This is a genomic window from Pandoraea capi (genome assembly GCF_902459735.1).
Classification (GTDB): domain Bacteria; phylum Pseudomonadota; class Gammaproteobacteria; order Burkholderiales; family Burkholderiaceae; genus Pandoraea; species Pandoraea capi.
This window is the reverse complement of record NZ_CABPRV010000011.1, coordinates 172,724-230,129: the sequence shown is the minus strand read 5'-3', so window position 1 is coordinate 230,129 and position 57,406 is coordinate 172,724. Positions and strand designations below refer to the sequence as shown.

Genomic DNA, 57,406 nt, shown 5'->3' with positions numbered 1-57,406 from the left:
TGGAACGCTTCGTTGCAAATGACCTCGATCCGCGACCCGCGACAGATGGTCATCAAGCATCTTCTCGATTCGCTGTCGATTTTGCCGCGTCTGGATCGTGAGCCGATTTCGCATGTGCTCGATGTGGGCTCCGGAGGTGGACTGCCCGGTGTCGTGCTCGCGATCGTGCGTCCCGACTGGCAGGTGACGGTGAACGACATCGTCCATAAAAAGACCGCCTTCCTCACGCAAGCTCGCGCAACGTTCAAGCTGACCAATCTGACGGTCGTGACCGGCCGCGTCGAATCGCTCGTCGTGGGCAAGGAAGTGCCTGCGCCGTTCGACGCCATCGTGTCGCGCGCCTTCGCCGAGTTGTCCGACTTCGTCACCCTCGCTCGTAATTTGCTCGCCCCTGCGGGCAGCTTTTGGGCGATGAAGGGTGTCGCCGCCGAGAGCGAGTTAGCATTGCCCGAAGGCTGTGAGCTCGTCGAACGCCTGGCGTTGCATGTGCCATTTCTCGACGCCGAGCGTCATTTGCTCCGCGTAAAGGTAACGGGATGACCCGAATGACTCGTTGGGCCGGCGCGGTGATGGTCGGATTGTCGGTGGTTGCAGCGGTGGCGTGGGCGCAATCCGGTCAGGAATCGTTGACCACACGCGTGCGTCCCGTACAGAAGATCGATAAAGCGCGCTATGTCGGCACATGGTACGAAATAGCACGCTACCCGAATTTCTTCGAGCGAAAATGTGTGTCGGACGTGACGGCAGAGTACGCCGCGCGACCGGACGGCAGGATCGATGTCACGAACAAATGTCGCAAGGAGGACGGTTCGTGGGCGAGCGATTCCGGTGTTGCGCGCACCGACGGGCAGGGTACCGGCACGGCACGCTTCAAGGTCACGTTCGCGCCGGACTGGCTGCGCTGGATTCCCTGGCTTTGGGCGAACTACTGGGTTATCGTGCTCGACGGTGACTATCAGTATGCCGCTGTCGGAGAGCCGAGCCGCGAGTATCTCTGGATTCTTTCGCGCACGCCGAAGATCGACGACGACACACTGAATCAAATGCGTGCCCAGTTGCGCAAGCAAGGCTACGACACCGACAAACTGGTGTTGACGCCGCAGAAGGCCGCGCCCTGAGCACTTCCGCCGGCGCATCGCACACCGGCCGACACGCAGCATCAGGCAATAACTGAGCTTTGCTCAGATAATCGAATTAGCGGGATGCATCCGCAGCGCACATCAGGACAGGTTCGCTTTCGCCGGCAGCATCCCGGCATCATCTGCATCAATCGCATCAACACGGCAGCAATCGGAGGACTACATCGGCATGGCGAAAATTTTCTGCGTGGCCAATCAGAAGGGCGGCGTCGGCAAGACGACCACCACGGTGAACCTCGCTGCCGGACTGGCGTCGCACGGGCAGCGTGTCTTGTTGGTCGACCTCGATCCGCAGGGCAACGCGACGATGGGCAGCGGTATCGACAAGGCCGCGCTCGAGACGAGCGTGTACGAAGTGCTTGTCGATGGTATCGATGTGGCCACCAGCGCACAGCGCTCCGAGTCGGGCAATTACGACGTTGTGCCGGCGAACCGCGAACTGGCCGGTGCCGACGTGGAACTCGTCTCGCTGGAGAATCGCGATACGCGCCTGAAGCAGGCACTGGAGAAGGTCGACGGCGACTACGACTTCGTGCTTATCGACTGCCCGCCGACGCTCTCGCTGCTCACCCTGAACGGCCTGTGCGCCGCGCACGGCGTAATCATTCCGATGCAGTGCGAATATTTCGCGCTCGAAGGGCTGTCCGACCTCGTCAACACGATCAAGCAGGTGCACGCGAATCTGAATCGCGACCTTAAGGTGATCGGTCTGTTGCGCGTGATGTTCGATCCGCGCATCACGTTGCAGCAACAAGTGTCGGAGCAACTCAAGTCGCACTTTGGCGACAAGGTTTTCAACGCGATCATTCCACGCAATGTGCGACTCGCCGAAGCGCCGAGTTACGGCATGCCGGGCGTCGTCTTCGATCCCGCCTCGCGCGGCGCGAAGGCGTATCTGGACTTCGGCGCGGAAATGATCGCGCGCATTCAAACTATGTAAGGCGCATTCGCGCAGGAACGCATTGTCATGGCGACCAAGACCAACGCACTGAAAAAAAAGGGCCTGGGCCGCGGCCTCGAAGCGCTGCTGGGCGCACACGCCGATAACCACAACGGTGCAGCAGAGGCGAGTGCCGAAGGCGCACCTTCGGTGATGCCGCTCGAACGCCTTCAGGCAGGCAAGTATCAACCGCGTACTCGTATGGACGAAGGGGCGTTGCAGGAGCTCGCCGCGAGTATTCGCGTGCAGGGGCTGATGCAGCCGATCCTCGTGCGTCGTGTCGAGGGTGAGAAGTACGAAATTATTGCGGGCGAACGGCGTTTTCGCGCCGCCCGTATCGCAGGGCTGACCGAAGTTCCGGTCCTCGTGCGCGACGTACCCGATGAAGCCGCCGCCGCAATGGCGCTCATCGAAAACATTCAGCGCGAAGACCTGAATCCGCTCGAAGAGGCGCAGGGCATTCAGCGTCTGCTCGGTGAATTCAACTACACGCACGAGCAGGCCGCAGAATCGCTCGGACGCTCGCGCAGCGCAGTGTCGAACCTGCTGCGTCTGCTCAATCTCGCTCATCCCGTGCAGACGATGCTGCTCGCCGGCGATCTCGATATGGGGCACGCACGCGCGCTGCTCTCCGTCGACGCGGCCACGCAGATCACGCTGGCGAATCAGGTCGTGAACAAGCGCTTGTCGGTGCGTGACACCGAGCGCATCGTGAACGCATCGCTCAAGCCGCAAGGCGATGGCATTCGTCGTCGTTCGGCGGAAGAGGGCGGGCGTGACGTGACGCGACTCGAAGAAGAACTGTCGGACCTGCTCGCGTCCAACGTCAAGATCAAGGTCGGCCGCAAAGGCGCCGGGCAACTGACGATCGATTTCGGCAGCCTCGACGCGCTCGACGGCATTCTCGCGCGCATTCGCGCCGAGTCAATCTAATAATTTCGGTATCCTGATCATTTTGCCGTGAGCGATCCGAGCGATTCTGCACAGACCGCAAGCGCGACTGGCACCGCGTCGCGCATCATGCGTGCATTGCACGCAACCTATGAGCGTGTGCGTGACGACAAGGTGCTGCTCATTCTGCTCGCGGCATTCGTCGCGCTTCAGATCGCGAAACCGGCGAGCGTCGGCGAACTGTTCGGGCGCATCGATCGGCACACGATCCTGACGCTGGCCGGATTGCTGATGCTCACGCGTGCGATCGATCAGAGCGGCTTTCTCGACTGGCTCGCACAACGGTTGCTGCGCGCGTTTCGCACGGAGCGTCGCCTGGCATTGTTGATGGTGACGTTCGCTGCGGCGTTATCGACGCTGCTCACCAACGATGTCGCGCTGTTTGCCGTCGTGCCGCTCGCGCAGTCGCTCGCGCGGATCGCACCGGTACGCATCGAGCGACTGATCATCTTCCTCGCGCTGGCGGTCAACGCCGGCTCCAGTCTTACGCCGCTCGGCAACCCGCAGAACCTCTTCCTCTGGCAAAGCAGCGGCATGGGATTCGGCGCGTACGTCGTGATGATGACGCCGATCACCCTCGCGCTCATGGCCTTGCTGCTCGCGGTGTGCGCGTTTGCGTTCGATTCGCGTGCGTTGCATTTCCAGCGGCAGGGCCCCCGGCACGATGTGCGCTGGCCGTTGCTGTGGACGGCGCTGGCGCTGTTCGTCGCTTTCGTCACGCTCGCCGATCACGGCTTCGCCGCGTGGGCGTGTGCAGGGGTGGCCGTGGTGCTGCTGATCGCGCGTCGCAACGCGGTGCTCGGCATCGACTGGTTGCTGCTCGCGATCTTCGTGCTGATGTTCGTGGTGCTGCGGGGGGCTGCGGCGTTGCCGTTCGTGCGCACCGCACTGGGACATCTGGATTTCACCAGCGGGGCGATGGCTTATGGCGTGGCGGCGGTGTTGTCACAATTCATCAGTAACGTTCCCGCAGCGATCCTGCTCGCGGAGTACACGCGGAACTGGCCGGCGCTGGCTCACGGTGTGGCGGTGGGCGGCTTCGGACTCGCCGTGGGATCGCTGGCGAACCTGATTGCATTGCGCATGGCGAAATCGAGAAAAATCTGGTGGCACTTTCACTACCTTTCGATCCCGTTTTATCTGCTGGCACTGCTCATTGGGTTCGTTGCACTGAAATGGGTCTGATCGCGCGCGGAACGCAGGTCAGTTGCGGGGATTGTGCGGCGTTTGCGCGTAATGCCGCGCTGCACCATGAGGAAAATTGCGCTCCGTGAGAGTTGGCGCCAAATCGAAGCATGCACTGTGCAGTTTCGGCGAATTTGTTGCGCGTTTAGATTGACTGAGCTTCGTAATTTCCCGTAAAATCTCGCGGGTTTAACTGCTTGAAGAGCCCATTCGTTTGCACGAGTCGGGCGGGGAGGCAACGAGATGACCGATAAAACACGGTCGAACTTGGAACCGAAACCGCAAGCGCCGGCACATGCAACATCAGAGGCTTGGGACGACGAGCAGCAGCCAGAAGTCATCGTTCCGCTCACGCGTGCGCAGGCCGAGCGCCTGTTCGGTCCCGATGTGGGGCGCGCATCCCGTGTGACTCCATTCAGGGTGGTGGGAGCCCAGGTGCTGTTGTCGCTGATTGCGGCACTGGCCTGGTGGATACTCTCGGCGTCGCCAAAAAACGCGGCGATATCCGCCTGGCTGGGTGGAACGATAGGTTGGATCCCGGGCGCGTTATTTGCGCTGCGGCTAAGAATTTCAGGTGATCGTCTCTCCGTTGGCGCATTGGTGACGGGAGAGGCGATCAAGGTAGCAACGACGATTGCGTTATTGGTGGCGGTAGCGTTCGCATTTCCCGGGGTTCACTGGGTCGCGCTGCTGGTCACCTTTGTGCTTACGCTCAAGGTCTATTGGCTTGCGATGGCACTGAAGTAGCGGTGGAAATGCCGCTCACGCGTCGACACGCTACCGTGTGCGGATTTTCATAATTGGGTGTTTGATCGCTATGTCAGTAGAAGCCGGCCACGCTCCGAACCCGTCGGAGTACATTTCGCACCACCTGCAAAACCTTGCGAGCTCGCATCAGACTAGCATCGTCGATTTCTCGATCATCAACTGGGACACGATGTTCTGGTCGATCGCGATGGGCGTTCTGGGCTGCTTCGTGTTGTGGATGGCCGCACGCAAGGCAACCGCTGGCGTTCCGGGCCGCTTCCAGTCGGCGGTCGAAATGCTCGTGGAAATGGTCGAAGACCAATCGAAGAGCATCGTGCACGGCAATCGTGCCTTCATCGCTCCGCTCGCGCTGACCGTGTTCGTCTGGGTCACGCTCATGAACTCGCTGGACTTGCTGCCGGTCGATCTGCCGTCGAAGGTGATCGAGTGGGTGGGTCTGAGCTCCATCATCACGCATCACCGCATCGTCCCGACGGCCGACCTGAACGGCACGCTCGGTATCTCCGTCGGCGTGCTCATCCTGATGCTGTTCTACAGCTTCAAGATCAAGGGCGCAGGCGGCTTCATGCACGAGCTGTTCACCGCACCGTTCGGTAACCACTTCCTGCTGTGGATCCCGAACCTGCTGCTCAACATCATCGAATTCTGTGCCAAGACCGTGTCGCTCGGTATGCGACTGTTCGGCAATATGTACGCCGGCGAACTGGTGTTCCTGCTGATCGCTCTGCTGGGCGGTATCTGGAGCTTTGGCGCGGATGCGTCGGTGCTGGGTTTTGTCGGTCACGTCATTGCCGGCACCGCATGGGCGATTTTCCACATCCTGATCGTGTTGCTCCAGGCGTTCATCATGATGATGCTGACGCTGGTGTATATCGGCCAGGCGCACGACCATCACTGATCGGTCACTGCGGAAGTTAAGTTTTTCGGTTTTCCAGTTTTTCAAATTTAAAGTTTCAAGTCTCTAACCAAAAGGAGTAATCATGCAAGCTTTCATCGCCAACATCCAGGGTCTGACCGCCATTGCAATCGGCATCATCATCGGTCTGGGTGCTATCGGCGCCTGTCTGGGTATCGCGTTGATGGGTGGTAAGTACATCGAAGCGTGCGCCCGTCAGCCCGAGCTGATGAACCCGCTGCAAACGAAGATGTTCCTGCTGGCCGGCCTGATCGACGCTGCATTCCTGATCGGTGTGGGCGTTGCCATGCTGTTCGCCTTCGCGAACCCGCTGCTGTCGCGCCTCGCTTAAGTTTCTTTCGGCCGGTCGCGCATTGACCCGCGCGGCCAACTGGACATGAACGGCGCGCCCAAGCCAGCTGGCACAATGGGGCGCGCTGTTTTGCCAATCGACTCGCATCACCGAAAGGAAACACCGTGAACATAAACGCAACTCTGTTCGCGCAAACCGTCGTGTTTCTGATCCTGGCATGGTTCACGATGAAGTTCGTGTGGCCGCCGCTGATCAAGGCTATCGACGAACGCGCGAAGAAAATCGCTGACGGTCTGGCTGCCGCCGATAAGGGCAAGGCTGAACTCGAAGCCGCCAACAAGCGCTCCACGCAAGCCCTCGCGGAAGCCCGCGACGAAGGCGCGAAGCGTATCGCCGACGCCGAAAAGCGTGCACTGGCAGTGGCTGAAGAGATCAAGGCTCAGGCGCAAGCCGAAGCGGCCCGTATCATCGCCAACGCCAAGGCAGAAGCCGAGAATCAGGCCGTCAAGGTTCGTGAGACGCTGCGCGAAGAAGTTGCCGGTCTGGCCGTCAAGGGCGCCGAGCAGATTCTGAAGCGTGAAGTTGACGCCAAGGCCCACGCCGACCTGCTGAACCAACTCAAGGCAGAGCTCTGATCATGGCCGAACTCGCAACCATCGCTCGTCCGTATGCCGAAGCGTTGTTCCGCGTGGCCAAGTCCGGCGATCTGAATCGCTGGTCGCAGCTCGTGCGCGAACTGGCGCAAGTGGCAGCGCTGCCCGAAGTGGCCAATCTGGCCGACGATCCGAAGGTCTCGCCGTCGCAAGTTGTCGATGTGCTGACCGCCGCCGTGAAATCGACCGACGCCGAAGTGCGCAACTTCGTCGCCGCTGTGGTCGAAAACGGCCGTCTGGCAGCCATGCCGGAAGTCGCCGAACAGTTCGAAGCGTTGAAGAACGCTGCTGCCGGTTCGGCAGACGCCACGATCGAAAGCGCCTTCCCGCTCGAAGGCGAGCAATTGACCTCGCTGGTCAAGGGCCTCGAGCACAAGTTCGGCTGCAAGCTCAACCCGAGCGTGACGGTAGACCCGTCGCTTATCGGTGGCGTGCGTGTGGTGGTTGGCGACGAGGTGCTGGACACTTCGGTGCGCGCCCGCCTGGCGGCTATGCGGACGTCGCTGACGGCCTGAGGCCGGCGCGATACGCCTGCGACGGCAAGAATTGAATATCAGGAGCACATATGCAACTCAATCCCTCTGAAATCAGCGAACTGATCAAGAGCCGGATTCAAGGTCTCGATAGCGGCGCCGAAGTCCGTAACGAAGGCACCGTGATCTCGGTGACTGACGGCATCTGCCGCATTCACGGCCTGTCGGACGTGATGCAGGGCGAAATGCTGGAATTCCCGGGCAACACGTTCGGTCTGGCACTGAACCTCGAGCGCGACTCCGTCGGCGCCGTGATTCTGGGCGAATACGAGCACATCTCGGAAGGCGACACCGTCAAGTGCACGGGCCGCATTCTGGAAGTGCCGGTCGGTCCGGAACTGAAGGGCCGCGTCGTTGACGCACTGGGCCAGCCGATCGACGGCAAGGGTCCGATCAACGCGAAGGAAACCGACGCAATCGAAAAGATTGCTCCGGGCGTGATCTGGCGTAAGTCGGTCTCGCAACCGCTGCAAACCGGTACGAAGGCTATCGACGCCATGGTGCCGATCGGCCGCGGCCAGCGTGAGCTGATCATTGGTGACCGTCAGACGGGTAAGACCGCTGTGGCCATCGACACGATCATTTCGCAGAAGGGCAAGGGCGTGACCTGCGTCTACGTCGCGATCGGCCAGAAGGCTTCGTCGATCATGAACGTGGTGCGCAAGCTCGAAGAGCACGGCGCGATGGAATACACGATCATCGTGACCGCCACCGCTTCGGACTCGGCCGCCATGCAGTTCATCGCACCGTACTCCGGTTGCACGATGGGCGAATACTTCCGCGATCGCGGCGAAGACGCGCTGATCATTTATGACGACTTGACCAAGCAAGCCTGGGCCTATCGTCAGATCTCGCTGCTGCTGCGCCGCCCGCCGGGCCGTGAAGCTTACCCGGGTGACGTGTTCTATCTGCACTCGCGTCTGCTCGAGCGTGCCGCTCGCGTCTCGGAAGAGTACGTCGAGAAGTTCACGAACGGCGCCGTCAAGGGCCAAAGCGGTTCGCTGACGGCACTGCCGATCATTGAAACGCAAGCCGGTGACGTGACCGCATTCGTTCCGACGAACGTGATCTCGATTACCGACGGTCAGATCTTCCTGGAAACCGACCTGTTCAACGCAGGCATCCGTCCGGCAATTAACGCCGGTATCTCGGTGTCGCGTGTGGGTGGTGCTGCGCAGACGAAGGTCATCAAGAAGCTGTCGGGCGGTATCCGTACCGACCTCGCACAGTACCGTGAGCTGGCTGCGTTCGCGCAGTTCGCTTCGGACCTGGACGAAGCGACCCGCAAGCAGCTCGAGCGTGGCCGCCGCGTGACGGAACTGCTCAAGCAGCCGCAATTCGCGCCGCTGCAAGTGTGGGAACTGGCCGTGTCGCTGTTCGCCGCCAACAACGGTTATCTGGACGATCTCGAAATCGCTCAGGTTCTGCCGTTCGAAAAGGGTCTGCGCGAAGTTCTGAAGACCAGCCACGGCGCGCTGATCGGTCGTATCGAAGAGACCAAAGATCTCTCGAAGGACGACGATGCTGCCCTGCACGCTGCGATCAAGGACTTCAAGAAGACCGGCGCTTACTAATCCGGTTGAATCGGTAACTATTCAACGGACCCGGGAAGGCGCGATGCTCAGGCAACAACGAACGTCGCGCCGAGACAAGGAGTAAGCAATGGCTGGAATGAAGGAAATTCGCGGCAAGATCAAGAGCGTGCAAAACACGCGCAAGATCACCAAGGCCATGGAAATGGTGGCCGCGTCGAAGATGCGCAAGGCGCAGGAACGCATGCGTCATGCCCGGCCGTACGCTGACAAGGTGCGCCAGATCGCGGCGCACATGGGCCAGGCGAATCCGGAATACCACCACCCGTTCATGGTGAAGCATGCCGACGCGAAAGCCGCCGGCATCATCGTGGTGACGACGGACAAGGGCCTGTGCGGCGGCTTGAACACCAACGTGCTGCGTGCCGTGGTGAACAAGCTGAAGGAAATCGAGGCACAGGGTCTGAAGATCGAGGCTACCGCCATCGGTAGCAAAGGCTTCGGCTTCCTGAACCGTATCGGCGCGAAGGTGGTATCGCATGTCGTGCAACTGGGCGACACCCCGCACCTGGACAAGCTGATCGGCGCTGTGAAGTTGCAGCTCGATGCGTATGCCGAAGGCAAGCTGGACGCCGTGTACCTGGCTTACAACCGCTTCGTCAACACGATGAAGCAGGAAGCCGTGGTCGAGCAACTGCTGCCGCTGCCCGAGAAGCTCGAAGGCGAATCGGAAGAAGCGAGCGCGGTGCCGGCACAGCATTCGTGGGACTACATCTACGAACCGGATGCGAAGACGGTCGTCGATGCCCTGCTGGTGCGTTACGTCGAAGCTGTCGTGTATCAGGCAGTCGCAGAGAACATGGCGTCGGAACAGTCCGCCCGCATGGTGGCCATGAAGGCCGCGTCGGACAACGCAAAGACCGTGATCGGTGAATTGCAGATGGTCTACAACAAGGGCCGTCAAGCAGCGATCACGAAGGAACTGTCCGAAATCGTGGGTGGCGCCGCCGCAGTGTAAGCGGTGGCACGGGCCGATGCGCCGTAAGGCGAAATGAATTTGAGTATCTAAAGGAAAAGCGATGAGTACTGCTTTGATTGAAGGCAAGATCGTACAGTGCATCGGCGCCGTTATCGACGTGGAGTTCCCGCGCGACAGCATGCCGAAGATCTACGACGCGCTCACCATGGAAGGTTCGGAACTGACGCTCGAAGTCCAGCAACAGCTGGGCGACGGCGTGGTTCGTACCATCTGTCTGGGTTCCTCCGAAGGCCTGCGCCGCGGTATGACGGTGCAAAACTCGGGTCTGCCGATCACGGTGCCGGTCGGTAAGCCGACGCTGGGTCGCATTATGGACGTGCTGGGCCGTCCGATCGACGAAGCCGGTCCGATCGCCAAGGAACACACCCGTTCGATTCACCAGAAGGCTCCGGCATTCGACGAGCTGTCGCCGTCGACGGAACTGCTCGAAACCGGCATCAAGGTTATCGATCTGATCTGCCCGTTCGCCAAGGGCGGCAAGGTGGGTCTGTTCGGTGGCGCCGGTGTGGGCAAGACCGTGAACATGATGGAACTCATCAATAACATCGCCAAGGAACACGGCGGTTATTCGGTGTTTGCCGGTGTGGGCGAGCGTACCCGTGAAGGGAACGACTTCTACCACGAAATGAAGGACTCGAACGTTCTGGACAAGGTCGCGCTGGTGTACGGCCAGATGAACGAGCCGCCGGGCAACCGTCTGCGCGTGGCGCTGACCGGTCTGACGATGGCCGAGCATTTCCGTGACGAAGGTCGCGACGTGCTGTTCTTCGTGGACAACATCTACCGTTTCACGCTGGCCGGTACCGAAGTGTCGGCACTGCTCGGCCGTATGCCGTCGGCCGTGGGCTATCAGCCGACGCTGGCTGAAGAAATGGGTAAGCTGCAAGAGCGTATTACGTCGACCAAGACCGGTTCGATCACGTCGGTGCAAGCCGTGTACGTGCCTGCCGATGACTTGACCGACCCGTCGCCGGCAACCACCTTCGGTCACTTGGACGCAACCGTCGTGCTCTCGCGTGACATCGCCTCGCTGGGTATCTACCCGGCAGTCGATCCGCTCGACTCGACCTCGCGTCAGATCGACCCGAACGTGATTGGCGAAGAGCACTACACGGTGACCCGTCGCGTGCAATCGACGCTGCAACGTTACAAGGAACTGCGCGACATTATCGCGATTCTGGGTATGGACGAACTGTCGCCGGACGACAAGCTCGCCGTGGCCCGCGCGCGTAAAATCCAGCGTTTCCTGTCGCAGCCGTTCCACGTGGCAGAAGTGTTCACGGGCTCGCCGGGCAAGTACGTTCCGCTCAAGGAAACGATCCGCGGCTTCAAGATGATCGTCGACGGTGAGTGCGACCACCTGCCGGAGCAGGCGTTCTACATGGTTGGCACGATCGACGAAGCGTTCGAAAAAGCCAAGAAGATGCAGTAAACGGTTGAGTGCCGGGCAACGGCGGGGTCTCGCGAGAGACGCCACCGAAGTCCGGCAGGTGACTGTTGCGGGGCGGGGTAGCGAAGCGAGGACGGCAACGTCCGGACTGGCGCGCCTGCCGCTTCATCACACTCAACGGGAGCGATTATGGCAACCATTCACGTAGACGTCGTCAGCGCGGAAGAGGAAATCTTCTCGGGTAAGGCGCGCTTTGTGGCGCTGCCCGGCGAAGCCGGCGAGCTGGGTATTCTGCCCGGCCACACGCCGCTGATCACGCGTATCAAGCCGGGTGCGGTGCGCATCGAGGACGAAGCAGGTAACGAAGACTTCGTCTTTGTCGCAGGCGGCATTCTCGAAGTGCAACCGGGCACGGTGACCGTGCTCGCCGACACCGCCATCCGCGGTAAGGATCTGGACGAAGCGAAGGCTAACGAAGCCAAGCGCCGTGCAGAAGAAGCGCTGTCGAACAAGGAATCGAACATCGAGTACGCAACCGCTCAGGCCGAACTGGCCGAAGCGATGGCACAACTCGCTGCGATCTCGAAGCTGCGCTCGAAGAAGTAAATTCCGGCGTTGTACGGCCCGCGCGCCGTGCAATGTCAGTCAAAGCGTTGTGGCAAGCGTTGAAAAAACGTGCGTCGTGACGTCGAGACGGTGAAAGCCTCGGACATGAGAATGTCTGAGGCTTTTGTTTTTGCGCGTCCGCAGCGTTGAACTCACGATCGGCGTCTGGTGCCCCAAGCACCGAGCACCGAGCACCGAGCATCGAGCATCGAGCATCGAGCATCGAGCACCCAAGCACCCAAGCACCCAAGCACCCAAGCACCCGAGCACCCAAGCACCCAAGCACCCAAGCACCCAAGCACCCAAGCACCCAAGCACCCGAGCACCCGAGCACCCGAGCACACGGCACACGGCACACGGCACACGGCACACGGCACACGGCACACGGGGTGCGACTGGCTTGCATCAGGGCCATCCCCACTCGATTCGTCACTTAAATTACGTTAACGTAAACGTCAATTCTGTGTGACGCGCTATTGTTATGAAGAGAAGCTTTCCATCGCTTGAATCAGCGATATCAGCGATAGGCAGGCCCTTCGTCAGCGAGACGTAATCCCCGTCGGCGAGTATTGGCCGAACCCCCGTGGCTGAGGTGCCAAAAGCACCGGAGGTCCCACCCGCGCCATTCGTGCGACTTGTGCGATTTGTGCCAATCGGGCCAGCAGCGCCAACAGCGTCCGCCACCTCGACCTCACCGCGCGTCACCGGGGCGGACGGCGTCATCGTCGTCACGCGACAGCATTCACCACTTCAGCAGTGCTTCAGGAGACAAAAGCATGGAAAGCCGGGAAGGTGCGGGCGTTGTACCTCGTAATGGACTGTCGTATGTGAAGGGTGATACCACCGTACCGCTGTCGACGTTGACGGTATTCGGACTGCTTGCCGAGACGGCGGCGAAGTTTCCGGAGCGTCAGGCCGTCGTGTTTCGCGAGCAGGGGGTGGACTGGACGTGGCGTGAGTTCATCGCACACGTCGATACCTTCGCCGCCGGGCTCATTGCCCTCGGATTGAAGAAGGGCGACCGCGTCGGCATCTGGTCGCCGAATCGCGTGGAGTGGCTGGTGACGCAATTCGCGACCGCGCGTGCCGGGCTGATTCTCGTGAACATCAACCCCGCCTACCGCATGGCCGAGCTGGACTACGCGCTCAACAAGGTCGGCTGCAAGGCGCTCGTCGCGGCGGAGTCGTTCAAGACCTCGCGCTACCTCGACATGCTGAACGTGCTCGCGCCCGAACTGGCGACGTGCGCCCCCGGCCAGTTGCAGTCGGAGAAGTTTCCGACGCTGCGCACCATCATCCGCATGGGGATGGAGACCACCCCCGGCATGATGAATTTCAGCGACGTGGTGACGCTCGGCGCCGATGCCAACCTCGACGCGCTGCGCAAAATCTCCGATGGGCTCGACTGCTTCGAGCCGATCAACATCCAGTTCACGAGCGGCACGACCGGTAACCCGAAAGGCGCGACGCTCACGCACCACAACATCGTCAACAACGGTCGCTACATCGCCATGGCGATGAACTTCTCCGAGCGTGACAGCCTGTGCATTCCGGTGCCGTTCTATCACTGCTTCGGCATGGTGCTCGCCGTGCTCGCCTGCGTGTCGACGGGTGCGACGATGATCTTCCCCAGTGAAGCGTTCGATCCGAAGGCCACGATGGCGGCCGTCTCCGAGGAGAGCTGCACGGCCCTGCACGGCGTGCCGACGATGTTCATCGCGCAGCTCGATCATCCGGACTTCGGCAACTACCACTTCGATACGCTGCGCACAGGCATCATGGCCGGCTCGCCTTGCCCCATCGAGACGATGAAACGCGTGATCGATCAGATGCACATGAGCGAAGTGACGATCGCCTATGGCATGACGGAGACCAGTCCGGTGTCGTTCCAGACCACGACGACCGATCCGCTTGAGAAGCGCGTGACCACGGTCGGGCGTGTGCAGCCACACCTCGAAGTCAAACTCGTCGATGCCGCAGGGGAGATCGTGCCCGTTGGCGAGAAGGGCGAACTCTGCACCAAAGGGTATTCGGTGATGCAGGGCTACTGGGACGACGAACCGCGCACGCGCGAAGCGATTCGCGACGGCTGGATGCACACCGGCGATCTGGCCACGCTCGACGAAGGCGGCTATTGCAACATCGTCGGCCGGGTGAAGGACATGCTCATTCGCGGGGGCGAGAACATCTATCCGCGCGAAATCGAGGAGTTCCTGTTCCGTCACCCCAAGGTGCAGGCCGTGCAGGTGTTCGGCGTGCCGGACGCGAAGTACGGCGAAGAGGTCTGCGCATGGATCGTGCTCAAACCGGGACAGAGCGCGACGGAGGACGATATCCGGGCGTTCTGCAAGGATCAGATTGCGCACTACAAGATCCCGCGCTACATCCGGTTCGTCGACGAAATGCCGATGACGGTGACCGGCAAGGTGCAGAAATTCATCATGCGTGAGCAGATGGTCGAATCGCTGGGACTTCACGAAGCGAAGACGGCCTGACGCCGACGACCCGCCGGAGGATGCCCAAAGCGCTCGGGCATTCTCTGCTTATTTTTTAAGCGAAGCCGGGGGGAATGCCGTATCATTCGGGATTACCCTAGGTTTCGCTCAATGCCCGCTCAAACTTTCCGCACCGTTTTCGTTCTCGGCATCCTGTCGGCCATCGGCTCGCTGTCGATCGACATGTACTTGCCGGCGTTGCCGAGCATCGCGCGCGAACTGAATACGACGGACGCGGCGGTGCAGTTCTCCCTCGCATCGTTCTTCATCGGGCTGGGCCTCGGCCAGTTGCTGCACGGCCCGCTTGCCGATCGCTACGGTCGCAAGCGTCCGCTGTATGCTGGTCTGGCGCTCTACACGCTCGCGTCGGCGGGCTGCGCACTCGCCCCGAACATCGAGACGCTGATCTTCAGCCGCTTCATTCAGGCGGTCGGCGGGTGCGCCTGCTTCGTGATCGCACGGGCCATGGCGCGCGATCTGTTCGATACGGGGACGGTGGCGCGCGTCCTGTCGCGCATGACGCTCATCATGGGCGCAGCGCCGATTCTCGCGCCGCTCGTCGGCGGGCAAGTCCTCAACTTCGTTGGCTGGCGCTGGATCTTCTGGGGCCTGACGGTGTTCGGGGCGATGTGTTTCGCGATGGCCGTCTATTGGTTGCCCGAGACGCGTCAGGCGGCGAAGCAGGCGCGCAACTGGCTGGCCACGGCGTGGCATAACTACGGGGCGTTGCTGCGCGATCGCGAGTTCATGGGCAATGCGCTGGCCGGCGGCGTCTCCCAGGCGGGGATGTTCGCGTACATCACCGGCTCGCCGTTCGTCTTCATCAACCTGTACGGCATCGATCCGGCAAATTACGGCTGGCTCTTCGGGCTGAATGCCTGCGGGATCATCGCGGGTTCGCAAATCAACGCGTACCTGTTGCGTACGCGTCGGCCGGCTACCGTGTTGCGCCGGACCAACAATCTCGTCGCCATTCTCGGCTTGCTGATGCTGGCCGTGGCGGCGCTGCGGCTCGGCGGACTCATCGGACTGATGGTGCCGCTGTTCGCCTACGTGACAAGCCTCGGCTTCTCGCAGCCGAACGCCATTGCCGAAGCGCTCAACCGTCAGCAGCAACGCGCGGGCGCCGCATCGGCCTTGCTAGGCGCATTGCAGTTCCTCGCCGCCGCCAGCGCCGGTGCCGCCGTCGGTCTGTTGCACGCGCGCTCGGCGGTGCCGATGGCCGCCGTCATGGCGGTGTGCGGCGTGCTGTCGTGGTGCTTCCACACGGTGCTGATCCGCCGTGCCGGACCGGCCCTGCCGCCTGCGGCGGGCACTGCCTGACGGGTGTACCGCGCTCAGTCGTACGATCGGGTGCGCCCTGTGCGGATGACGGCAGCGGTTTGATGCTCCGGACCTGGCGGCTGTGGATGTCGACGAGATCCTGCCGCCGGTTTGTCCTACACGAAGGATCCCCGTCCGGTAGTTTTCCTCAACGCATCGTCAAGACGTGACGGCGGGAACGTCGCGGGATATGGGGCGTCAGTACGTATCAACTGACGAAACCGGAATAACGAGACGAGCGCGCCTGGAAGGATTTGTAAGATGACGCTTCGCGATTCCCTGCAAATCTTCGGGAACCGGAACCAGAGCGCCGCTTCCAAACTTAGAATTCGGCGCGCCCCACTACATCTGTAACACTTTGTAATTGGGCTGTTCCGGTGCCTACGAAATAGGCAAAGTACGAATCAGCCAATCCTCGCAGAAGCCCCCCTGAAATTTTTTGCAAGGATGGCTAAAGTTCGGCAAAAGTCCGCCGAAATACAGTCAAGTAGTAGAGCGTAGCTTCGTGACACTTTCATGAAGCGTTCACGCTCTGTCACCGAACGTTCCCCCCGAGCGCGTCGTCGGATCGCTGCGCGCCTCGCGTGTAGGAAAAATTCCTACAAAAAACTTCCGCTTTTCTTGCTCCCTTCTGTAGTTTTTCTCCGATTTCTTTATCTTTCGCCCTTGTCCACAATGCGAGGGAATAGACAGTAGTACCGCCAGATTCATCCATTGCGCCGGGGGGCCGCATGCGAAACAGCGAAACACTGAATGAGATTCGTGAGTTGAATCTCTCCTACCTCGTCCTGGCTCAACGCCTGATCCGTGAGGATCGCGCGGCGGCAATGTTCCGCCTGGGCATCAGCGACCAGCTTGCCGACGTCCTCGGCAGCCTGACCCTTGCTCAACTCGTCAAGTTCGCGGGGTCGAACCAGCTCTTGTGCCGATTTCGATTCGACGACCACGTGATTCTTTCGAGCCTCACGCACGGCGCGAAAGACGTGGGTATGCAGCAGTCGCACGCTTCGATTCTGCTCGCGGGTCAGCCCGTCGAGCAGATCGGCTGAACGTACGACATACGCGACGCACGCCTCGCGCCGTCCCTGTCGTATGAGTGGACTGCGCTTGGCGTGATTTGCCAGGAAGCCTGTATATGCGTACCAAAAGCGTCGTTCTCGAGGCCCGCGAGATTCAGCTGGCCATCGAACTGATCGAACTCGGCGCCCGCCTCCAGTTGCTGGAGGCGGAAACGAGCCTGAGCCGCGACCGGCTCATCAAACTCTATAAAGAACTCAAGGGCGCCTCGCCGCCCAAGGGCATGCTGCCGTTCTCGACCGACTGGTTCGTGACGTGGCTGCCCAACATCCACTCGTCGCTTTTCCACAACATCTACCGCCACCTCGTGCAATACGGCGGCTGCCAGGGCATCGAGGCCATCGTGAAGGCCTACCGCCTGTACCTGGAACACGTGGAATTACATGGTTGGGAAGCGGTGCTCGGATTTACCCGGGCGTGGACGCTCGTGCGCTTCTTCGACAGCAAGATGTTGCAGATGACGCCTTGCACGCGCTGCGGCGGTCACTTCGTCACTCACGCCCACGAGCCGCATGGTCAGTACGTTTGCGGCCTGTGCCAGCCGCCGTCGCGCGCCGGAAAGACCCGGAAAGCAAAACACGCGCACGCCGCCGATCTGGCGCCGGCCGTGGCATCCGCCGAGCCGGACTCGGACATTTCCCCATTGGCCGCCTGAACGGGCCGCCCGACGAGAACACCCTGAGGTAATCCCGCCCCTACAGTTTCCCTGCGTGTCTGCCGTTAAGCCCTCTGAACAGGAAGGACATTTTTCCGTAGACGTATTTTTGCGAGAGGTATCCGGCAGTGCTTGTCGTCATTGGTTACATCATCGTTCTGGCATCGGTCTTTGGCGGCTTCGTCATTGGCGGGGGCCACTTGGGCGCGCTGTTTCAGCCGACCGAGCTGCTGATCATCGGTGGCGCGGGCGTCGGCTCGTTCGTGGTGGGCAACAACAGCAAGGCGATCAAGGCGACGATGAAAGCGCTGCCGATGCTGTTCAAGGGCTCGAAATACACCAAGGAGCTGTACATGGAGCTGATGGCGCTCCTGTACGTGCTGCTCGCGAAAGCGCGTAAGGACGGCATGCTCGCCATCGAAGGGGACGTCGAAGATCCGGCATCGAGCCCGGTGTTCTCGCAATACCCGCGCATTCTGGGCGAGCCGCGCATCATGGAATTCCTGACCGACTATCTGCGACTGATGGTCAGCGGCAACATGAACGCGTTCGAGATCGAGAACCTGATGGATCACGAAATCGAAACGTACCGCCATGAGGGCGAAGTGCCTGCCCACTGTCTGCAAAAGACGGGCGACGCCATGCCGGCCTTCGGGATCGTGGCGGCCGTGATGGGCGTGGTGCACACGATGGCGTCTGCCGACCAGCCGCCGGCCGTGCTCGGCGCGCTCATCGCGCAGGCGCTCGTGGGTACCTTCCTCGGCATTCTGCTCGCCTACGGCTTCATCTCGCCGCTGGCGCAACTCATCGAACACCGCATCAACGAATCGGTGAAGCTCTACGAGTGCATCAAGGTCACGCTGCTCGCCAGCCTGAACGGCTACGCTCCGGCCCTGTCGGTCGAGTTCGGCCGCAAGGTGCTGTATTCCACCGTACGTCCGTCGTTCGCCGAGCTCGAAGAGCACGTGCGACAGGTCAAGGCACGTTGACGGGCGAGCGCAATGAGCGAGAAAGAAGAGCGGCCCATCATCGTCAAGCGCCGCAAAGCCGGCGGGCATGGCCATCACGGCGGCGCGTGGAAGATTGCGTACGCCGACTTCATGACGGCCATGATGGCGTTCTTTCTGCTGATGTGGCTGCTCAGCTCCGTGAGCAGCAAGGAACTCACCGGTATCGCGGAATACTTCCGCACGCCGCTCAAGGTCGCCCTCACCGGCGGACGTAACGCCGCCGACAACAGCGGCGTGATCCCGGGCGGCGGCACGGACACCACGCGTACCGACGGCCAGAAGGCGCGCGGCGATCAGGCACGCGCGCGTAACGCGACCACGGCCGAGATGGCCGAGCGTGCCGACGCACAACGTTTGCGCGATCTCAAAGCGCGCATCGAGAAAGCGATCGAAAGTAACCCCACGCTCAAGCAGTTCCGCAAGCAACTGCTCATCGACGTGACGACGGAAGGTCTGCGCATCCAGATCGTGGACGACCAGAACCGTCCGATGTTCGCCAATGCGAGCGCGCAGGTGCAGCCGTACATGCGCGACATCCTGCGCGAGATCGGCAAGTCGCTCAACGGCGTGCCGAACAGCATCAGCCTGTCCGGTCACACCGACGCCACGGCGTACGCGCAAGGTGACAAGAGCTACAGCAACTGGGAATTGTCGGCAGATCGCGCGAACGCGTCGCGTCGCGAACTGATTGCGGGCGGTCTCGATGGCGAGAAGGTACTGCGCGTGGTCGGACTGGCGTCCACCGTGCCGCTCGATCGCGACGACGCCTACAACCCGATCAACCGTCGCATCAGCATCATCGTGCTCAACCGCCGCGCCGAGCAGTCGGTCAAGCACGAAGTCGATCAACCGACCATCGACGCCGCGAACGTACGCGGCGCAGGCAGCAACGCGGTGAGCGCAGCCATGAGCGGTGAGCTTCCGGCCGTGCCGGGTGTGCCGAATCTGCCCGCGCCCCCCGCACCGCCGACAGCCCCCACGGCGCCGGGCACGAGTCCGCGATAACCGACAAGAGGAGACGCATGCAGGCCATTCGCAACACGATTCTCGCCGTCGACGATTCCGCGTCGATGCGTCAGATTCTGGCGGCAACGCTCGACGAGGCCGGCTACGCCGTGACGACCGCCCGCGACGGGCAGGAAGCGCTGGCGCTGGCGTCGAACGCGAGCTTCGATCTGGTGCTGACCGATCAGCACATGCCCGGCATGGACGGCTTGTCGCTCATCCGCGCGCTGCGCGAGCTCGACACGTTCGCGCAAACGCCCATTCTGGTGCTGACGACGGAAGTCGACAGCGCCTACAAGACGGCCGCCCGCGATGCGGGCGCCAGCGGCTGGCTGATCAAGCCGGTCGACCCTGAAGCATTGCTCGACGTGGTCGGTTCGCTCGTCGGCGAAGGCGCTTGACGATGAAGTCGACGGCGTCGATGGCACAACCAAGTTAGCACGAGGAAACCGGTGGATATCACCCAGTTCTACCAGACCTTTTTCGATGAAGCGGAAGAGTTGCTCGCTGAGATGGAGCACCTCCTGCTTGCACTCGACGTCAGCGCGCCCGATAACGAGCAACTGAACGCGATCTTCCGGGCGGCGCACTCGATCAAGGGCGGCGCTGCGACGTTCGGTTTCACCGCGCTGACCGAAACCACACACTTGCTGGAAAACTTGCTCGATCGCGCACGTCGAGGCGAATTGCAGTTGCGCACCGAGATGGTCGATACCTTCCTGGAAACCAAAGACGTGTTGCATCAACAGTTGAATGCCTACCGCGCCTCCAGTGAGCCCGATGCCGAGGCGATGAAGCGCATCTGCGCCGTACTCCAGCAACTGGCCGCCGAAGGTGAGGGCGCACCGGTTTCCGCGGCACCTACCTCGCCGTTCACGCAGTCCGCAGCTCCCGCACCTGTTGCGGCTCCGGCCGCACCGGCTGAAGCGGCCGAGCCTGCAACGGACGCCAGCGGAGCGCCGAGCGGCGCCATCCCGCCGGGCCAGACACGCCTGAAGGTCACGCTCACCGGCGTGGGCGAAAAGGATCAGACGCTGCTCGCGGAAGAACTGGGCAACCTCGGTACCGTGGCCGGTCGCCAGTCGGTCGGCGACGCGCTGCACCTGTGGCTCGACACCACCTGCGACGCCGACGACATCCTCGCCGTGTGCTGCTTCGTGATCGAACCGTCGCAGATCGACGTGCAGGACGCGTCGGCAGTGGCCGCGCCTGCCCCTGCACCGGAACCGGCTGCCGCCCCGGTGCAGACGTCCGAAATCTTCACGCCGGCCCCGGCCCCGGCCGCGTCCGCACCGATCGAAGTGCCCGCCGCTATGGCGCCGGTCGCTGCTGCACCGGCTGCGACCGAAGCCGTCGTGCCGCCGCCTGCGGCCGAGCCGATCGTCGTGCCGCCTGCGGCACCGCCGGCCGCCGCCTCCGGTGGCGGAAACGGCGCGCATCATCCGCCCGAAAAGCGTGCCGCGGCGCCCGCCGCCGGCGGCGCTGCCGGTCACGAGAACAGCTCGATTCGCGTGGGCGTGGAAAAGGTCGACCAGCTCATCAACCTCGTGGGCGAACTGGTGATCACGCAGGCCATGCTCGCCCAGACGGCCAGCAGCCTCGATCCGATGCTGCACGACCGCCTGTTCAACGGCATGGGGCAGCTCGAACGCAACGCGCGCGACTTGCAGGAAGCCGTGATGTCCATCCGCATGATGCCGATGGATTACGTGTTCTCGCGCTTCCCGCGTCTGGTGCGCGATCTCGCGACCAAGCTCGGCAAGCAGATCGAACTCGTCACGTTCGGGCAGGCGACCGAACTCGACAAGAGCCTGATCGAGCGCATCATCGATCCGCTCACGCACCTGGTGCGTAACAGCCTCGACCACGGTATCGAGACGACCGAACTGCGCGTGGCCTCGGGCAAGGACCCGGTGGGCCAGCTCGTGCTGTCCGCCGCGCATCAGGGAGGCAACATCGTCATCGAAGTGAGCGATGACGGCGCGGGGCTGCGTCGCGAGAAGATTCTCGCCAAGGCGCAGCAGCAGGGCATGAACGTGTCCGACTCGATGGCCGACGAGGAAGTCTGGCAACTGATCTTCGCGCCGGGCTTCTCCACCGCCGAAGCCGTGACCGACGTGTCGGGCCGTGGCGTGGGCATGGACGTCGTCAAGCGAAACATCCAGCAGATGGGCGGCCACGTGGAGATTCTCTCCACGCGCGGCAAGGGCACCACGATCCGCATCGTGTTGCCGCTCACGCTCGCCATCCTCGACGGCATGTCCGTCAAGGTCGGCCCGGAGATATTCATCCTGCCGCTGAACTTCGTGATGGAGTCGCTGCAACCGCGTCGCGACGACATCCGTGCGGTGACCGGCGAAGGCCAGGTCGTGCTGGTGCGCGGCGAGTACCTGCCGCTCGTCGAGCTGTACCGCGCGTTCGACGTGCCCGAGGCGCGTCTCGATCCGACGCAGGGGATCATCGTCATTCTGCAAGCCGAAGGGCGCCGCTTCGCGTTGCTCGTCGACGAACTGGTCGGTCAGCAGCAAGTCGTGGTGAAGAACCTCGAAACCAATTACCGCCGTATTCACGGTATTTCCGCCGCCACCATCATGGGTGACGGCAGTGTGGCATTGATCGTCGACGTGGCGGCGCTCCAGCGCGGTCAGCGGTCGGCCGTCGCCACCATCTTCAACTGAAGTCGGAGACGCGTTAGATGGACAACCTTTCGCAAGAGCAGGCCGTGTCGCGCCACGCAGGCGCCATGCAGACCGATGGCGACGGCCAGGAATTTCTCGTCTTCACGCTCGGTGAAGAGGAGTACGGCATCGACATTCTGAAGGTGCAGGAAATTCGCGGCTACGACGCGGTCACGCGCATCGCCAACGCCCCCGACTTCATCAAGGGCGTGATCAACCTGCGCGGCATCATCGTGCCGATCGTCGACATGCGCATCAAGTTCCGTCTGGGTCGCGTCGAATACGACACGCAGACGGTCGTGATCATTCTGAACGTGGCGGGTCGCGTGGTCGGCATGGTGGTCGACGGCGTGTCCGACGTGCTGACGCTCGCTCGCGGCGAAATCAAGCCGGCGCCCGAGTTCGGCGCGCAACTGGCCACCGAGTACATCACGGGGCTGGGCACGGTCGAAGGCCGCATGCTGATCCTGATGGACATCGAGAAGTTGATGACCAGCGACGACATGGCGCTCATCGAGCGTCTGGCGAGCTAAGTCAGACCGGTAACGGCAGCGAGACGCCAAAGTGCCAATCAGCAGGCGGGCCGAGACACCCGCCGCGTCACCCTTACAGACATAACCCACTCACCCCAGTCCACGGAGACCGAGCACGTGCGCGATAACCAGCCCGTTACCCAGAACGAATTCGTCATCGGCGAGCATCAGTACCTGATCTCTCGGACGGATCTGAAGGGGCGGATCACGTACGCCAATCCCGCCTTCGTGGAGGTGAGCGGCTATTCGCGCGACGAACTGCTGGGGTCGCCGCACAACATCGTTCGCCATCCCGACATGCCCGCCGAGGCCTTCGGCGATTTGTGGGAGACGATCAAGCGCGGCGACACGTGGACCGGGCTGGTCAAGAACCGCCGCAAGAACGGCGACTTCTACTGGGTGCTGGCCACCGTTACGCCGACGCTGGAAAACAACGCGGTGGTGGGCTATACGTCCGTCCGTGTGCGTCCGGCCGCAGGCGCCGCTGCGCAAGCCGAAGACATCTACGCGCGCTTTCGCAACGGACAGGCTGGCAGCCTGCGCATTCGGGGCGGCCAGGTCGAGCGTGGCGGCATTGCCGCGATCGCGCGTCGTGTGCGTCTGGACACGCTGCGCGCACGGCTGACCGGCATCATTGTGCTCGGCGCGGTCCTGCTTGCGATCGTCGGCGGGCTGGGCCTGTGGGGCGTGTCGAGCAGCAACACCAAGCTGTTGCAGGTGTATCAGAACGGCATGGTGCCGGTGAGTACGCTGGGCACGATCGGACAGAAGCTCGATCGCGACGTGTGGCTCGTGGCCGAGGCCGTCGGCAGCCCGAACCTCGACACGATGAAGCGCGCGGGTGACGAGATCGCAGGCAGTCTCGACGACATCAACCGCCAGTGGGCGGAGTACATGAAGACGGTCGACGCCAACACGCGGGCGCAGGCCGAGCGCTTCGACGTGATTCGTCAGCGTTTCACCAGCGACGGTCTGCAAAAGACGGTCGAGATGCTGCGGGTCGGTTCGGCCGAGGGCGCGCAGCAGACGTATCTGGAAAAAGTGAAGCCGGCCTACGGCCCGATGCGCGACGAGCTGAACGCGCTCACGCGCCTCGAACTCACGCAGGCCACCGATCTGTATCAGCAGGCGCAGAAGGAACACACGCTGGTGCGCGCGGCGACAGCGGTGGCGGTGATCGGCGGCATCATCATGCTGTTCGTGCTCGGCAGCATTCTGCGCCGAGCGATCAATCATCCGCTGCGCGTGGCGCTGGCCATGTCGAAGCAGATCGCGGCGGGCGACCTGACGGGCAAGGCCGAAGGCACCGGGCGCGACGAGATCGGCCAGTTGCTGTTCGGGCTGACGGTGATGAAGAACAGCTTGCTGTCCATCGTCTCGGACGTGCGTGAAGGCATCGAATCGATCAACATCGCCTCGCGCGAAATCGCAGCGGGCAACACCGATCTGTCGGCGCGTACCGAGCAGCAGGCCGCGTCGCTGGAGCAGACCGCGTCGTCGATGGAAGAGCTGACGGCGACCGTCAAGCAAAACGCCGACAACGCCAAACAGGCGAGCGTGCTGGCCGTGAACGCCTCGGAGATCGCCGCGCGCGGCGGTCAGGTCGTGGGTAACGTCGTCGACACGATGCAGGGCATTTCGACGAGCTCGCACAAGATCGCCGACATCATCAGTGTGATCGAAGGCATCGCGTTCCAGACGAACATTCTGGCGCTGAACGCGGCCGTGGAAGCCGCCCGCGCGGGTGAGCAGGGTCGCGGCTTCGCCGTGGTCGCAGGCGAAGTGCGCACGCTGGCGCAGCGCAGTGCCGCCGCCGCGAAGGAAATCAAGGTCCTCATCGAAGACTCGGTCGGGCGCGTGGAGAACGGCTCGGCGCTGGTGGCGCAGGCCGGTCACACGATGGACGAGATCGTGCAGGCCGTGCAGCGCGTGACGGACATCATGGGCGAGATCTCGGCGGCGTCTGCCGAGCAGTCGAGCGGTATCGAGCAGGTCAACCGCGCTGTGACGCAGATGGATGAAGTCACGCAGCAGAACGCGGCGCTGGTCGAAGAAGCGGCGGCTGCGGCCGGATCGCTGGAAGATCAGGCGCACCGTCTGCGCGACGCCGTGTCCGTCTTCCGGGTCGGCGACGCGTTCCAGGCGGCCGGCGCACCGAGCGCTCGCCACGCCATCGCACACACCAGCACGATGACCACGCGCCAGCCGGTATCGAAGCCGGTATCGAAGCCGGTGGCGACGACGGCAGCAGCACAGGCAACGCACGCCGCACCCGTGGCGCAGACCGCTCAGGCGGGCGCGGCACCGGCGCGCGCGAGCGCAGGCGGCGCGGCGACGCGAACGGCGACACGTCGCCCGCAGGCCACGTCGCCCGCTGCGACGGACACACAGGAAGATGCACAGGTGCTGCAACTGGCAGCACGTCGGGGCAAGCCCCCGGCCGGCGGATCGACGGGTACAACGTCGACGGCAAAGACCAGTGACCCGGGCGACTGGGAAGAGTTTTGACGGTACGTGGATGCAAAGCGTCGGCCAAGAGTCGAGATTGTTGTGATGGCTATACCGGTCAGAGGCCGGTCTTCACGGGGTAGAGGTCGTTATGTTTAAGAATGTCACCATCCGGGCACGGCTTACGCTGGCGCTTGGACTCTTCATGGTGCTGCTGATTGTCGGCGCAGCGGTGGGACTTATCTCGCTGCGACAGAGCAACGCATCGCTACAACAGATCTATACGAACGACATGGCGTCGGCGCGCTCGCTCGCGCAGACGACGATCTCGACGTTGGGCGCGCGCGTGACGCTGTCGCGTATCGAGTTCATTGCCGATCCGACCGAGATCAAGTCGGCCATCGAGAGCGTACGTGCCAATCTCAAGAAAGCGGACGATGCCTGGGCATCCTACGCAGCGCTGCCGATGAGCGATCAGGAGAAGGGCCTGGCCGACGCCGTGGTTGCGGCACGCGGCAAGGTGAACAACGACGGCATTCTGCCCGCGCTCAAGGCCATCGAATCGGGTGACATTCCCGACTTCCACGCGAAGACGGTCATGGACGTGCCGCGCCTGTTCGCCGATTACACCAAGGCGATGACGACCCTCGCCGACATGCAGGTCACGAACGCCGAGACCCGTTACGCTCAGGCGCAAGCCCGCTACACGATGGTGATGTGGATGGTCGGCATCGGTCTGGCGGTCGGCCTGCTGGTCGGCATCGTGACGCAGGTCACCCTCACGCGCGCCATCGTCGGCCCGATCGACGACGCCATCAAGCACTTCGAGAAGATCGCCGGCGGCGACCTCACGCAACGCATCGACGTGTGGAATGACACCGAGACGGGGCGTCTGTTCAAGGGCGTGAAGCACATGCAGGACAGCCTCGTGCGCACCGTCGCCGAGGTCCGCTCGGGCACCGAGTCGATCACGTCCGCCGCGCAGCAGATCGCCGCGGGCAACACCGATCTGTCGGCCCGCACCGAACAACAGGCTGCATCGCTGGAAGAGACCGCATCGTCGATGGAGCAACTGACGGCCACCGTGCGTCAGAACGCCGACAACGCCCGTCAGGCCAGCCAGCTTGCCGTGAACGCTTCCGAAATCGCCACGCGTGGCGGTCAGGTGTCCGGTCAGGTCGGCGAAACGATGGACGGCATCTCGACGAGCTCCAGCAAGATCGTCGACATCATCAGCGTGATCGACGGCATTGCGTTCCAGACGAACATTCTGGCGCTGAACGCAGCGGTGGAAGCCGCGCGTGCCGGCGAGCAGGGCCGCGGCTTCGCCGTGGTTGCCGGTGAGGTGCGTACGTTGGCCCAGCGCAGTGCGGCGGCCGCGAAGGAAATCAAGGCGCTGATCGAAGACTCGTCGCGTCGCGTGCAGGACGGCACGGCGCTCGTCGCCCAGCAGGGCCACACGATGAACGAGATCGTGCAGGCCGTGAAGCGCGTGACCGACATCATGGGTGAGATTTCGGCAGCCTCTGCCGAACAGTCGAGCGGCATCGAGCAGGTCAACCGCGCGATCACGCAGATGGACGAAGTCACGCAGCAGAACGCGGCGCTGGTCGAGGAAGCGGCGGCTGCCGCCGGCTCGCTCGAAGAGCAGGCCAACCGTCTGAAGACGACGGTGTCGGTGTTCCGCGTCGACGCCAGCCAGGCGGCTGCAAGCCATGTCGCCCCGGCGCTGGCGGCGCTGCCCGTCGCACGTCCGGCGGCCGTGAAGAAGGCGGCGGCGCCAGCAGCGTCGGCCCCGGCGGCTGCGCCCAAGGCCACGCCCGCACCGGCACCGTTGCGCAAGCCTGCCCCCGCGGCGACACCGGCAGCATCGGCTGCTGCGCGCACCGGCACGGACGACGCGAACGGCGACTGGGAAACGTTCTGATCGCGTAACGAAGGCGCATTAACGCAGTCACGCAACAACTTACAGGAACGGTGCACGCGTCTCTCCCCGCGCAGCAGGATCGCGGGGAAGCCAGAGGCGCGTGTCGGCAAGTGGCAACAATCGGCAAGACAAACGCCGTCGTGCGCGCCGCACCTCAGTGCAGCGCCCGGGCAGGCGGGTGGTGGAGGGTCACATCATGATGCAGTTGAGTCTCAAGGCAAAACTCTGGTCGGCGCTCGCGCTGATGTGGCTGGGTCTTTTGATTCTCGGCGGCTGGGCTGCGTGGCATGAGCGCGGCATGATGACGTCGGAGCGTCGCGCGTCGGTCGAGAACATCGTCACGAGCGCCGATGGCATCGTGCGCGAATACGCCGCGCAGGCGGCGGCCGGCAAGATCACCGTCGACGAGGCGAAACAGCAGGCGATGGCGCGCCTGAAAGCCATGCGCTACGGCGAGGGCGGCAACGGCTACGTGGTCATCTTCGATACCAGGCCGACCGTGCTCATGCATCCGACGCTCGCCGATCTGGTGAACAAGGACGTCTCCACCTACAAGGATTCGAACGGCAAGCTGCTCTATGTCGAAATGGCGCGCGTGGCCAAGGACAAGGGCGCGGGCTTCGTCGACTACTTCGGGCGTGTTGCCGGCAGCGACAAGCGTCTCGCCAAACTCTCGTTCGTAAAGTATTACGCGCCGTGGGACTGGGGAATGATGAGCGGCGTGTATGTGCAGGATATCGACGAGGCCTTCTACGCCACGCTCGCACGCTTCGGCATCGCCTTGCTCGTCATCGGCGCCATCGTCACGGCCGCGATGATCATGATCATCCGCAACGTCCATCGCAGCCTCGGCGGCGAACCCGAATATGCGTCCGAGATCGCGCATCGCATCGCGAGCGGCGATCTGCATAGCCATGTGAACGTGGCGCAGGGCGATACGCAGAGCCTGCTGTACGCCATGCAACGCATGCAGCACACGCTCGCCGGCACCATCTCGCAGATCCGCGAAGGTACCGAGTCGATCACGACGGCTGCGCACGAAATCGCGGCGGGCAACACCGATCTGTCGGCGCGCACCGAGCAACAGGCGGCGTCGCTCGAAGAGACCGCGTCGTCGATGGAACAACTCACCGCCACCGTGCGCCAGAACGCCGACAACGCGCGTCAGGCGAGCCAGTTGGCCGTGAACGCGTCCGAGATCGCCACGCGCGGCGGGGAAGTCTCCGGGCAGGTCGGTGCGACCATGGACGGTATTTCGACCAGCTCGACCAAGATCGTCGACATCATCGGTGTGATCGACGGCATTGCGTTCCAGACGAACATTCTCGCGCTGAACGCGGCCGTGGAAGCTGCCCGCGCGGGTGAGCAGGGACGTGGCTTCGCCGTGGTGGCCGGCGAAGTGCGCACGCTGGCGCAGCGCAGTGCGGCGGCGGCGAAGGAAATCAAGGCGCTGATCGAAGATTCGTCGCGTCGTGTGCAGGACGGCACGGCGCTGGTGGCGCGTCAGCGTCAGACGATGGAAGAGATCGTGCAGGCCGTCAAACGCGTGACGGACATCATGGGCGAGATCTCGGCGGCGTCTGCCGAACAGTCGAGCGGCATCGAGCAGGTCAACCGCGCTGTGACGCAGATGGACGAAGTCACGCAGCAAAACGCGGCGCTGGTGGAACAGGCAGCTGCGGCTGCGGGGGCGCTGGAATCGCAGGCGCACGAGTTGCGCGCGGCGGTGTCGGTGTTCCAGACCGGCGGCATGGGGGGCGTGAGCGGTATGGCGGCGGCAGGCAGCGTGCACGCGCTCGGTACGCCGGGTCGCGACGGCACACCGCGACCGATGGCTCGCGCGGCATGAGCCGGGCAGCGCAGCGCAAGGGCATCGCTGGTTTAGCAGTAACGACGTCGGCAGTTTAGTAGTGGAAATGGGGATCGGCGGGCACGTGACGCCGTGACAAAGTGAGACACCATGACTGATTCGCGCAACACCTCGCATCTGACGCGTCGCGGTGCCTCCGGCACCGACGGCGACGCTGGCTCGCGCAGCGCGGATTTCGCGCGCGCAAGCGGTGCCGCCCTCTCGGGCGAGCGCGACTTCGCCTTCTCGCTGGCCGACTTCGGCCGTATTCGCAACCTGATCTACCAGCGTGCCGGGATTGCGCTGGCCGAGCACAAGCGCGAGATGGTGTACAGCCGCATCGCCCGGCGCCTGCGTGCGCTCGGCATGACGAGCTTCACCGAATACCTCGACATGCTCGAAGCCGATACCGGCGACAGCGAATGGGAGTCGTTCACCAACGCGCTGACGACGAACCTCACGTCGTTCTTCCGCGAATCGCACCACTTCCCTCTGCTGGCCGACTTCGTACGCAACCGCGCCAAACCGATTTCCGTATGGTGCTGTGCGGCATCGACGGGCGAAGAGCCGTATTCGATCGCGATGACGCTGGTCGACACGCTCGGCTCGCGTCCCAATGCGAGCGTGATCGCCACCGACGTCGACACCCAGGTGCTCGCGCGCGCCTCCGCCGCCGTCTACAACGGCGAGCAGACCGGCAAGCTTTCGCAGGAACAACTGCGTCGGCACTTCCTGCGCGGCACGGGGGCGAACTCGGGGAAGATCAAGGTGCGTCCCGAATTGCAGCAACTGGTCACGTTCGAACCGCTCAACCTGCTCGCGCCGTCGTGGCACATCGGCGGGCCGTTCGATGTCATCTTCTGCCGCAACGTGATGATCTACTTCGACAAGGCCACGCAGGCGCGCATTCTGGAGCGCTTCGTGCCCTTGCTCAAGCCGGATGGCCTGCTCTTCGCGGGCCACTCGGAAAACTTTACGTATGTGAGCCGGGCGTTCCGTCTGCGTGGGCAGACGGTGTACGAACTGGCCGGTGCAGGCGCACGGGGAGCCTGAGATGGCACAGCCACTGGCCGAAGCGCTGGCGACCAACCATTACTTCGACAATGCGTTCAACACGCAGGCGGTGAAGTTGCTGCCTTCGGAGTATTACGTCACGACCGAAGACATCATGCTCGTGACGGTGCTCGGTTCCTGTGTTGCCGCGTGTGTGCGCGACAGCGTCACGGGCATCGGCGGCATGAACCATTTCATGCTGCCCGACGATGGCGAAAGCGAGCGCGACCGGTTACTCTCGGCGTCCATGCGTTACGGTGCCTACGCGATGGAAATGCTCATCAACGAGCTGATCAAGCTCGGCGCGCGGCGCGAGCGTCTGGAGGCGAAAGTCTTCGGCGGCGGCGCGGTGCTCGCGGGCATGACCACATTGAATATCGGCGATCGCAATGCGAATTTCGTGTTGCGCTATCTCGAGATGGAGCAGATTCGCGTGACTGCGCAGGATCTGCTCGGACCGCATCCGCGCAAGGTGTGCTTTTTGCCGCGCACCGGGCGGGTGATGGTCAAGAAGCTGGGCGATCGGGGCGATCCGGCCATCGTCCAGCGGGAACAGGCGTACGCGCAGCGTTTGCGTGCACGCGAAGTACGGGGCTCCGTAGAACTCTTTGCGCCACCGGCCAGAAATGCCAAGCCTCGGCCGGGGCCTGACAACCGAAAAATGGAGGAGGCTTGAGCGAACCAATCAAAGTCCTGTGCGTGGACGATTCCGCACTTGTGCGCAGCCTGATGACGGAGATCATCAATGCGCATCCGGACATGACCGTCGTGGCGACCGCACCCGATCCGCTCGTGGCGCGTGACCTGATCAAGCAACACAACCCGGACGTGCTCACGCTCGACGTCGAAATGCCGCGCATGGACGGGCTGGACTTCCTCGAGAAGCTCATGCGCCTGCGTCCGATGCCGGTGCTCATGGTGTCGTCGCTGACCGAGCGTGGCTCGGAGGTCACGATGCGCGCGCTCGAACTCGGGGCAGTGGACTTCGTGACGAAGCCGCGTCTGGGCATTCGTGACGGCATGCTCGAATACGGCGAGATGATCGCCGACAAGATTCGTGCTGCCGCGCGCGCCCGCGTGCGCAGCGCGCCGCCCAAGAATGCGGCGCCGGCGCCGGTGGAAGCCGCGCCGATGCTGCGCAACCCGCTGGTCTCGACGGAAAAGCTGATCATCATCGGCGCGTCGACGGGCGGCACGGAGGCGATTCGCGAAGTGCTCGTGCCGATGCCGCCGGACGCGCCGGCGATTCTGATCACGCAGCACATGCCGGCGGGCTTCACCAAGTCGTTCGCACAGCGCCTGAACGGGCTTTGCCGCATCACGGTGAAGGAAGCCGAGCATGGCGAGCGTGTGTTGCCAGGGCATGCGTATATCGCGCCGGGCGGCGACACCCACCTGCAACTCTCGCGCAGCGGCGCGAACTACGTGGCGCTGCTCGATCCGGCGCCGCCCGTGAATCGACATCGGCCGTCGGTCGATGTATTGTTTCGCTCCGCAGCCGTGCACGCGGGACGTAACGCCATCGGGGTGATTCTCACGGGCATGGGCCGCGACGGTGCGGCCGGCCTCGTGGAGATGCGCCGCGCCGGTGCGCACACGTTCGCGCAGGACGAAGCGAGCTGCATCGTGTTCGGCATGCCGCGCGAGGCCATTGCGATGGGCGGCGCGGAAGAGGTGGTGCCGTTGCACGAGATGGCCCGAAAAGTGCTTCATCAGGTCGCGAAATTCGGCGAACGCACGCAACGGGTATAGTTCGGTTTTTGGCGTTTTTTCGCCGTATGGTCCGCAGCGATTTGCGTCCACACTCAGGGCACTGAGTGACGGCGGAATTTGCCCATGAATATCGTCGGCCCCCCGAGGGGGACCGGCAGAATTGGAGTGATGATGGTTGATAAGAACATGAAGTTCCTGGTCGTCGACGATTTCCCGACGATGCGTCGCATTGTGCGAAACCTGCTCAAGGAGCTGGGTTTCTCGAATGTCGACGAGGCGGAAGACGGCGCGGCGGCGCTCGCCAAGCTGCGCGGCGGCAGCTTCGAATTCGTGGTGTCTGACTGGAACATGCCGAACATGGACGGCCTGACGATGCTCCAGCAAATCCGCGCCGATCCCAACCTCTCGAAGCTTCCCGTTCTGATGGTGACGGCCGAAGCCAAGAAGGAAAACATCATCGCCGCCGCCCAGGCCGGTGCGAGCGGGTATGTGGTCAAGCCGTTCACGGCTGCGACCCTCGATGAGAAGCTGGGCAAGATCTTCGAGAAAATGGAAAAAACGGGGGCCTGAACGTGACCCACGAGTCGAGCACTGAATGGCCGGGTGAGCCCAGCGGCGCTTACGTGACCGGCGAGGCGGATCCGGCCGAGCGCATGCTCATGCGCATCGGGCAGTTGACGCGCATGTTGCGCGACAACCTGCGCGAACTCGGTCTGGACAAGCAACTGGAACAGGCCGCCGAGGCCATTCCGGATGCACGCGACCGCCTGAACTACGTCGCCACCATGACCGAACAGGCGGCGGTGCGGGCGTTGACGGCGATCGAGCTGGCCAAGCCCATTCAGGACCGTCTCGAAGCGGACGCCAACGCGCTCGACGAGCGCTGGGCCAAGTGGTTCGACCAGCCGCTCGAACTCGACGACGCCCGCAAGCTCGTCACCGAGACCCGCACCTACCTGCGTCGCGTGCCGGACGACACCCGCGCGACCAACAACCATCTGATGGAAATCATGATGGCGCAGGACTTCCAGGATCTGACCGGACAGGTCATCAAGAAGATCATGGACGTGGTGCAGGAGATCGAGAAGCATCTGCTCCAGACGCTGCTCGAGAACATGCCGCCCGAAAAGCGCAAGGAAGCGGAAGATTCCCTGCTCAACGGGCCGCAGATCAAGAAGGAAGGGCGCACCGACATCGTGTCGGATCAGGGTCAGGTCGACGACCTGCTCGCGAGCCTCGGTTTCTGACGTCTGCCGGATCGTCGCGGGCGGCTGAGCCCGTGATTGCGGCGTCGATGCAAACCTCCGCCAGCCCCTCAACCGGCTGGCGGAATCCCGTCTGGTGAGGGCTTTTCCCTACATTCGCGCCCCCGATCCCGACGTTCTCGCGACGTCTGCCCCAATATACCGCCCAATCCCGCCTCTATTCCCCCCTTTGTGACTTGACGGTTACCGCGATAATCAGTCGCGATAGGGTGGGTTCGTCCGCCCGCTGTGGATAGGGCATGGCTGAGGAAAGCGATCTCGAAAAGTCGGAATCACCGACCCCCCGGCGCCTTGAGAAGGCGCGCGAGGAGGGTCAGGTCGCGCGTTCGCGCGAGCTTTCGACGTTCGCTTTGCTGGCCGCTGGCGTGGCCGGCATGTGGATGACGGCCGACCGTATCTCGCAGGGTTTCGCACAGTTGATGCGCCACGGCATGCAGTTCGAGCCGGGCACGGCGATGGACACCCGTCGCATGCTGTCGTACGCCGCCCACTCGGGCGCCGACGCGCTCATGGCCATCGCACCGCTGCTCGGTCTGCTGGTGATCGCGGCCATCGTGGCGCCGATGGCGCTCGGCGGCTGGCTCTTCACGACCAAGTCGCTCGCCCCCAACTTCGGCCGTCTGAACCCGCTCAAGGGGCTGGGCCGTATGTTCTCCACGCAGGGACTGGTCGAGCTGATCAAGGCGGTGGCGAAGACCATTCTGGTGGGCGCCGTGGCGTACTGGGCGATTGCCCGCGACAAAGACGCCGTGATGGGCCTGATGACCCAGCCGCCGCGCGCCGCGCTGCCGTACGTGGGCGAGATGATCGTGGTGTGCTGCGCGTTCATCGTGGCGTCGTTGCTGCTGGTGGCGGCCATCGATGTGCCGTTCCAGATCTGGCAGCACTACAAGAAGCTGCGCATGACCAAAGAGGAAGTGCGTCAGGAGAACAAGGAAACCGAGGGCGATCCGCACGTCAAGGCGCACATCCGGCAGTTGCAGCGTCAGGCGGCGCGCCGTCGCATGATGCAGGACGTGCCCAAGGCCGACGTGATCGTGACGAACCCGACGCACTTTGCCGTCGCCCTCGAATACAAGGACAACATGCGCGCGCCGCGCGTGCTCGCCAAGGGCACCGATCTGGTCGCGCAGCGTATCCGCGAGATGGCTGCGGAGCACCGCATTCCGATTCTCGAAGCCCCGCCGCTGGCGCGTGCCCTGCACCGTCACGTGGAAATCGGTCACGAAATCCCGGCCACGCTGTACACGGCCGTGGCCGAGGTGCTGGCGTGGGTCTTCCAGCTTCGCCGCTGGCGTACCGAGGGGGGCGTCGAGCCGATGACCCCGTCGGACCTGCCGGTGCCGGCAGAACTCGATGCGCCCCGGCGCCTCGGGTCGAAACGAGTGTAACGAATGAACCTCAACCCACGCGCGAACCAGCTGCTGCGCACGTCGCAAATGCTCCTCGGCGGCAATTTGAAGTCGCTCGCCGCGCCGGTGCTGATCATCATGATTCTGGGCATGATGATCCTCCCGCTGCCGCCGTTTATCCTGGATCTGCTGTTCACGTTCAACATCGCGCTGGCGGTGATGGTGCTGCTCGTGAGCATGTACACGCAAAAGCCGCTCGACTTCGCGGCGTTCCCGAGCGTGCTGCTGTTCTCCACGCTGCTGCGCCTGTCGCTGAACGTGGCGTCCACCCGCGTGGTGCTGCTCGAAGGCCACACCGGCCCGGACGCCGCCGGCAAGGTGATCGAGGCCTTCGGCCATTTCCTCGTCGGCGGCAACTACGCCGTCGGTATCGTGGTGTTCATCATCCTCGTGGTCATCAACTTCATGGTGATCACGAAGGGCGCTGGGCGTATCGCCGAAGTGGGCGCGCGTTTTACCCTCGACGCCATGCCCGGCAAGCAGATGGCCATCGACGCCGACCTGAACGCGGGTCTCATCGGCGAAGAGGAGGCCCGCAAGCGCCGAGCCGTGATCGCGCAGGAAGCCGACTTCTACGGCTCGATGGACGGCGCCTCCAAGTTCGTGCGCGGCGACGCGGTCGCGGGCTTGCTGATCATGCTCATCAACATCATCGGCGGGCTGATCGTCGGTGTGGTCCAGCACAATCTGGACCTTGCGACCGCCGCCAAGAACTACACGCTGCTGACCATCGGTGACGGTCTCGTCGCGCAGATCCCGGCGCTGGTGATCTCGACGGCCGCCGGTGTGGTCGTCTCGCGGGTGGCGACGGACGAAGACGTCGGCCAGCAGGTCGTCTCGCAACTGTTCAGCAACCCGCAGGTGCTGGGTATCACGGCGGCGATTCTCGGCCTGATGGGGCTGATCCCGGGCATGCCGCACTTTGCCTTCCTGCTGCTCGCACTGGGGCTCGGCGCGCTCGCCCGCTGGCAGTTCCGCAAGGCCGCGGCGGCCAAGGTGCAGGCGACGCGCCCGGCGCCGGTGGCCGCGCAGGCGCCGGCCGAAGTGGCCGAAGCCTCGTGGGACGACGTGGCGCTGGTCGACCCGCTGGGGCTGGAAGTCGGCTATCGCCTGATCCCGCTCGTCGACCGCAATCAGGATGGCGAACTGCTCAAGCGGATCAAGGGCATTCGCAAGAAGTTCGCGCAGGAAATCGGCTTTCTCGCCCCGGTGGTGCACATTCGCGACAACCTGGAGCTTCGGCCGAACCAGTACCGCATCACGCTCAAGGGCGTGATCATCGGCGAGGGCGAAGCGTATCCGGGCCAGTTGCTGGCCATCGACCCGGGACAGGTCAGCGCGCCGCTGCAAGGCACGCCGACGCGCGATCCGGCGTTCGGGCTGCCGGCCACGTGGATCGACGTCGGTCAGCGCGATCAGGCGCAGGCGTACGGCTACACCGTGGTCGATGCGGGGACGGTGGTCGCCACGCACCTGAATCACCTGATCAACGCCCACGCGCACGAATTGCTGGGACGTCAGGAAGTGCAGCAGCTCATCGAGCGCATCGGCAAGGACGCGCCGAAGCTCATCGAAGACCTGGTGCCGAAGACCATCGCGCTCACCACGTTGCAGAAGGTGCTGCAAAACCTGCTCGAAGAGCAGGTGCCGATTCGCGACATGCGCACCATCATCGATACCATCGCCGAACACGGCGCGCGCGTGCAGGACCCCTACGACCTCACGGCGCTGGTGCGTCTGTCGTTGGGTCGCGCGATCACGCAGAGCGTGTTTCCGGGCAGCGGCGATCTGGAAGTGGTGGGGCTCGACGCCAATCTCGAACGAATTCTCACGCAGGCGTTGTCGGCCGGCGGTGGCACCGGCCTCGAGCCGGGCCTCGCGGACACGTTGTTGCGTGAAACCCAGGCGGCCGTGACGCGTCAGGAGCGTCAGGGCTTGCCGACGGTATTGCTGGTTCAACATCCGCTGCGTTCGCTGCTCTCGCGCTTCTTGCGTCGCAGCCTGCCGCAGCTCAAGGTTTTGTCGTATGCGGAAGTGCCAGATACCCGTAATGTGAAAATGACGGCACTCATCGGAGGTCAAGCGTGAAGATTCGGAAATTCTTTGCGGGCACGTGCCGCGACGCACTGCGCCAGATTCGCGAGGAAATCGGACCCGATGCGGTCGTGTTGTCCAATCGTTCGGTCGCTAACGGCGTCGAGATCGTGGCGTTGGCGGAAGAGGATCTGGACGCACTGGCCGGTGGCGACATGCCGACGCATCGGCCGCGTCCGCGCCCGGCTGCGCCCCCGGTCTCCGCCCCGCAGGCGAGCGCGGCGAACGACATCGCAGCGACGAGCGCGTTTGCGCAGTCGATGATGGGCGAGTTGCAAAGTATGCGCGGGCTGCTCGAAGAGCAGGTCGCCGGACTGGTGTGGAACGACAAGCAACGTCGCTCGCCGGCACAGGGCGAGATTCTGCGCACCTTGCTCGCGGCAGGCTTCTCGGCGCAGTTGGGCCGCGCGTTGCTCGAACATCTGCCCGAAGGCAGCGACCGCGAAAGCGGTCTGGACTGGGTGAAGAATGCGCTCAAGCGCAACCTGCCCATCATGCCGAACGAAGACGAACTGATGGATCGCGGCGGCGTGTACGCGCTGATGGGGCCGACGGGCGTGGGCAAGACCACGACCACGGCCAAGCTGGCGGCGCGTTGTGTGATGCGTCATGGCGCGGAGAAGCTCGCGCTGCTCACGACCGACAGCTATCGTATCGGCGGTCACGAGCAGTTACGCATCTACGGCAAGATTCTCGGCGTGACGGTGCATGCGGTGAAAGATGCGACGGACCTGCGTCTGGCGCTGACCGAGCTGCGCAACAAGCACATGGTGCTGATCGACACGGTTGGCATGAGCCAGCGCGACCGCACGGTGCCGGAGCAGGTGGCGATGCTGTGCGGGGCGGAGACGCCGGTGCAGCGTCTGCTGTTGCTCAATGCGACGAGCCATGGCGACACGCTCAACGAAGTGGTGCATGCGTACCGCAGTGCCAGCGCCGAGGGCGGTGGCGATCTGGCCGGGTGTATTCTGACGAAACTCGACGAGACGACCAATCTCGGGTCGGTGCTCGATACGGTGATTCGCCACCGTTTGCCGGTGCATTACGTTTCCACGGGACAGCGCGTGCCGGAGAACCTGCACGTGGCCGACCGGCAGTTCCTGATCGACACGGCGTTGTCGGCACCGGTGACGGGTTCGCCGTTCGTACCGTCCGAGGAAGATTTGCCGGCCGTGGTGCGCGGGGTCGATCCCAATTACAGCGGGCTGTTCGCGCCTGCTCAACCTTCAGGCGAGGCCTGCTTTGGTTAAACTCGTACTCGATCAAGCTGAGGGGCTGCGCCGTCTGGTGGCGCGTCACACCACGCGTATCGTCGCGGTGGTGGGGAGTGCGCCTGAAGCCGGTCAGACGAGTGTTGCGTTGAATCTGGCCAGTGCGCTGGCCCATCACGGTCAGGATGTCGTACTGGCCGACGAGAGCGGCCATGCGGCGCCTGCGCTCGGCCTGCCGCTGCGCGGCGACATCCATGACGTGATTGCCGGACGCGTGTCGTCCGATGCGATTCGCGTACACACGCGCGACAACGTGGTGCTGGTGCCCGTGGCGCATCGTCATCCGGAGCGTATCGATCCGCAGCACTCGTTGCCGATGTTGACGGCGGGCGAGCCTGACGTCGTGGTCGTCGACTGCACCCACACCGGCGGTGTGCTGAGCCCGCTCGCGGCGCATGCGCACGACGTGCTGGTGGTGCTGGGGTGTGAGCCGGCGGCGATCACGGGGGCGTATTCGTGGATCAAGCAGGCGCATTTCGAGTATGCGCTGGCGCAGTTCCGGGTGTTGGTGAATCGGGCCGAGGATATGGAGGCACGGGTGGTGTGCCGCAATCTGGCCACGACGGCGAGCCGTTATCTGGCGGTGTCGCTGGAGTTGGCGGGACACGTGCCGTCGGATCGGCAGGTCATGCGTGCGCGGCATCTGACGCGCACCGTGGTCGATGCCTTCCCGATGGCGCCGGCGGCGGTGGCGTATCGTCAATTGGCGTCGCAGGTGACGCATTGGCCGCTCGCCATGCGAGAGACGGGTCCGACGGGGATCGGTGATATCGGCGGCGATCGCGGTGGCGAGATGACGCATGGCGTGGGCGCGGCGAGCGCGCACACGGCCTGAGCGTCACGGCACGCGTCGAGAGGAAGCGGAGGGAAACATGTATACCGCGCGCGGGAAGGTCGACACGAACGACACGCTGACCCAATACGCGCCGTTGGTGCGCCGTCTGGCGCTGCAATTGATGGCGAAGCTGCCGGCCAGCGTGGAGTTGGAAGATCTGATTCAGGCCGGCATGCTGGGGCTGCTCGATGCGGCGAACCGGTACCAGGAGACGCAGGGCGCGCAGTTCGAGACGTACGCGAGCCAGCGCATTCGCGGGGCGATGCTCGACGAGTTGCGCGAGCTGGACTGGGCGTCGCGCGGCATTCGCAAGACGGCGCGTGAGATCGAGAAGGCGGTGCAGCGTCTGGAGCAGCGTCTTGGGCGGGGACCGTCCGAGAGCGAGATTGCGGGCGAGATGTCGATCGGTCTGACCGAGTATCAGCAGATGTTGCAGGACGTGCACGGCTGCCAGCTGATCTATTACGAAGATTTCGAATCGGCGGACGAAGAGCCGTTCATCGATCGCATCTGCGCCGATCCGGGCGCGGACCCGCTGACGATGTTGCTCGACGAAGGTTTGCGCGGCGGTGTGGTCGACGCCATCGACCGCTTGCCCGATCGCGAGAAGTTGCTGATGAGCCTGTACTACGAACAGGGCCTGAACCTGCGCGAAATCGGCGCGGTGCTCGAAGTCAGCGAGTCCCGCGTCTGCCAGTTGCACAGTCAGGCGATCTCGCGTCTTCGCGCGACGTTGCGCGAGAAGGCGTGGACGTCGGCGAATTGAGTTAACGTTGAGTCGGCGCAATGCCGAAGCCATTGACGAACCCTCGGTGAGATAAAAACTCCCGAGGGTTTTTGTTTTGTCGCGTGGGACTGCATCGGGTGTACAGCATTGCAGTCAACGGAAAATTCCCAAGGCCACTCATCCGATTCGAGCGGTATTCTGCCGCTAACGACTCGGTACATCTTCCCCCTAATGTCGAGGTGGTCGTTAACAACGGACTCGGGAGGGGGACATGCGGTTGGTGAACGTGGTGAAGCCCACGCATATATGCAATTTGGCATGCACGTACTGCTATAACGACGACGTTCGCAAGCCGGTAATGGACGTGGAGACGCTAGGAGCGACGATTCGGGAAACTCTTGAACTGGCGAAGCGATACGAGAGCGTCGACGAGGTTGATTTCATTTGGCATGGAGGCGAACCGCTAGTCGCGGGACGCCGATTCTTCGAGCGGATCATTGAGTTTCAGAAAACATTCGCGAACGGTGTCCGGTTCACTAATAGTGTCCAAACCAACGGCACACTCATTGATCTCGAGTGGGCGAGATTCTTCGCGGGCCAAGGATTCGATGTCAGTCTGTCCCTCGATGGTCCAGAAGAAATCAACGATCGATTCAGGGTCTATCGCTCCGGTGCCGGGTCATTCGAGAGAACTTGGAAAGCACTGGAGACTTTGAGGTCCGTTGGTCTCAATCCAGGGGTCTGTATCGTTCTCAATCGTGCAACGATCACTCATACGAAAGAGATTTTGCAGTTTCTTTCGAAGCATCGACTCGGTTTTAACGTTATTCCGTTGACGCTATCTGGAGCGGCTCGCGACCACTACGACGAACTTAGTATTAGTCCCCAAGAGTATGCGCGAGCGTGGATATCCATGTATGACGACTGGATCAGCGCGGGGGACGACTACGTCTATGGGCACGATTTCGTCGTGAAGACACGGGCAATTCTTTACGGGAAGCCTGCAGACTGCATTGGAATGTCGAATTGCGCCGATTTCAACCTTTCGGTCGACCCGGTTGGAGACGTCTATCCGTGTGCGTCCATGTCAGGGAATGCCGCGGCTGTGCTCGGAAACATTGCCAAGATGCCGCTTGCCGAGGTCGTCAACAGTGATCGCGCAATCGCCTTCAGAACACGGGCCATTGATCCCCAGTGTGCTCAATGCAAGTGGCAGCACGTATGTCACGGAGGGTGTATGTCTCGAGCCTATAAATTCACGGGGGACATAAATTCACGCGACTACTATTGTCCCGGCCTATACGAAATATATGAACACGTCGCGGAACGGTTGGAGCGGCTGTCGATTGTCGCTGGCAAGAGGAATGCGTGGCATATGACCGATGGATTAGATCCAATCCTGGTGCCTCCCAAGCGAGGCACAGCTAAAAAGGCCCCCCGCGTTATTCCAATTCACTCCATTAGCGAGGTTTAAGCATGCACTCGAAATCTTCTGATTTAGTGGTTCCTGTGTGGAATCGGGCGTTACTCGATTCGTTTGGCGGCGTCGCGAGAGATTTGTTTGAGCCTGGGCAGGACATACCAAACACCTATAGAAGTAGTGCGGATCGGGAGATGGCTTGTTCTTATCACTGGAACGGCAACGTGCACACGTATCACTACTTCAAGGAATCCAACTAAAGAGCTGTAAAGCGCGACGGACAGCGATGGTTGCGCCATCTCTTCTAATCCCATGATTCATGTCGATAGATCAAATAGAAGTGGACATGACCCATGGTTGCTGATGGTCTGTGTATCGACATCCGTCGTGCTGCACCTGTTGCTTGCAATTGTGCTTCCGCACGGGGGGCACGTCCCTGATAAAGCAGGAGCTACCCCCGCGATGATCGTTACATTCGTTGAAAGCCCTGCTTCCCAAATTTCTTTGCCAAAAGGGCTGGGCAGTCCACAGGACAAGAAAAAACATGTTCCCAACGGCCGCACAAACGTCGGCAATAAGACGTCGACCATCGGCAGTCGCTCGCCAACGAAGCCAGTGGTTAACGAGAGAACTTCCCCTCCTGATCAACAAGAGATTCCCTTAACCAATTGGCGGGAGTCCATCCATGACCTCGTTCGTCCATCAAGAAGTGCGAATGATGTGAATTCCGCTGAACGTGCCGTCATAAGTCAATCGACCACGAGCGATGGTAAAGAAGAGACGAGACTTGGGACGGGGAGCGACTCGGTCGCAAAGGCATTCGAAGCCGCGCTTGGTAAAGGATGGGCGTCCGGTGCTGCAACTAGTGAGATCCGGCCGGATGGTTCCAGAGTGGAGCGTGTCCAAACGCCAAACGGTACCTACTGCGTTCGCATACCCGGCCAAGCGACTAGCATCGATCCCTTCATTAGGCAGGAGCGCCCGCTGATTGCCGTGAAATGCTGAGTTCGTTGTCGATGTGGTCGATGTGCGACGTATCGGCGTGACAAGGGATCCCCAACGATGCCGATTTCGGACGCGTCACCAATACGTGCGGCACCGGAAAACTCTCGAATCACGTACAGAACCGGATAGTCATCTCGATTCTCACTATTGCTGAAGTACGCGTTGAGGAGTTGTGCCTCCCCTGCGATATCCAGAGCGCGCGCCTTATGCCGCCACGTCGACCTCGCGTCTACAACGTCAGGTGCGCCAAGTGTTAAATGCCATCCGCAAATTCGAGGGCAAAGCATGAACGTCAATCACTACACCTATCGCCTGACATGGTCGCCCGAAGATGGCGAGCATGTGGGATTGTGCGCAGAGTTTCCGTCACTTTCATGGCTGGATAAGACACCGGAAGGCGCGTTGGATGGCATTCGCAGTACGGTCACCGAGGTTGTCGCAGATATGCGGGCTAACGGCGAAAAAGTCCCGGAGCCGCTCGCAGAACACCGCTACAGCGGGGAATTCCGCGTGCGCATTCCGCCAACGCTACATCGTGCGTTAGTCATCGAAGCTGCAGAGATGGGGGTTAGCCTGAATCGACTGGCGAGCCTCAAACTTGCACTCAGCTAAGGCAGGGCGCTCAGTCAACGCCAGATTGGGGTTGGGTTGTCAGGCCGATCAGGCCGTCACGCTGCCCCCGCTCGAGCGCGGGGTGGTGCGGCCGTCGGGGCCGTAGAGTGGGGCGTTGTTGGTCGGGCCGTAGAGGACGTTCAGCGCCTGCTGCGTGTAGGTCAGGCGCGTATTGATGAGCAAGCCGTTCGTGTCGTTGGCGCGCTTGGCTTCGGCCGCTGCGGCAAGCAGTGCGTTCCATGCCGTGGCGATGCGGGCGTCGGTCGCTGCCGCCGCCGTCGCGCCGGCTTCATCCGGCGTAAAGCCCAACGCCTGCAACTGCGCGTCGCGCTCGCGACCGAGCGCCGAGAGTTCCACGACCGCGCGCGTCTTGCGCTCGGTCAGCTCCGGCAGCGCGTCCAGCGTGCCGCTCACCAATGCCTGCTGTTCTTCCCCGAGCAATGCCGAAAACGTACCGATAGCGGTCGTCTCGACAGATAGGGCGTTCAGCAGGGCTTCGGTTGTCATGACTTCGATTGCGCAGAGAGCAAATCGCGTGCGGTCGCAATGAGACCGTCCGCAATCCTGGATGTGTCGATGGCCAACTGGCCATTGGCGATCGCCGCCTTGATCGCTTCTACCTTCGCCACGTCGATATCCGCCGTGCCCGTTTTCGCCAGCCCGTCCTGCAACGCACGCATCTCCGACGACAACGCGCTCGTGCTCACGTTCGCGCCGCCGCCGACGTTCGCCGAAGGCGCAGCCGTCGCATCAGCATTCACAGTGCCGGTCGTCGTCCGATCGGTCGTCGCCTTGCCTGCGCCGACACCAGTCAACGGATTGGCGGGTGGTTCGATTTTCATGTGCTTTCCCCAGAAACCTGCCTGTGTAACGGCATTATCCGCCATAACTTTAGGCAAGTAACATCCTGTTACCAGTTCAAGTGCCCGGGTGATTTCAGCGAATACTTAATGATAGTGAGCGATCACTTATAGAGCAACTTCGACTTCGACGTTGCCGTTTTTTCCCGTCTTTACCGTGCCGCTGACGACTTGTCCGGCGCGGGTGCGCACCTGTACGGGATCGCCCGCGCTGGCACGCGTGAGCACCTGACCTTCCGTGCTCACTTCGAATCCTGAGCCACGCGAGACCACGCGCACGGTTTGTCCCTGCTGGACGGCAATCGCACTGCGCAGCAGGTCCGAGCGAATCGGCAGACCGGACGTGATCCGGTTCACCGCCACCGTGCCGACGATCTGGCCGGCATCGGTCGCGACCGTACGCGGCAGCAACGTGAGATCGCCCTGACGCGGGGAGAGGTCGTTCGGCCCGATCGTCTCGCCCGGATTGATCTGACGGGCGGCGACGAAGTACGTGGCGTTGATGCTCACGCGGGCTTGCAGATACAGCGTCCACGGACGCTCCCCCACGCAGCGCACGCCGACGCTCGTCGTTCCCCACAGGCGCGCACCGGGCGGCAGGAAGGGTTCGAGCGCCATGCATGCGGGCATGTGGTCCGAGACCGACTCGCCCACGGTGATGCTCACCTGACCGGGCAGGCCGGTCGTCTGCTCGCGCAGAAACCGCTCGGCGGTCTGACGGATGACCTGGGTGTTCTGGTACTGGGATGCCTGGGGCTGTGCGACTTGCGGCGCTTGCACCGCGACGGCTTGCGGCTGTGCGGGCGCGGCGTTCGCCGTCACCGGACGCACCATGCTCGGCACGTTCGACGCGACACCGCCTGCGGCGGCATTGTTACCGGGGATGACGATGGCGCCGGGACCGAGCGTGCTGCCGAGGTTCTGCGCGGCAGGGTCGGTGGCGACACCGGGGTTCACGGCGTTCTGAGCGGCGGCGCAAACCGGGCCGACCATGATGCCGAAGGCTGTTAAGCCGAGCGTCGCAGTCATCAAGCCCGACAGGACCGATCGAAGGCGCGCGCGCTGGCCGCCCCGTTCGCCTTGCGGGCGCGGGGCACGGGCGAGACCGTCGCCGGATTTGCCTGCCATGCTCACTCTCCTTGCGGCCGCTGCCCGAGATGATTTCGGGGCATCCGGCACTCAACCCACTTCAAGCTGTGAAGCCGACGACACCGGGCAGTGTCCCTGTGCCTGGGGGGCGAACCCCGCCCGATGCCGTCAGGAAGCCATTCTAGAGATGTCCCGCGACAGGGCATGGCTCGAAATGGCGGTCAATCTCCTTCCTATTCCTCCGATTGAATCCCAGGGGGTACGCATACGATGCGAAGCATGCCAAAAGGTCCGTATTTTTTCCGGACCCGGCAGGACATCCCGTCTGCGCAGCGCATGACCGCTCATTGCTTGCTGTATCGGCCCGCCACATCAAGCCGTACACGGCCGGGCAGGCACCGCGAGCGCGACGGCAAGGTTTCTTTTGCATCACCCAAGTACCCAGCATCAAGGCAAGCATCAGGCGAGACGAGATCATGGACAAACTGGACGCGGCATTGCGATTCTCCCAGCAGGCGCTGTCGATGCGCGCCTATCGCCAGGAGGTGATCTCGTCGAACATCGCCAACGCCGACACGCCCGGATACAAGGCCCGCGACGTCGACTTCAATAACGCGTTGAGTCAGGCCGTCGAGCGCAGCGCGCAGCAGCAGCTCGCCACCGAGTCGAGCGTGTCGCTCTCGCGCACGTCCTCGCGCCACATCGCCGGGCGCGCCGTCACGAGCGCCCCGCCCATGGGCGGCCCCGAGCTGCTCTACCGCGTGCCTTACCAGCAAAGCGTCGACGGCAACACCGTCGAACTCGATGCCGAGCGTGTGAACTTTGCCGACAACGCCGTGCATTACCAGACGGGCCTCACGGTCCTGACGGGCCAGATCAAGACGATGCTGGCCGCCATCACGAATCAAGGGTAAGCGCCATGCCACTCATGAGCATCTTCGACGTCGCCGGCTCGGCCATGACTGCGCAGTCGCAGCGCATGAACGTGACGGCCAGCAACCTGGCCAACGCCGAATCGGTGACCGGCCCGGACGGCCAGCCGTACCGCGCCAAGCAGGTCGTGTTTCAGGTCAACCCGGTCACGGGCACCGACGTGGGCGGGGTGAAGGTCGCCGGCGTGGTCGACGACCCGTCACCGCTCAAGACCGTGTACGACCCGAAGAATCCGGCAGCGAATGCCCAGGGCTACGTCACCATGCCCAACGTGAATCCGGTGGAAGAGATGGTCAACATGATCTCCGCTTCCCGCTCCTACCAAGCCAACGTCGAAGCGCTGAACACGGCCAAGACGCTCATGCTCAAAACCCTCACGGTCGGCCAGTAAGGGGCCGCGCGGAGACCAGAAAGATGGCCAGCATCAATACGTCGAACACCGGCAACTTCTCGCAGAACTTCCTCGACTCGATCAACGGGACGGCGAACAGCAGCAGCTCGAATTCGTCGGCCGGCAGCGCAGACGATCTGCAAAACAGCTTCCTCAAGTTGCTCGTCGCCCAGATGAACAACCAGGATCCGCTCAACCCGATGGACAACTCGCAGGTGACGTCCCAGCTCGCGCAGATCAGCACGGTCTCGGGCATCACCCAGTTGAACACCACGCTCTCGTCGGTCACCTCGCAACTGAACTCGACGCAGAGCCTGCAAGCGGCGGCGCTGGTCGGCAAGGGCGTGCTGATTCCGGGCACCAACATCGGTGTGGGCAGCACCAAGGCCGACGACGGCACGGTCACGAAGACCGCCACGCCGTTCGGCTTCGAGCTGCCGAGCGACGCCGATACGGTCAAGATCGAGATCAAGGACAGCACCGGCAAGACCATCCGCACCGTGAACGCGGGCGCGCTGGACGCCGGCGTGCAGGCCCTGACGTGGGATGCCAAGGACGATGCCGGCGTGGATGTGGCCGACGGCAAGTACACGCTGAGCGTGACGGCAACGGCCAACGGCAAGGCCGTCACGCCGACGCTGCTCTCGTACGCCCAGGTGCAAAGCGTGGTGGCCAGCACGACCGGCTCGCCGCTGCTCAACGTGGGCACGGGCTCGAACATCAAGCTCTCCGACGTGCGCGAAATTTTGTAACCGACTCCATCACGACGTAAGTCTTTCACCGAACTCAACGATTGCGTTGCGACACCCGTCGTCGACAACCGAATTTCAGGAGTAACACATGGCCTTTTCGACCGGATTGAGCGGCCTGAACGCCGCTTCCAAGGACCTGGACGTCATCGGCAACAACGTTGCCAACGCGGCCACTGTCGGCTTCAAGCAGGGTCAGGCGCAATTCGCCGACATCTACGCGAACTCGCTGTTCGGCGCGGGGAACAACACCGTCGGTATCGGTACGCGTGTGGCAGCGATCGCGCAGCAATTCACGCAGGGCGACATCACGGTCACGAACCGTCAGCTCGACCTGGCGATCTCGGGTAACGGCTTCTTCCGCGTGTCGAACAACGGCACCATCGCCTACACGCGCAACGGCCAGTTCTCGCTCGACAAGAACGGCTTCATCGTCGATTCGAACGGCGATCACCTGACCGGTTATCTGGCCGGCCCGAACGGCATCATCAACAGCGTCTCGCCGGTCGATCTGCAAATCCCGACGGGCGATCTGGCCCCGACGGCCACCAAGAAGATCACAGGTCAGTTCAACCTCGACTCGCGTAGCGCCATCAACACCACGCCGTTCTCGATCACCGATCCGAACTCGTACACCAACGCCACGTCGCTCAAGGTCTACGACTCGCTGGGCAATTCGCACGACGTCAACCTGTACTTCAAGAAGACGAGCGTCGACGCCACGACCAACAACGCCACGTGGACCGTGTACGCCTCGGTCGACGGCACGACACAGGTTGGTGCCGGCCCGATCGGCACGCTGACGTTCAACTCGTCGGGTAGCCTGATCTCGCAGACGGACTCGACCGGCGCTACCGTGACCGGCCCGATCACCCTGCCGACGATCACCTACGGCAACGGCGCGGCACAGGGCAACCTGACGCTGAACCTCACGGGTACCACGCAGTTCGGTAACAGCTACACGCCGAACACGCTCACGCAGGACGGTTACTCGTCGGGTCGCCTGACCGGCTTCACGTTCAACGCCGACGGCACCATCGTCGGTACGTACTCGAACACGCAGTCGATGGTGCTTGGTCAGGTCGCGCTGGCGAACTTCAACAACGTGAACGGCCTGATCCCGCTGGGCAACAACCTCTGGTCGGAATCGGCTGCCTCGGGCATTCCGATCGTGGGCGTGCCGGGCGGCACGAACCTCGGCAAGCTTCAGGCGGGCGCCGTCGAAGCCTCGAACGTCGACCTGACGGCCGAACTGGTCCACATGATCACCGCGCAGCGCAACTATCAGGCGAACGCGCAGACGATCAAGACGGAAGACCAGTTGATGCAGACGATGGTCAACCTGTAAGACGGAGCGAGCGCGTATGCGTAACTTGCAGGAGGGGCGTCGATGGATCGTCTGATCTATGTGGCCATGACCGGTGCGAAGCAGGCGATGGAGCAGCAATCGACCACCGCCAACAATCTGGCGAACGTCTCGACGCCGGGCTTCCGCGCCCAGCTCTCGGCGTTTCGTCAGGCGCCGGTGCGCGCCGCCGACGGCTCGACGGGTACGCGCACGTTCGTTACGACGTCTACGCCGGGCACCGATTTCACGCCCGGCGCCATGCAGCAGACCGGTCGCGCGCTCGACGTGGCGATTCAGGGACAGGGCTGGCTGGCCGTGCGCGACGCGCAGGGCCGCGAAGCCTACACCCGTGGCGGCAACCTCGAAATGACGGCTGACGGCCAGATCACGTTGCACGGACTGCCGGTCATGACCGACGCCGGGCCTGCGGCGGTGCCGCCGGGCGCGTCGGTGACCGTGGGCACCGACGGCACGATCTCGGCGCTGGGGCAGGGCGACCCGCCCAACTCCATCGCCGTGATGGGGCAGTTGAAGCTGGTCAATCCGCCGGAAGGCAATCTGGTGCGCGGTGACGACGGGCTGTTCCGTCAGGCCAATAACGCACCGGCGCAGGTCGATCCGAATGTCGTGGTGGTCGCGGGCTCGATCGAGACCAGCAACGTCAATCCGGTGAGCGGTCTCGTGAACATGATTTCGCAGTCGCGGGCCTTCGAGATGCAGATGAAGATGCTGCAGACGGCCGATACCAACGAACAATCCGCCAACCAGTTGCTGAACTTCAGCTAACCGGCGTCGGATGCACAGGACTCGCCAGCGGCGAGAACGCGCACCGCCACCGTACACGGGGAGAAACATCCAATGATCCGTTCGCTCTACATCGCTGCCACCGGCATGAATGCCCAGCAGACGAACATGGACGTGATTTCGAACAACCTCGCCAACACCAGCACGAACGGCTTCAAGAAAGGCCGCGCGGTGTTCGAGGACCTGCTGTATCAGACGATCCGCCAGCCGGGCGCGCAGTCGTCGCAACAGACGCTGCTGCCGTCGGGCCTGCAACTGGGCACGGGTGTGCGTCCGGCCGCGACCGAGCGCATCTTCACGCAGGGCAACCTGACGTCGACGAACAACGCGAAGGACGTGGCCATCAACGGCGACGGCTTCTTCCAGGTGCTCATGCCGGACGGCACGACCGCCTACACGCGCGACGGCTCGTTCCAGGTCGACAACAACGGCCAGCTCGTGACGGCGTCGGGCTATCCGATTCAGCCGGCGATCACGATTCCCGCCAACGCGCTGTCGCTGACCATCGCGCGCGACGGTACGGTGTCGGTCACGCAGCCGGGCAACACGGCCAACGTGCAGATCGGTACGTTCCAGCTCGCCACGTTCATCAACAACGCCGGCCTGCAAAGCATGGGCGAGAACCTGTACGCCGAGACGGCGGCCTCGGGCGCGCCGAACGTGGCGCAACCGGGTACCAACGGCGCGGGCGTGCTCAACCAGAACTACGTCGAAACGTCGAACGTGAACGTGGTCGAAGAGCTCGTGAACATGATTTCCGCGCAGCGCGCCTACGAAATCAACTCGAAGGCCGTGACGGCATCCGACCAGATGCTGCAACGTCTGACGCAGATGTAAGCTGCGGCCCGGCATGCCGGGCCATTGCACCACCGCGTCATTGCGCCGCAAACGTAGTCAGTACTTGGGAATGAACGTCGATATGTCCGCACGAAAGACCGAAAAGCAACGCAGCGCAGGCCTCGCGCGGTTTCTTGCGCTCGTGGCCGCCACTGCGTTGACCGGTCTCGCGGGCTGCGCCTACGTGCCGCAGGAGCCGGTCGTCAACGGACCGACGACCACGCGTCCGCCGCCCCCGCCGGTGGCGGCCGATCCGGAAGGCTCGATCTACCGTCCGCTGTACTCGAACCGTCCGCTGTTCGAGGATCGCCGTCCGCGTAACGTGGGCGACATCCTCACGATCGTCATCAACGAAAACACGGCGGCGAGCAAGAACTCGGCGGCCAACACCACGCGCGCCGGCAGCGGCACGCTGACGCTGAACCAGACGCCCGGTGTGATCGGCGGCGTGCTCAACAATCAGGGGCTCGACGCCAGTGGCGCGAACAAGTTCGACGCCAAGGGCGCGGCCAACGCCAACAACGTGTTCTCCGGTCAGATCACCGTGACCGTGATGGAAGTGCTGTCCAACGGCAACCTTGCGGTCGCCGGGGAAAAGCAGATCGCCATCAACCAGGGCACGGAGTACATCAAGTTTTCGGGCATCGTCAGCCCGCAGACGATTTCGGGCGCGAATACCGTGCCTTCGACGCAGGTGGCCGATGCGCGCATCGAATACCGTGGCAAGGGCTACATCAACGAAGCCGAAACCATGGGCTGGCTGCAACGCTTCTTCCTTAACGTTTCGCCCTTCTGATGTCGATCATGCCGTTCCCGTCGCGCCGCGCGCCCAACCTTCGCCCTCTGCGTCAGTCGCGCCAATCGCTTGGCCGCAGCGTCTGCACGCTGGCCGTGGCGGCAGCCGTGAGCGTGGCCGGTGCAGCCGCCATGCTCGCACCCGGCGTGGCGCATGCCGAGCGTCTCAAGGAACTGGCGTCGATTCAGGGCGTGCGCGACAACCAGTTGATCGGCTACGGCCTCGTCGCCGGTCTCGACAACTCGGGCGACCAGACGACCCAGACGCCGTTCACGGTGCAGAGCATGACGAACATGCTCTCGCAGTTGGGGATTACCGTCGCGCCCGGCACCAACATGCAGTTGAAGAACGTGGCCGCCGTGATGGTGACGGCCACGTTGCCGGCATTCACGCGTCCCGGTCAGGCGATCGACGTGGTGGTCTCGTCGATGGGTAACGCCAAGAGCCTGCGCGGGGGCACGCTGCTGATGACGCCGCTCAAGGGCCCGGACGGGCAGGTCTACGCGCTGGCGCAAGGCAACCTGCTGATCGGCGGCGCGGGCGCATCGGCCAATGGGTCGAGCGTGACCATCAACCAACTGGCCTCGGGCCGGATTCCGAGCGGGGCCATCGTCGAGCGGGCCGTGCCGACCGCCATGGGCGGCCAGCCGGGCACCGTGCAGATGGAGCTCAACGCCACCGACTTCTCGACCGCGCAGCGCGTGGTCGATGCCGTGAACCGGCGCTTTGGCTACGGCACGGCGCAGGCGCTCGACGGCCGCGTGATCCTGTTGCGCACGCCGACCGATCCGTCGTCGCGCGTGCAATTCCTCGCGCAGCTCGAAAGTCTGGAAGTGCGCCCGGACAACACGGCCGCACGCGTCATCATCAACGCCCGTACCGGTTCGGTGGTGATGAACCAGAACGTGACGATCCAGCAATGCGCCGTGGCGCACGGCAACCTGTCGGTCGTCATCGATACCCAGAACAATGTGAGCCAGCCGGCGCCGTTCTCGGGCGGTCAGACGGTCGTGGCCCCGAATTCGCAAATCTCCGTCCAACAGGAGAGCAACGCGCTCAAGATGGTCAAAGCGGGCGCCAACCTCGCCGACGTCGTCAAGGCGCTGAACTCGCTGGGCGCGAGTCCGGCAGACCTGATGTCGATTCTGCAGGCCATGAAGGCCTCGGGCGCCCTGCGCGCCGATCTGGAGATCATCTGATATGGCCGACGGCAACCGCCTGACCGGTGCGGCAGGCAACAACCTGCCCGATCTGACGCAACGCGCAGCCTACGAAATGCAAGGGCTCACGGCCCTGCGTGCCGCTGCGCACCAGCAAACGCCGCAGGCCACGCAGCAGGCGGCCAAGCAGTTCGAGGCCGTCTTCACGCAGATGATGGTCAAGAGCATGCGCGACGCCACCATGTCCGGCGGCCTGCTCGGCAGCGATCAGGAAAAGATGTTCAACGGCATGCTCGACGATCAGCTCGCGCAGCAGTTGGCGTCGCACAAGGGCATCGGTCTGGCCGACCTCATGCTCAAGCAGCTTGCCAAGACGGGTACCACGCTGCCGCCGGCGGCCACGGGCCGTCAGCAGTCGCTGGCCGGTCGTGCCTACAACGCGGCGGATGCGATCGGCGTGGCCGACGGCGCCCCGGCAGCCGCCGGCGAGTTCGTCGACCGTATGGCCAGCGCGGCACAGAACGCCAGCGCGAACAGCGGTATTCCGGCGCGTTTCATGCTGAGTCAGGCGGCGCTGGAGTCCGGCTGGGGCAAGCGCGAGATCCGTCGTGCGGACGGTAGCACCAGCCATAACGTGTTCGGTATCAAGGCGGGCAAGAACTGGAACGGCCCGACCGTGGAAGTGGCGACGACCGAGTACGTGAACGGCCAGCCGCGCAAGGTCATGGCCAAGTTCCGCGCCTACGGCTCGTACGACGAGGCGTTCGCCGACTACGCCAACCTGATTTCGAACAACCCGCGTTACTCGTCGGTCGTGGCGAGCGCCAACGACGCCGCCAGCTTTGCCAACAATCTGCAACGGGCCGGCTACGCGACCGATCCGCAGTACGCCAACAAGCTGATGAAGGTCATGAAGCACTTCACCTGAGGGTGAGGCCGCGCCGGGTGGCGTGGGGGCAGGACTGGCGGGACCAGAAGGATCAACGGGATCTGCCGGGGATGGCGCGGGTTCCCGCCGGAAGCTGACGGAAAACGGGACGAAAACAAGCCAGGCGACGGCCTCAATTTTGTCGCCGGGCTGCCGTAAACACATCGGTAACGGTGCGCATCGGACTTTTTGCCGCAGGGCGCGCCCCCAACTCAAGCCGCGAGATCATGAGCCTAATCAATATTGGCATGAGCGGGCTGAACGCCGCCCAGTTCGCCCTCAGCACCACCGGCAACAACGTCGCCAACTCGGGCACGGCCGGCTATAACCGTCAGATCGTCGACTACTCTCAGGCGGCCAGCCAGTACGCCGGTGTCGGCTATCTGGGCTCGGGCGTGCTGGTCAACGACGTCTCGCGCGTGTATAGCCAGTTCCTGTCGAACCAGACGAACCAGGCGCAAACCCAGTACAGCCAGCTCAATACGTACTACCAGCAGATCTCGCAGATCAACAACGCGCTGGGCAGCTCGACGACCGGTCTTTCGGCCACGATGAGCCAGTTCTTCACGAACTTGCAGAACATCGTGTCGGCCCCGGCCAACTCGGCAACGCGCGCGACGGTCGTGTCGTCGGCACAGACGCTCGCCAGCATGTTCCAGTCGCTCTCGGGCACGCTGTCCACCCTGCGCAGCAGCACGAACGCCAGCATTGCCCAGTCGACCGACCAGATCAACGTCTACGCCAAGCAGATCGCCGAGCTCAACGACGCCATCGTGCAGGCGCAGGCCAATGGCGGCGGCGCCACGCCGAACGACCTGCTCGACCAGCGCGATCTGGCCGTCTCCCAGCTCAACGCCATCATCCAGACCAACGTGGTCAAGGCGCAAGACGGCACGTACAACGTCTATGTCGGTAACGGCCAGTCGCTCGTGACGGGCAATTCCGCGTACCAGCTCACGACGATGGCGTCGACCAACGACCCGTCGGAACTCACCATCGCGTACGTCACGCCCAGCGGCACGAAGGTGCCGGTGCCGGAATCGTCGATTACCGGCGGCTCGCTCGCCGGCCTGCTGTCGTTCCGCAGCGGCGCGCTGACGCAGGCCCAGAACTCGCTCGGCCAGATCGGCCTGTCGCTCGCCGGCACGTTCAACGCGCAGAACCAGTTGGGGCTCGACCTCTACGGCCAGCTCGGCGGCAATGTCTTTACCGTGCCGAACCCGACCATCGTCGCCAACGCGAATAACTCGAATAACGCCGTACTCAATTCGAAGATCACCGACGCGTCGAAGGTCACGGCCAGCGACTACACGGTGACGTACGACGGCACGAACTACACCATGACCCGCCAGACGGACGGCGCGAAGTGGACTGCACCGGCCCCCGCCACGCCGGGTGCTCCGCTGACCTTCACGGACAGCGGCGGCAAGACGTTCGACGACGGCTTCAACGTCACGGTCGGCAACATGGTGGCCGGCGACAGCTTCACCATCGAGCCGACGCGCAACGCCGCCGGCAACATCGGCGTGGCGATCACTGACCCGGGCAAGATTGCGCTGGCCGCACCGATTCTCGCGTCCACGCCGTCGACCAACACCGGTTCGCTCAAGACCGATCAGGGCACGGTCGATGCCAACTATCTGGCCGCACCGCTGACGTCGCCCGTCACGTTCACGTTCAGCAAGAACGCGACGACGGGAGCGATCACGCTGTTGGCGCCGTCGCCGATGACGGTGACCGTGAACGGCACCACGACGACCTACGCTGCGGGCGACACGGTGCCTTACGACGCCACGAGCGGCGCGAAGATCACGCTCGGCGGCATGACCGTGAACGTGAGCGGCACCCCGGCAGACGGCGACAAGCTGACCATTGCCCCGAACGCCTCGGGGGCGACGACGGACAACCGCAACGGGCTGGCGCTCTCGGCCCTGCAAAACGACAAGACCAAGGTCGGCGGCAAGGACAGCTACGCCAGCGCCTACGCCAATCTGGTCTCGTTTGTCGGTTCCACCACGAACACGTACAAGGCGACGAGCGCTGCGCAGCAAACGCTGCTCCAGCAGGCGCAGACCGCCCAGCAGTCCAATTCCGGCGTAAGCCTTGACGAAGAAGCCGCCAACCTGATCAAGTTCCAACAGCTCTATCAGGCCAACTCGAAGGTCATCCAGACCGCGTCGCAGCTGTTCGACACGATTCTGCAGATGGTCAACTAAGGCTGAGGAGACGACAAAATGCGCATCAGCACCAGCATGATTTTCGATCAGGGAGCGTCGGCCATGAGCCGCAACACTTCCGATCTGCTCAACACGCAGGCGCAGCTCTCGTCGGGCAAGCGCGTGACCACGCCGAGCGACGATCCGCTCGCGTCGGCGCAGGCCGTGGCCGTGTCGCAGGACAAGGACATGAACGCGCAGTACGCGACGAACCGCAATTCGGCGACGACGGCGTTCCAGCTCGAAGACCAGACCTTCGGCAGCATCGTCAACACGTTGCAGCACGTCATGTCGCAAGTCGTGGCGGCCGGTAGCGCCTCGCTCAACGACAACGATCGCTCGGCGATCGCGACCGATCTGCAATCGAGCTTCCAGCAGTTGCTCTCGCTCGCCAACACGACCGACGCGAACGGCCAGTACCTGTTCTCGGGCTTCATGGGCAACTCGGCGGCCTACGTCGCCACGCCGACCGGCGCGAGCTATGCGGGCGACACGGGTATCCGGTATGTCCAGGTCGGCCCGAACCGTCAGATCCCGATCAACGACATCGGCTCGAACATCTTCCAGGCGATCCAGCCGGCCACGGCGAGCACGGTGATCAGCGGCAGTCTGTCGAACACGGGCACGGCGACGTACACGCCGGTCTCGACGACCGACGTGACCAATGCGGGCGCCAACCATCAGTTCTCGATCAACTTCGCGATCGACAACACGACCACGCCGCCGACCACTAACTACACCGTCAAGGACCTGACGGACACGACCGTACCGGACGTCACGGGCGCGTACACGTCGGGCCAGCCGATCACGTTCGCCGGCAAATCGGTGACGTTCACGGGCGACCCCGGCAACGGCGACACCTTCAAGGTGGATCCGCCGGGCAAGTCCAGCACGAACGTGTTTGACAACCTGCAAGCCCTGATCAACACGCTCAAGACGCCGATCAGCGCGCAGGGTCCGTCGGGCTCGGCCAACATGACGAACGCGCTGACCACGTTCAACCAGATGTTCAGCAACAGCTACGACAACGTGACGACGGTGCGCACGACGGTCGGCTCGCGCATGAACGAGGTGTCGACGCTCAACGACATCGGCAGCGCCAACGATCTGGCGTACACGTCGCAGTTGCAGGATCTGCTCGACGTGGACATCATCTCGGCGACGAGCCAGTTCGCGCAGCAGCAGGCGTCGCTGCAAGCCTCGCAGCAGACCTTCATTCAGACGCAGAAGCTGTCGCTGTTCAGCCTGCTCTGATCCAGCTGCTGCAATGATGGACAGGCCACCCGCGCGGGTGGCCGGAATGTCGACGAAGCCCACAGCATTGTCTGTGGGCTTTGTGCATTCTTGAGGCCTATGAAAGATCTAGGCGATTCCGGTTGCCGTCTTCCCCGCGCAATCAATCGCTTGAGCGTTGAGCAGGCCTTCGCTCGCCGATAGGTCGAAGACGTGGCCATCATTGGATAGGCTGATTCTTAAATAAGCAAAATTGTTTAAATAAACTCCCTTGAAATAAACATTTTTGCTTATCATTGTCGAATGTTGATCGGACAGGGGAGGTAGTGAAACAGAGCGAATTCAAGCGTTGGCTAGTTGGGCAGGGGGCCACCTTTGTAGAAGGCGATCGCCATACGAAGGTCTACCTGAACGGCAAGCAAACAACCCTGCCGAGGCACCCCAGCAAGGAACTGAAAGAGGGCACCCGGCAGGCGATTCTGAAGCAATTGAACTTGAAATGAGGGGAGGCCCCGGAAGGGGCCTTCCCTCCGCTCGCCGCCGCCCCCCGCACATGGAGAGAAAAATGTTGAGATATCCGGTAACGCTCACTCCCGACAAGGACGATGGTGGTTTCGTCGTGACATTCGTCGATATTCCGGAAGCCATCACGCAAGGAGATACGCGTGAGGACGCGCTAGCGGAAGCCGCCGATGCACTGGCTACGGCGATGGATTTTTATTTCGAAGACAAACGCCCTGTGCCAGCACCTTCAAAGGCGCGGCGGGGGCAAGACCTGATTGAGCTATCGGCCAGTCTGTCGGCCAAAGTGTTGCTGTTGAACGAAATGCTTTCTCAGGGCGTAACGCCGTCCGAACTGGCTCGACGTTTGCATACACGCCCGCAAGACGTGAATCGCATCATGGACATTTCACACGTGACCAAAATCGACACCATCGCCTCGGCGCTTGCCGCGCTCGGCAAACGACTGGAATTGTCGGTCGCGAGTGCCTAACCGCCGATGCGCCGATGCGCGTCGAGGGAAAGGCGGGAATCGTGAAAGCCCCGCCGCTCAGGGCTTGGGTACGAACGCGGCGGTCGCGCGGATCATCATGTCGATGCCGATGGCGTTGAAGTGGTCCATCACGGGCGCAATGCGCGGCATCATCAGTTCGAGCACCACCAGACCCACGCCCAGCGTGAGCGGGAAGCCCACCGCGAAGATGTTCAGCTGCGGTGCGGCACGGTTCAGAATGCCCAGCGCCAGATTGCAGATCAGCAGCGCCGCGACGAGCGGCAGCGAGAGCATCAGCGCCAGGGTGAACAACTGGCCCCCCAACATCGCGAGGTAATGCCAGCCGCCGACCGACAACGGTGTGCTCGAGATCGGCAACACGTCGAAACTCTGGACCAGCGTCGCGTACATCACCAGATGCCCGTTGGTCGCGAGGAACACGAGCATGATGACCACGTTGAGCAACATGCCGAGCACGGCAGTGCTGCCGTCGGCGTTGGGGTTGAGCAGCGTGGCGAAGGACAACCCCATTTGCAGGCCGACGAAGTCGCCCGCCATGCTCACGGCAGAGAACACGATCTGCATGCACCAGCCGAGCGCCGCACCGATGATCATCTGCTGGACGAGAATCCACAGACCTTCCCACGAGAACGGCGAGACGGCCGGCGCAGGGCCGATCACCGGCGCCAGCGTGAGCGCGACGATGCCCGCCAGACC

Annotated in this window: 56 protein-coding genes and 1 pseudogene (2 of these 57 cut by a window edge); 53 read left to right on the top strand and 4 right to left on the bottom strand. The window is 63.0% G+C overall.

Annotation, left to right across the window (positions count from 1 at the left end; genetic code table 11):
- From rsmG to PCA20602_RS20935, 40 genes and pseudogenes are all read left to right on the top strand, one after another.
- Positions 1 to 540, top strand: partial view of a 16S rRNA (guanine(527)-N(7))-methyltransferase RsmG gene (gene rsmG, locus PCA20602_RS21130; protein ID WP_150722848.1) — the 3' portion only. 138 nt of this gene lie to the left of the window's left edge; only the last 540 of its 678 coding nucleotides appear in the window; the start codon falls outside the window, past its left edge; the stop codon is at positions 538 to 540.
- A gap of 5 nt (positions 541 to 545) precedes the next feature.
- The gene (locus PCA20602_RS21125) at positions 546 to 1,118 is read left to right on the top strand and encodes a lipocalin family protein (RefSeq protein ID WP_240493458.1); all 573 of its coding nucleotides are present in this window, start codon (positions 546 to 548) and stop codon (positions 1,116 to 1,118) included.
- A 190-nt stretch (positions 1,119 to 1,308) separates the two neighbouring features.
- Positions 1,309 to 2,079, top strand: coding sequence for a ParA family protein (locus PCA20602_RS21120; RefSeq protein WP_069341111.1), 771 nt, complete (start codon positions 1,309 to 1,311; stop codon positions 2,077 to 2,079).
- Positions 2,080 to 2,106: 27 nt separating this feature from the next.
- Positions 2,107 to 3,012 (top strand): ParB/RepB/Spo0J family partition protein, encoded by a 906-nt coding sequence (locus PCA20602_RS21115; RefSeq protein ID WP_150722847.1) that lies wholly within the window; start codon positions 2,107 to 2,109, stop codon positions 3,010 to 3,012.
- 87 nt (positions 3,013 to 3,099) lie between these two features.
- On the top strand, positions 3,100 to 4,215 hold the full coding sequence (locus tag PCA20602_RS21110) for an SLC13 family permease (protein WP_150722846.1): 1,116 nt from the start codon (positions 3,100 to 3,102) through the stop codon (positions 4,213 to 4,215).
- A 243-nt stretch (positions 4,216 to 4,458) separates the two neighbouring features.
- Positions 4,459 to 4,962, top strand: coding sequence for an ATP synthase subunit I (locus PCA20602_RS21105; protein WP_150722845.1), 504 nt, complete (start codon positions 4,459 to 4,461; stop codon positions 4,960 to 4,962).
- A 70-nt stretch (positions 4,963 to 5,032) separates the two neighbouring features.
- Entirely contained in the window at positions 5,033 to 5,881 is an 849-nt protein-coding gene (gene atpB / locus PCA20602_RS21100) for a F0F1 ATP synthase subunit A (RefSeq protein ID WP_150722844.1), read from the top strand.
- Between the two features lie 82 nt (positions 5,882 to 5,963).
- Positions 5,964 to 6,230 (top strand): F0F1 ATP synthase subunit C, encoded by a 267-nt coding sequence (gene atpE, locus PCA20602_RS21095; RefSeq protein WP_044457493.1) that lies wholly within the window; start codon positions 5,964 to 5,966, stop codon positions 6,228 to 6,230.
- Between the two features lie 125 nt (positions 6,231 to 6,355).
- Positions 6,356 to 6,826: a F0F1 ATP synthase subunit B gene (locus tag PCA20602_RS21090; RefSeq protein WP_069341115.1), complete on the top strand. Its 471-nt coding sequence runs from the start codon at positions 6,356 to 6,358 to the stop codon at positions 6,824 to 6,826.
- Between the two features lie 2 nt (positions 6,827 to 6,828).
- The gene (locus PCA20602_RS21085) at positions 6,829 to 7,359 is read left to right on the top strand and encodes a F0F1 ATP synthase subunit delta (protein ID WP_069341116.1); all 531 of its coding nucleotides are present in this window, start codon (positions 6,829 to 6,831) and stop codon (positions 7,357 to 7,359) included.
- Positions 7,360 to 7,409: 50 nt separating this feature from the next.
- Positions 7,410 to 8,951 carry a F0F1 ATP synthase subunit alpha gene (gene atpA / locus PCA20602_RS21080; RefSeq protein WP_150722843.1) on the top strand — a complete coding sequence of 514 codons (1,542 nt, stop codon included), beginning with the start codon at positions 7,410 to 7,412 and terminating at the stop codon, positions 8,949 to 8,951.
- 88 nt (positions 8,952 to 9,039) lie between these two features.
- The gene (atpG, locus tag PCA20602_RS21075; RefSeq protein ID WP_069341118.1) at positions 9,040 to 9,927 is read left to right on the top strand and encodes a F0F1 ATP synthase subunit gamma; all 888 of its coding nucleotides are present in this window, start codon (positions 9,040 to 9,042) and stop codon (positions 9,925 to 9,927) included.
- 61 nt (positions 9,928 to 9,988) lie between these two features.
- Complete coding sequence (atpD, locus tag PCA20602_RS21070; protein ID WP_069341119.1) at positions 9,989 to 11,380, top strand: F0F1 ATP synthase subunit beta; 1,392 nt, start codon at positions 9,989 to 9,991, stop codon at positions 11,378 to 11,380.
- Between the two features lie 147 nt (positions 11,381 to 11,527).
- Positions 11,528 to 11,944, top strand: a complete 417-nt coding sequence (locus tag PCA20602_RS21065; RefSeq protein ID WP_069341120.1) for a F0F1 ATP synthase subunit epsilon — start codon at positions 11,528 to 11,530, stop codon at positions 11,942 to 11,944.
- A 776-nt stretch (positions 11,945 to 12,720) separates the two neighbouring features.
- Positions 12,721 to 14,439: an AMP-binding protein gene (locus PCA20602_RS21055; protein ID WP_150722841.1), complete on the top strand. Its 1,719-nt coding sequence runs from the start codon at positions 12,721 to 12,723 to the stop codon at positions 14,437 to 14,439.
- A gap of 111 nt (positions 14,440 to 14,550) precedes the next feature.
- Positions 14,551 to 15,762, top strand: coding sequence for a Bcr/CflA family multidrug efflux MFS transporter (locus PCA20602_RS21050; RefSeq protein ID WP_150722840.1), 1,212 nt, complete (start codon positions 14,551 to 14,553; stop codon positions 15,760 to 15,762).
- Positions 15,763 to 16,493: 731 nt separating this feature from the next.
- A complete protein-coding gene (flhD, locus tag PCA20602_RS21045; RefSeq protein ID WP_023598340.1) occupies positions 16,494 to 16,811 on the top strand; it encodes a flagellar transcriptional regulator FlhD in 318 nt (105 codons plus the stop codon).
- 86 nt (positions 16,812 to 16,897) lie between these two features.
- A complete protein-coding gene (gene flhC, locus PCA20602_RS21040) occupies positions 16,898 to 17,494 on the top strand; it encodes a flagellar transcriptional regulator FlhC (protein WP_150722839.1) in 597 nt (198 codons plus the stop codon).
- A gap of 128 nt (positions 17,495 to 17,622) precedes the next feature.
- On the top strand, positions 17,623 to 18,483 hold the full coding sequence (gene motA / locus PCA20602_RS21035; RefSeq protein ID WP_023598342.1) for a flagellar motor stator protein MotA: 861 nt from the start codon (positions 17,623 to 17,625) through the stop codon (positions 18,481 to 18,483).
- Positions 18,484 to 18,495: 12 nt separating this feature from the next.
- A complete protein-coding gene (gene motB, locus PCA20602_RS21030) occupies positions 18,496 to 19,509 on the top strand; it encodes a flagellar motor protein MotB (RefSeq protein WP_150722838.1) in 1,014 nt (337 codons plus the stop codon).
- A gap of 17 nt (positions 19,510 to 19,526) precedes the next feature.
- Positions 19,527 to 19,910: a response regulator gene (locus PCA20602_RS21025; protein WP_069341125.1), complete on the top strand. Its 384-nt coding sequence runs from the start codon at positions 19,527 to 19,529 to the stop codon at positions 19,908 to 19,910.
- 51 nt (positions 19,911 to 19,961) lie between these two features.
- A complete protein-coding gene (cheA, locus tag PCA20602_RS21020; protein WP_150722837.1) occupies positions 19,962 to 22,187 on the top strand; it encodes a chemotaxis protein CheA in 2,226 nt (741 codons plus the stop codon).
- A gap of 17 nt (positions 22,188 to 22,204) precedes the next feature.
- Entirely contained in the window at positions 22,205 to 22,720 is a 516-nt protein-coding gene (locus PCA20602_RS21015; RefSeq protein ID WP_047906364.1) for a chemotaxis protein CheW, read from the top strand.
- Between the two features lie 117 nt (positions 22,721 to 22,837).
- A complete protein-coding gene (locus tag PCA20602_RS26225) occupies positions 22,838 to 25,228 on the top strand; it encodes a methyl-accepting chemotaxis protein (protein WP_150722836.1) in 2,391 nt (796 codons plus the stop codon).
- 91 nt (positions 25,229 to 25,319) lie between these two features.
- Complete coding sequence (locus PCA20602_RS21005; RefSeq protein ID WP_150722835.1) at positions 25,320 to 27,095, top strand: methyl-accepting chemotaxis protein; 1,776 nt, start codon at positions 25,320 to 25,322, stop codon at positions 27,093 to 27,095.
- Between the two features lie 196 nt (positions 27,096 to 27,291).
- Positions 27,292 to 28,944 (top strand): methyl-accepting chemotaxis protein, encoded by a 1,653-nt coding sequence (locus PCA20602_RS21000; protein WP_150722834.1) that lies wholly within the window; start codon positions 27,292 to 27,294, stop codon positions 28,942 to 28,944.
- Positions 28,945 to 29,055: 111 nt separating this feature from the next.
- Positions 29,056 to 29,997 (top strand): CheR family methyltransferase, encoded by a 942-nt coding sequence (locus PCA20602_RS20995; RefSeq protein ID WP_139133372.1) that lies wholly within the window; start codon positions 29,056 to 29,058, stop codon positions 29,995 to 29,997.
- A 1-nt stretch (position 29,998) separates the two neighbouring features.
- Positions 29,999 to 30,673, top strand: a complete 675-nt coding sequence (gene cheD, locus PCA20602_RS20990; protein WP_069344481.1) for a chemoreceptor glutamine deamidase CheD — start codon at positions 29,999 to 30,001, stop codon at positions 30,671 to 30,673.
- Complete coding sequence (locus PCA20602_RS20985; RefSeq protein ID WP_150722833.1) at positions 30,670 to 31,749, top strand: protein-glutamate methylesterase/protein-glutamine glutaminase; 1,080 nt, start codon at positions 30,670 to 30,672, stop codon at positions 31,747 to 31,749. Before cheD ends, PCA20602_RS20985 begins: the two co-directional genes overlap by 4 nt.
- A 132-nt stretch (positions 31,750 to 31,881) precedes the next feature.
- Positions 31,882 to 32,280 (top strand): chemotaxis response regulator CheY, encoded by a 399-nt coding sequence (gene cheY / locus PCA20602_RS20980; RefSeq protein ID WP_042113604.1) that lies wholly within the window; start codon positions 31,882 to 31,884, stop codon positions 32,278 to 32,280.
- A 53-nt stretch (positions 32,281 to 32,333) separates the two neighbouring features.
- On the top strand, positions 32,334 to 32,957 hold the full coding sequence (gene cheZ / locus PCA20602_RS20975) for a protein phosphatase CheZ (protein ID WP_256388788.1): 624 nt from the start codon (positions 32,334 to 32,336) through the stop codon (positions 32,955 to 32,957).
- A 257-nt stretch (positions 32,958 to 33,214) separates the two neighbouring features.
- The gene (gene flhB, locus PCA20602_RS20970) at positions 33,215 to 34,366 is read left to right on the top strand and encodes a flagellar biosynthesis protein FlhB (RefSeq protein WP_150722832.1); all 1,152 of its coding nucleotides are present in this window, start codon (positions 33,215 to 33,217) and stop codon (positions 34,364 to 34,366) included.
- Between the two features lie 48 nt (positions 34,367 to 34,414).
- Positions 34,415 to 36,475, top strand: a complete 2,061-nt coding sequence (gene flhA, locus PCA20602_RS20965; RefSeq protein ID WP_371443321.1) for a flagellar biosynthesis protein FlhA — start codon at positions 34,415 to 34,417, stop codon at positions 36,473 to 36,475.
- 20 nt (positions 36,476 to 36,495) lie between these two features.
- Positions 36,496 to 37,731, top strand: a pseudogene (gene flhF / locus PCA20602_RS20960) (flagellar biosynthesis GTPase FlhF); the annotation flags it as partial.
- Complete coding sequence (locus PCA20602_RS20955) at positions 37,724 to 38,587, top strand: MinD/ParA family ATP-binding protein (RefSeq protein WP_150722831.1); 864 nt, start codon at positions 37,724 to 37,726, stop codon at positions 38,585 to 38,587. The pseudogene flhF and the gene PCA20602_RS20955, both read left to right, overlap by 8 nt.
- Before the next feature lie 37 nt (positions 38,588 to 38,624).
- Complete coding sequence (locus PCA20602_RS20950; RefSeq protein WP_046290192.1) at positions 38,625 to 39,353, top strand: RNA polymerase sigma factor FliA; 729 nt, start codon at positions 38,625 to 38,627, stop codon at positions 39,351 to 39,353.
- A gap of 232 nt (positions 39,354 to 39,585) precedes the next feature.
- On the top strand, positions 39,586 to 40,788 hold the full coding sequence (dynA, locus tag PCA20602_RS20945; RefSeq protein ID WP_150722830.1) for a dynobactin maturation radical SAM/SPASM protein DynA: 1,203 nt from the start codon (positions 39,586 to 39,588) through the stop codon (positions 40,786 to 40,788).
- A 2-nt stretch (positions 40,789 to 40,790) separates the two neighbouring features.
- Positions 40,791 to 40,994 carry a dynobactin A family peptide antibiotic gene (gene dynB / locus PCA20602_RS26425; RefSeq protein ID WP_425495694.1) on the top strand — a complete coding sequence of 68 codons (204 nt, stop codon included), beginning with the start codon at positions 40,791 to 40,793 and terminating at the stop codon, positions 40,992 to 40,994.
- Between the two features lie 127 nt (positions 40,995 to 41,121).
- Complete coding sequence (locus tag PCA20602_RS20940) at positions 41,122 to 41,739, top strand: hypothetical protein (RefSeq protein WP_150722829.1); 618 nt, start codon at positions 41,122 to 41,124, stop codon at positions 41,737 to 41,739.
- 285 nt (positions 41,740 to 42,024) lie between these two features.
- Positions 42,025 to 42,351, top strand: coding sequence for a type II toxin-antitoxin system HicB family antitoxin (locus tag PCA20602_RS20935; RefSeq protein WP_069344486.1), 327 nt, complete (start codon positions 42,025 to 42,027; stop codon positions 42,349 to 42,351).
- A gap of 48 nt (positions 42,352 to 42,399) precedes the next feature.
- On the opposite strand, the gene PCA20602_RS20930 is transcribed toward PCA20602_RS20935, so the two are convergent.
- The 3 genes from PCA20602_RS20930 to flgA all read right to left on the bottom strand — a co-directional run bounded on the left by PCA20602_RS20930 (position 42,400) and on the right by flgA (position 44,339).
- Positions 42,400 to 42,858, bottom strand: a complete 459-nt coding sequence (locus tag PCA20602_RS20930; RefSeq protein WP_150722828.1) for a flagella synthesis protein FlgN — start codon at positions 42,856 to 42,858, stop codon at positions 42,400 to 42,402.
- Positions 42,855 to 43,193 (bottom strand): flagellar biosynthesis anti-sigma factor FlgM, encoded by a 339-nt coding sequence (gene flgM, locus PCA20602_RS20925; protein ID WP_150722827.1) that lies wholly within the window; start codon positions 43,191 to 43,193, stop codon positions 42,855 to 42,857. The genes PCA20602_RS20930 and flgM overlap by 4 nt, the downstream gene beginning before the upstream one ends.
- 126 nt (positions 43,194 to 43,319) lie before the next feature.
- Entirely contained in the window at positions 43,320 to 44,339 is a 1,020-nt protein-coding gene (flgA, locus tag PCA20602_RS20920) for a flagellar basal body P-ring formation chaperone FlgA (RefSeq protein ID WP_150722826.1), read from the bottom strand.
- 434 nt (positions 44,340 to 44,773) lie between these two features.
- On the opposite strand from flgA, the gene flgB reads away from it, so the two are divergent.
- The 13 genes from flgB (at position 44,774) to PCA20602_RS20855 (ending at position 56,689) form a co-directional block, all read left to right on the top strand.
- The gene (gene flgB / locus PCA20602_RS20915) at positions 44,774 to 45,214 is read left to right on the top strand and encodes a flagellar basal body rod protein FlgB (RefSeq protein ID WP_150722866.1); all 441 of its coding nucleotides are present in this window, start codon (positions 44,774 to 44,776) and stop codon (positions 45,212 to 45,214) included.
- Positions 45,215 to 45,219: 5 nt separating this feature from the next.
- Positions 45,220 to 45,624: a flagellar basal body rod protein FlgC gene (gene flgC / locus PCA20602_RS20910; protein WP_150722825.1), complete on the top strand. Its 405-nt coding sequence runs from the start codon at positions 45,220 to 45,222 to the stop codon at positions 45,622 to 45,624.
- Between the two features lie 23 nt (positions 45,625 to 45,647).
- Positions 45,648 to 46,376, top strand: a complete 729-nt coding sequence (flgD, locus tag PCA20602_RS20905; protein ID WP_150722824.1) for a flagellar hook assembly protein FlgD — start codon at positions 45,648 to 45,650, stop codon at positions 46,374 to 46,376.
- A gap of 88 nt (positions 46,377 to 46,464) precedes the next feature.
- A complete protein-coding gene (flgE, locus tag PCA20602_RS20900) occupies positions 46,465 to 47,721 on the top strand; it encodes a flagellar hook protein FlgE (RefSeq protein ID WP_150722823.1) in 1,257 nt (418 codons plus the stop codon).
- Between the two features lie 42 nt (positions 47,722 to 47,763).
- Complete coding sequence (locus PCA20602_RS20895; protein WP_069344492.1) at positions 47,764 to 48,507, top strand: flagellar basal body rod protein FlgF; 744 nt, start codon at positions 47,764 to 47,766, stop codon at positions 48,505 to 48,507.
- A 72-nt stretch (positions 48,508 to 48,579) separates the two neighbouring features.
- On the top strand, positions 48,580 to 49,362 hold the full coding sequence (flgG, locus tag PCA20602_RS20890) for a flagellar basal-body rod protein FlgG (protein ID WP_069344493.1): 783 nt from the start codon (positions 48,580 to 48,582) through the stop codon (positions 49,360 to 49,362).
- An 82-nt stretch (positions 49,363 to 49,444) separates the two neighbouring features.
- Positions 49,445 to 50,158, top strand: coding sequence for a flagellar basal body L-ring protein FlgH (locus tag PCA20602_RS20885; protein ID WP_246182266.1), 714 nt, complete (start codon positions 49,445 to 49,447; stop codon positions 50,156 to 50,158).
- Complete coding sequence (locus tag PCA20602_RS20880; RefSeq protein ID WP_150722821.1) at positions 50,158 to 51,357, top strand: flagellar basal body P-ring protein FlgI; 1,200 nt, start codon at positions 50,158 to 50,160, stop codon at positions 51,355 to 51,357. The genes PCA20602_RS20885 and PCA20602_RS20880 overlap by 1 nt, the downstream gene beginning before the upstream one ends.
- 1 nt (position 51,358) lies before the next feature.
- The gene (flgJ, locus tag PCA20602_RS20875) at positions 51,359 to 52,246 is read left to right on the top strand and encodes a flagellar assembly peptidoglycan hydrolase FlgJ (RefSeq protein WP_069344495.1); all 888 of its coding nucleotides are present in this window, start codon (positions 51,359 to 51,361) and stop codon (positions 52,244 to 52,246) included.
- 227 nt (positions 52,247 to 52,473) lie between these two features.
- The gene (flgK, locus tag PCA20602_RS20870; RefSeq protein WP_150722820.1) at positions 52,474 to 54,462 is read left to right on the top strand and encodes a flagellar hook-associated protein FlgK; all 1,989 of its coding nucleotides are present in this window, start codon (positions 52,474 to 52,476) and stop codon (positions 54,460 to 54,462) included.
- A gap of 18 nt (positions 54,463 to 54,480) precedes the next feature.
- A complete protein-coding gene (flgL, locus tag PCA20602_RS20865; protein ID WP_150722819.1) occupies positions 54,481 to 55,716 on the top strand; it encodes a flagellar hook-associated protein FlgL in 1,236 nt (411 codons plus the stop codon).
- Positions 55,717 to 56,021: 305 nt separating this feature from the next.
- Entirely contained in the window at positions 56,022 to 56,198 is a 177-nt protein-coding gene (locus tag PCA20602_RS20860) for a type II toxin-antitoxin system HicA family toxin (RefSeq protein ID WP_150722818.1), read from the top strand.
- A gap of 62 nt (positions 56,199 to 56,260) precedes the next feature.
- Positions 56,261 to 56,689: a type II toxin-antitoxin system HicB family antitoxin gene (locus PCA20602_RS20855; protein ID WP_150722817.1), complete on the top strand. Its 429-nt coding sequence runs from the start codon at positions 56,261 to 56,263 to the stop codon at positions 56,687 to 56,689.
- 57 nt (positions 56,690 to 56,746) lie between these two features.
- Here PCA20602_RS20855 and fliR read toward each other — a convergent pair whose 3' ends face one another.
- On the bottom strand, positions 56,747 to 57,406 hold the 3' portion of the coding sequence (gene fliR / locus PCA20602_RS20850; RefSeq protein ID WP_150722816.1) for a flagellar biosynthetic protein FliR. 132 nt of this gene lie beyond the right edge of the window; the window shows 660 of its 792 coding nt (coding positions 133–792); its start codon lies beyond the right edge, outside the window; the stop codon is at positions 56,747 to 56,749.

Excerpts from the sequence above, each read along its gene's own strand:
- PCA20602_RS21125 (WP_240493458.1), top strand. The coding sequence starts at position 546 with ATGACTCGTTGGGCCGGCGCGGTGATGGTCGGATTGTCGGTGGTTGCA.
- PCA20602_RS21120 (WP_069341111.1), top strand. The coding sequence starts at position 1,309 with ATGGCGAAAATTTTCTGCGTGGCCAATCAGAAGGGCGGCGTCGGCAAG.
- PCA20602_RS21115 (WP_150722847.1), top strand. The coding sequence starts at position 2,107 with ATGGCGACCAAGACCAACGCACTGAAAAAAAAGGGCCTGGGCCGCGGC.
- PCA20602_RS21110 (WP_150722846.1), top strand. The coding sequence starts at position 3,100 with ATGCGTGCATTGCACGCAACCTATGAGCGTGTGCGTGACGACAAGGTG.
- PCA20602_RS21105 (WP_150722845.1), top strand. The coding sequence starts at position 4,459 with ATGACCGATAAAACACGGTCGAACTTGGAACCGAAACCGCAAGCGCCG.
- atpB (WP_150722844.1), top strand. The coding sequence starts at position 5,033 with ATGTCAGTAGAAGCCGGCCACGCTCCGAACCCGTCGGAGTACATTTCG.
- atpE (WP_044457493.1), top strand. The coding sequence starts at position 5,964 with ATGCAAGCTTTCATCGCCAACATCCAGGGTCTGACCGCCATTGCAATC.
- PCA20602_RS21085 (WP_069341116.1), top strand. The coding sequence starts at position 6,829 with ATGGCCGAACTCGCAACCATCGCTCGTCCGTATGCCGAAGCGTTGTTC.
- atpA (WP_150722843.1), top strand. The coding sequence starts at position 7,410 with ATGCAACTCAATCCCTCTGAAATCAGCGAACTGATCAAGAGCCGGATT.
- atpG (WP_069341118.1), top strand. The coding sequence starts at position 9,040 with ATGGCTGGAATGAAGGAAATTCGCGGCAAGATCAAGAGCGTGCAAAAC.
- atpD (WP_069341119.1), top strand. The coding sequence starts at position 9,989 with ATGAGTACTGCTTTGATTGAAGGCAAGATCGTACAGTGCATCGGCGCC.
- PCA20602_RS21065 (WP_069341120.1), top strand. The coding sequence starts at position 11,528 with ATGGCAACCATTCACGTAGACGTCGTCAGCGCGGAAGAGGAAATCTTC.
- PCA20602_RS21055 (WP_150722841.1), top strand. The coding sequence starts at position 12,721 with ATGGAAAGCCGGGAAGGTGCGGGCGTTGTACCTCGTAATGGACTGTCG.
- PCA20602_RS21050 (WP_150722840.1), top strand. The coding sequence starts at position 14,551 with ATGCCCGCTCAAACTTTCCGCACCGTTTTCGTTCTCGGCATCCTGTCG.
- flhD (WP_023598340.1), top strand. The coding sequence starts at position 16,494 with ATGCGAAACAGCGAAACACTGAATGAGATTCGTGAGTTGAATCTCTCC.
- flhC (WP_150722839.1), top strand. The coding sequence starts at position 16,898 with ATGCGTACCAAAAGCGTCGTTCTCGAGGCCCGCGAGATTCAGCTGGCC.
- motB (WP_150722838.1), top strand. The coding sequence starts at position 18,496 with ATGAGCGAGAAAGAAGAGCGGCCCATCATCGTCAAGCGCCGCAAAGCC.
- PCA20602_RS21025 (WP_069341125.1), top strand. The coding sequence starts at position 19,527 with ATGCAGGCCATTCGCAACACGATTCTCGCCGTCGACGATTCCGCGTCG.
- PCA20602_RS21015 (WP_047906364.1), top strand. The coding sequence starts at position 22,205 with ATGGACAACCTTTCGCAAGAGCAGGCCGTGTCGCGCCACGCAGGCGCC.
- PCA20602_RS21005 (WP_150722835.1), top strand. The coding sequence starts at position 25,320 with ATGTTTAAGAATGTCACCATCCGGGCACGGCTTACGCTGGCGCTTGGA.
- PCA20602_RS21000 (WP_150722834.1), top strand. The coding sequence starts at position 27,292 with ATGATGCAGTTGAGTCTCAAGGCAAAACTCTGGTCGGCGCTCGCGCTG.
- PCA20602_RS20995 (WP_139133372.1), top strand. The coding sequence starts at position 29,056 with ATGACTGATTCGCGCAACACCTCGCATCTGACGCGTCGCGGTGCCTCC.
- cheD (WP_069344481.1), top strand. The coding sequence starts at position 29,999 with ATGGCACAGCCACTGGCCGAAGCGCTGGCGACCAACCATTACTTCGAC.
- cheY (WP_042113604.1), top strand. The coding sequence starts at position 31,882 with ATGGTTGATAAGAACATGAAGTTCCTGGTCGTCGACGATTTCCCGACG.
- flhB (WP_150722832.1), top strand. The coding sequence starts at position 33,215 with ATGGCTGAGGAAAGCGATCTCGAAAAGTCGGAATCACCGACCCCCCGG.
- flhA (WP_371443321.1), top strand. The coding sequence starts at position 34,415 with ATGCTCCTCGGCGGCAATTTGAAGTCGCTCGCCGCGCCGGTGCTGATC.
- PCA20602_RS20950 (WP_046290192.1), top strand. The coding sequence starts at position 38,625 with ATGTATACCGCGCGCGGGAAGGTCGACACGAACGACACGCTGACCCAA.
- dynA (WP_150722830.1), top strand. The coding sequence starts at position 39,586 with ATGCGGTTGGTGAACGTGGTGAAGCCCACGCATATATGCAATTTGGCA.
- dynB (WP_425495694.1), top strand. The coding sequence starts at position 40,791 with ATGCACTCGAAATCTTCTGATTTAGTGGTTCCTGTGTGGAATCGGGCG.
- PCA20602_RS20935 (WP_069344486.1), top strand. The coding sequence starts at position 42,025 with ATGAACGTCAATCACTACACCTATCGCCTGACATGGTCGCCCGAAGAT.
- PCA20602_RS20930 (WP_150722828.1), bottom strand. The coding sequence starts at position 42,858 with ATGACAACCGAAGCCCTGCTGAACGCCCTATCTGTCGAGACGACCGCT.
- flgM (WP_150722827.1), bottom strand. The coding sequence starts at position 43,193 with ATGAAAATCGAACCACCCGCCAATCCGTTGACTGGTGTCGGCGCAGGC.
- flgA (WP_150722826.1), bottom strand. The coding sequence starts at position 44,339 with ATGGCAGGCAAATCCGGCGACGGTCTCGCCCGTGCCCCGCGCCCGCAA.
- flgC (WP_150722825.1), top strand. The coding sequence starts at position 45,220 with ATGCCACTCATGAGCATCTTCGACGTCGCCGGCTCGGCCATGACTGCG.
- flgD (WP_150722824.1), top strand. The coding sequence starts at position 45,648 with ATGGCCAGCATCAATACGTCGAACACCGGCAACTTCTCGCAGAACTTC.
- flgE (WP_150722823.1), top strand. The coding sequence starts at position 46,465 with ATGGCCTTTTCGACCGGATTGAGCGGCCTGAACGCCGCTTCCAAGGAC.
- PCA20602_RS20895 (WP_069344492.1), top strand. The coding sequence starts at position 47,764 with ATGGATCGTCTGATCTATGTGGCCATGACCGGTGCGAAGCAGGCGATG.
- flgG (WP_069344493.1), top strand. The coding sequence starts at position 48,580 with ATGATCCGTTCGCTCTACATCGCTGCCACCGGCATGAATGCCCAGCAG.
- PCA20602_RS20885 (WP_246182266.1), top strand. The coding sequence starts at position 49,445 with ATGTCCGCACGAAAGACCGAAAAGCAACGCAGCGCAGGCCTCGCGCGG.
- PCA20602_RS20880 (WP_150722821.1), top strand. The coding sequence starts at position 50,158 with ATGTCGATCATGCCGTTCCCGTCGCGCCGCGCGCCCAACCTTCGCCCT.
- flgJ (WP_069344495.1), top strand. The coding sequence starts at position 51,359 with ATGGCCGACGGCAACCGCCTGACCGGTGCGGCAGGCAACAACCTGCCC.
- flgK (WP_150722820.1), top strand. The coding sequence starts at position 52,474 with ATGAGCCTAATCAATATTGGCATGAGCGGGCTGAACGCCGCCCAGTTC.
- flgL (WP_150722819.1), top strand. The coding sequence starts at position 54,481 with ATGCGCATCAGCACCAGCATGATTTTCGATCAGGGAGCGTCGGCCATG.
- PCA20602_RS20855 (WP_150722817.1), top strand. The coding sequence starts at position 56,261 with ATGTTGAGATATCCGGTAACGCTCACTCCCGACAAGGACGATGGTGGT.